Origin of the sequence: Szabonella alba (assembly GCF_016765775.1) — a bacterium.
GTDB classification, from domain to species: Bacteria; Pseudomonadota; Alphaproteobacteria; order Rhodobacterales; family Rhodobacteraceae; genus Szabonella; species Szabonella alba.
Genome location: NZ_JAESVN010000005.1, coordinates 169205 through 225741 on the forward strand (window position 1 = coordinate 169205; position 56537 = coordinate 225741).

A 56537-nucleotide genomic window follows, 5' to 3' on the forward strand; every position below is an offset into this window, starting at 1 on the left:
CAAGAACAGTCCCTTTCGCTGCCCGATCACCGCACTGCGCTATCGGCCCTGCTGGAGGCACTGACGGCGGCGGGCCATCCGCCCGCGCAGTTCGGTGCGGCGGCGCATCGGGTGGTGCATGGCGGGCCGGATCTGACCCGCGCCTGCCGGGTGACGCCTGCCGTTCTGGCCGGGATCCGCGCCTGCCTGCCGCTGGCGCCATTGCACAATCCGGCCAATCTGGCTGGGATCGAGGCGCTGGCGGCGCTGCTGCCCGACCTGCCGCACTATGCCAGTTTCGACACCGCCTTTCACGCCACGATGCCGCCGGTTGCGACCCGCTATGCCCTGCCTCGCGAGGTGGAGGCGCGCGGTTATCGCCGTTACGGGTTCCACGGTCTGTCCTATGCCAGCATTGCCGAACGTCTGCCGGGGGTGCTGGGTGCGATGCCGGGCCGGGTGCTGGCCTATCATCTGGGCAACGGGGCCTCGGCCTGCGCGATGCGGGACGGACGGTCGGTTGCCACCTCGATGGGCTACAGCCCGCTGGAGGGGCTGACCATGGGCACGCGATCCGGCAGCATTGATCCGACCGTGGTGCTGCGTCTGGCCGAGCTTTATGGCATTGCCGGAACCGAACGCATGCTGAACCGCGAGGCGGGATTGCTGGGGCTGGGCGGGCGGTCCGACATGCGCGCGCTGCTGGCCGATCCCGCGCCGCGCGCCCGTTTTGCCGTGCAGCATTTCATCAATTCCGCCGTCAGCCATGGCGGCGCGCTGATGGCGGCGATGGGGGGGCTGGATGCCGTGGTCTTTACCGGCGGCATCGGAGAGAATGCGTCCCCGGTGCGGGGCGGTATTCTGGACGGGCTGGCATGGGCGGGGGTGCGGTATGACGCCGCTGCCAATGAGGGTGGCGAAACGCGCCTTGATCCCACAGGCGCGGCAATTCCGGTTCTGATCCTGCCTGCCGAGGAAGAGGCCCATATCGCCGCCGAAGCGCGCGCATTGATGAAGGCGGGGGAATGACGCAGCCGCAACTGGACCTGTCACCCGCCGTCTCGGATGAAATCCGCCAGACCACCTGCTATATGTGCGCCTGTCGCTGCGGCATCAATGTGCATCTGAAATCGGGGCGCGTCAGCTATATCGAGGGCAACCGCGCCCATCCGGTCAACAAGGGCGTCCTTTGCGCCAAGGGGGCCAGCGGTATCCGCCAGATCACCGCGCCATCGCGCCTGTCGCAGCCCCTGCGCCGGGTCGGCCCGCGCGGGTCGGGGGCGTTTGAGCCGATCAGTTGGGACGAGGCGCTGGCGCTGGCGGTCGCGTGGATGGCCCCCCTGCGCGAAACGGCCCCCGAGAAGGTTGCCTTCTTCACCGGCCGCGACCAGAGCCAAAGCCTGACCAGTTTTTGGGCGCAGAATTTCGGCACGCCGAATTACGCCGCCCATGGCGGGTTCTGTTCGGTCAATATGGCGGCGGCGGGGATCTATACCATCGGCGGGGCGTTCTGGGAGTTCGGGCAACCGGATTGGGAGCATACGCGGCTGTTCCTGATGTTCGGCGTGGCCGAGGATCATGACAGCAACCCGATCAAGATCGGGCTGGGGCGGCTGAAGGCACGCGGGGCGCGGGTGATCGGGATCAATCCGGTGCGCTCGGGCTATAACGCTGTGGCCGATGACTGGCTGGGCATCACACCGGGGACGGATGGGTTGCTGATCCTGTCCTTGATCCATTGTCTGCTGGAGGCGGGCAAGGTTGATCTGCCCTATCTTGCGCGGTTCACCAATGCGCCCTGTCTGGTGGGGCCGGACGGCTTGTTCCTGCGCGACGGGCAGGACAAGCCGCTGGTCATCGCCGATGGGCGCGCGGTGGCCTTCGATACGCCCGGCATCCAGCCCGATCTGGGGGCCACGCATCAGGGCGCGCGGACGGTGTTTCAGCATATGGCCGAACGTTACCTGTCACCCGAATACGCGCCCGAGGCGGTGGCGGATCGTTGCGGCATACCGGCGCCGCGTATCCGCGCGCTGGCCGCTGAAATCGCCGATGCGGCCTTCAACCATCCCGTCACCCTTGAACAGGAGTGGACCGATTTCCGGGGTGACCCCCACAAGACCATGACGGGCCGCCCGGTCAGTTTCCATGCGATGCGTGGAATATCGGCCCATTCCAACGGGTTTCAGACCGCCCGCAGCCTGCATCTGCTGCAAATCCTGCTGGGCGCGGTGGAAACGCCGGGCGGTTATCGGCTGAAACCACCCTATCCGAAACCGGCCGAGGCGCATCCGGCCCCGCATTGCAAGGTGACACCCGGCAAGCCGCTGGACGGCCCGCATCTGGGCTATCCGCGCGGGCCCGAACATCTGTGCCTGAAAGATGACGGCAGCCCCGCCCGGATCGACAAGGCGTTTTCCTGGGAAAACCCGCTGTCTGCCCATGGTCTGATGCATATGGTCATCGCCAATGCCCATGCGGGGGACCCCTACCGCATCGACACGCTGTTTCTTTATATGGCGAATATGGCGTGGAATTCCTCGATGAACACCGCTGCCGTGATGGAGATGCTGACCGACCGGGGTGAGGACGGCGAATACCGCATCCCGCGCATCATCTATTCCGATGCCTATGCGTCGGAAATGGTGGCCTATGCCGATCTGATCCTGCCGGATACGACCTATCTGGAGCGTCACGACTGCATCAGCCTGCTGGACCGCCCGATTTCCGAACCCGATGCGGCGGGGGATGCGATCCGCTGGCCCGTGGTGGCACCGGACCGCGATGTGCGGGGCTTTCAGTCGGTGCTGATTGATCTGGGCGCGCGGCTTGGGCTGCCGGGATTTGTCGATGCGGCGGGCGGCCCGCTTTATGCCGATTATGCCGATTACATCGTGAACCATCAGCGCCGCCCGGGCATTGGCCCGCTGATGGGCTGGCGCGGCAATGGGGATGCGGAAGGCCGGGGCGGGCCGAACCCCGCGCAACTGGACCGTTATATTGAAAACGGGGCGTTCTATCAGGCGCATGTGCCGGACGATGCGCGCTATTTCAAACCGTGGAACCGCGCTTATCAGGATTGGGCGGTGCGGACCGGGCTTTATGATGCGCCGCAGCCTTACCTTCTGTCGATCTGGTCTGAACCGATGCGCCGCTTTCAGCGCGCGGCCGAGGGGCAGGGGCAACGGCAGCCCCCTGAGCATATGCGCGCGCGGCTGAAACAGGCGATGGACCCGCTGCCCCGCTGGTATCCGCCTTTCGGGGATGAGGCTGCACGCGATTACCCGCTGCATGCGCTGACGCAGCGTCCGATGGCGATGTATCATTCCTGGGGCAGCCAGAACGCATGGCTTCGCCAGATCCACGGGCATAATCCGCTTTATGTGCCGACCGCTGTTTGGGAGGCGCAGGGCTTTGCGCCCGGCGACTGGGCGCGCGTCACTTCCCCCACCGGGGAAATCATCGTACCGGTCGCGCATATGCCCGCGTTGAATCCGCATACCGTCTGGACATGGAACGCTATCGGCAAGCGCAAGGGGGCATGGGGGCTGGACCCGAATGCACCCGAGGCGACCAAGGGTTTTCTGCTGAACCATCTGATCCATGAATTGTTGCCGCCCAAGGGGGACGGGCAACGCTGGTCGAATTCCGACCCGGTGACGGGACAGGCGGCGTGGTTTGATCTGCGGGTGCGGGTGGAGAAATGTGCAGCCCCGCCCCCGGATGAAGCGCCCGAGGTGCTGCCGCAATTCCCGGTGCTGCCGGATCAGGGAAGGGGGCGCGCATGACCTGTCTGCCGGGCCAAACGGAGAAGAAACTGGGGCTGGTCATCGACCTTGATACCTGCGTCGGCTGTCACGCCTGTGTCACCGCCTGCAAGGGCTGGAACGATCAGGGCTATGGCGCGCCGCTGTCGGATCAGGAGGCGCATGGCGCGGACCCTTCGGGCACCTTCCTGAACCGCGTCCACAGCTATCAGGTCAGTCCGCCCGAGGCTGTGCCTTTCACGGTGCATTTCCCCCGCTCCTGCCTGCATTGCGATGATGCGCCCTGCGTGACGGTCTGCCCGACCGGGGCCAGCTACAAACGGATCGAGGATGGTATCGTGCTGGTCAATGAGGATGCCTGCATCGGCTGCGGGCTTTGCGCCTGGGCCTGCCCTTATGGTGCGCGCGAGATGGATAAGGCGGCGGGTGTGATGAAGAAATGCACGCTCTGCGTCGACCGGATCTACAACGAAACCCTGCCCGAGGTAGACCGCGAACCCGCTTGCGTGCGCACCTGCCCCACCGGGGCGCGGCATTTTGGTGATCTGTCCGACCCCGACAGCGCCGTGTCGCGGCTAGTGGCGGATCGCGGCGGGGTGGCGTTGATGCCGGAAATGGGCACCAAACCCGTCAACCGCTATCTGCCGCCGCGCGCAAAGGATCGCGGCGCGCAGGTGTCACCGCTGGCGCCTTTGCTGGATGTTCAGGCGACCGGGTTTGCCGGCTGGCTGGACCGGGTGCTAGGCAAGATCTGATGCATCCGGCGCCGTCGATCATTCTGTTCACTGTGCTTTCAGGGTTGGGATTCGGCCTGCTGGCCTGCCTTGCCTTGGGGCTGCCCGGTCTTTCGGGCTGGATGGCGTTTTTCGGCTGGGGGATCGGCTATGTGCTGGCCACTGGCGGGCTGGCGGCCTCGGCCTTCCATCTGGGCAACCCTCAACGCGCGCTTCTGGCATTCACGCAATGGCGGTCAAGCTGGCTCTCGCGGGAGGCATGGGCATCGGTTCTGGCGCTGCTGGTGATGGCGCCCTGCGCGCTGGCCGATTGGCTGGGCTTTGACTGGCCCGTGGCCCTGCGGCTGCTGGCGGCGGTTCTGGCCCTGCTGACGGTGCTGGCAACATCCATGATCTATGCCTCGATCCGCGCCGTGCCGCGCTGGAACCACTGGACGACACCCGCCCTGTTTCTGGGCTTTGCGCTGGCGGGCGGCGCGCTGCTGGGGCTGCAGGGCGGGCTGGCGGCGGTGCTTCTGCTGGGGCTGGGCGCGGTGCAGATCGCGGCCTTCGGGCTGGGCGACAGGCAGTTTGCCGCGCGCGGCGCCAGCATGGAAAGCGCGACGGGGCTGACAGGCCGGGGCGCGGTTTCGGTCTTCGAGCAGCCCCATACCGGCGGAAATTACCTGACGCGCGAGATGATCCATGTCGTCGGCCGCCGCCATGCGCAAAAACTGCGGGTCATCGCGGTGGTCTGTGCGTCACTCCTGCCGGCAGGTCTGGTGCTGACGGGCGGCGGGGCCGGTCTGGTTCTGGCGATCCCGCTTCATATGACCGGCGCGCTGGCCGCGCGCTGGCTGTTCTTTGCCGAAGCCGAGCATGTCGTGGGGCTTTATTATGGGCGGCGGGGCTGAGGGAGGGGGCGCAAGGGGGGCTGTCTGCCCCCCTCGGATTTGCGGCGCAAATCCTCACCCCCCGAGGATATTTATCGACAGAAAAAGCCCGCAGGGGCGGGGCGGCACGCGCAGTCAGGACAGGAAGACGCGCAGCGTTTCATCGAATTCCCGTGGCTTTTCGGCATGCAGCCAATGGCCCGCGCCGGGGATCTTGGCAAACCGCGCGGTGGGGAACAGGGCGCGGATCTCGTCGCGATAGTCGGGCAGGACATAATGGCTTTCGCCCCCGGACAGGAACAGTGTCGGACCCTCAAAGCGGCCTTCGGTGCCGGGCCAGCCGACGATCTTCGCCATCTCGGCCTCAAGCACATCCAGATTGAGCCGCCAGCGCGGCGGATCAGCTTTCAGATCCAGCGATTGCAGGAAAAAGGCGCGCAGGCCGGCATCATCAATACGGGCTGCAAGGCGGCGGTCGGCCTCGGCCCGTGAGGTCAGGCCCGACAGGTCCAGCGCGCGCATCGCCTCGATATGGCGGGTCTGGTCATGGCTATAGGCGACGGGGGCGATATCGGCCACGACCAGCCGGTTGACCAGATCACCTTTGGTCAGCGCAAGCTGCATCGCGGCCTTGCCGCCCATGGAATGACCCATCACATCCATGGCTGCGCCCTGCGCCGCGATCACCCCGGCCAGATCATCGGCCAGATCGGCATAGCTGTGGCTGTCGAAACGCGCACTTTCGCCATGGTTGCGCATATCCACCGCGATCACGTCGCGTGTGGCGGCCATGCGCCGCGCGATCACGCCCCAGTTGCGGGCCGATCCGAACAGGCCATGAACGATCAGAAGGGCGGGCAGGCCCTGTGCGGTTTCGGCGGGGTGATGCACTGTGTTCAGCATGTCACCGGCTTAGCGCATCGCGCGTCCTGCATCCAGAGCGGTTGAAGCGCACCGTCGCCGGGCATAGGATCGCCCCGCAAGCAGGAGACCGGCATGAGTGCGATCACGATCCAGCAGATGGCAGACCGGGTGGCGGAACTGCTGGAGGAACGGCTGCGCATCAAGGGCGCGGGTCTGGCGGCCAAGTTGCAGAAGGGCGGGCGGCAATTGCCCCGCCGCGTGCGGGCCGCCGCGCAGGACCTGGCCGAGGCGGCGATGCGTGCGAAGAATCCCAAGCTCTTGATGATGATCGACGAGGAAGCGGTCGCGACGAATTACGATATTTGCCTGAAACATCTGTCGGCGCTGAACCGCTGGGACCGCCGCAAGGGATTTCTGATCGGGGTCACGACCTCGATCCTGTTCAGCCTTCTGGTCGTGGCGGGGCTGGTTCTGGCGGTGATGGTCTGGCGCGGTCTGCTGTAAGCGGCGCGGGCGACAGCGCACTACGGCTGACCAGCGTGACCGTGGTGAAGGCGACATAGAGCAGCAGATACCAGGACCCGAGCTTGGCAAAGCTGACCATCTGGCCCGGAAGCTGACCGGAATAGATCCATGTGCCGGTGGCGGTGCCGACATTTTCCGCAATCCACAGCGCAAGGGCCGACAGCAATGCGGCCAGCGGCAGGGGGATCCAGCGCGCGATCTCGGTATTGACGAACCAGATCCGCGTGCGGGCATAGATCAGCAGGGTCGCGGCAAACAGCACCAGACGGATATCGGGCAGAAAATGATGGGCAAAGAAATTCACATAGATTGCCACCCCCAGCAGCACTGTCACCCAGAAGGGCGGATAGGGCGCGAAACGCATGTGAAAGATGCGGATCACCCGCGCCATATAGCTGCCGACAGCCGCATACATGAAACCGGAAAACAGCGGCACGCCCATCAGTTTGAAAAACCCGGGTTCGGGATAGGCCCATGACCCGGCATGGACCTTGAACCATTCCATCGCCGTGCCGGTCAGATGGAACAGAAGGATCACCCGCGCCTCCTCCCATGTTTCCAGACGAAACCACAGAAAGGCGGCCTGTGTCAGGATGGCAAAGGCGAACAGAGCATCATAGCGTTGCAGGGGCCAGTCGGGCGACCAGATCAGTTTCGTGCCGATGATTGCGGCCAGCAGCAGCCCGCCGAACAGACAGGCCCAGCCCTGTTTCAGCACGAACATCCCGAATTCGACCAGCAGACGCGGCAGGCGCGCCCGGGCCGCATCGCCAAGGCGGCGTTCAAGGCGACGGGTGGTCTGGGGAAAGCCGGAGCGGCGCTCGGTCATCGGGGGGCCTTCTGATTGGCCGGGCGCGGGGGTTTCACACCCCCGCGCCTGCCCGGTCCCGGCCGGGCAGGCTTCGCCTGTGGGATAATTCTGGACGGAAAAAGCCGCAGGTCAGAGGCCCGGATAGATCGGGAACCGGGCGCAAAGGGCGGCGACCTTGGCCTTCACTGCCTCCTCGACCGCGCCATTGCCGTCTTCACCATGGGCGGCCAGACCTTCGACCACTTCCACGATCCAATCCCCGATCTGGCGGAATTCGGCCTCACCGAAGCCACGGGTCGTCCCGGCGGGCGTGCCCAGACGGATGCCCGAGGTGATGGTAGGCTTTTCGGTATCAAACGGAATGCCGTTCTTGTTGCAGGTGATATGCGCGCGGCCCAATGCCTTTTCGGTGGCATTGCCCTTCACGCCCTTGGGGCGCAGATCGACCAGCATCAGATGCGTGTCGGTGCCGCCCGTCACGGTGCCCAGCCCGCCCTTCATCAACTGATCGGCCAGCGCCTGCGCGTTGGCGATGACCTGCGCCTGATAGGATTTGAATTCGGGGCGCAGCGCCTCTCCAAAAGCCACGGCCTTGGCGGCGATCACATGCATCAGGGGGCCACCCTGAATGCCTGGGAAGATCGCGGAATTGACCTTTTTCGCAATCGTCTCGTCATCGGTCAGGATCATGCCGCCGCGCGGGCCGCGCAGGGTTTTATGGGTGGTCGTGGTCGCGACATGGGCATGCGGGAAGGGCGAGGGGTAAAGCCCTGCCGCCACCAGTCCCGCGAAATGCGCCATATCCACGACGAAATAGGCCCCCACCTTGTCAGCAATCGCCCGGAAGCGCGGGAAATCCAGAATGCGCGGAATGGCCGAACCGCCTGCGATGATCATTTTCGGCCGGTGTTCCAGCGCCAGCGCCTCGATCTGCTCATAATCGGGCAGCAGCGTGTCCTGTTTCACGCCATATTGTACGGCATTGAACCATTTGCCCGACTGGTTCGGGGCCGCGCCATGGGTCAGGTGACCGCCTGCATCAAGGCTCATGCCAAGGATGGTGTCGCCGGGCTGGATCAGCGCCTGAAACACGCCCTGATTGGCCTGTGAACCGGAATTCGGCTGCACATTGGCAAAGGCGCAGCCGAACAGTGCCTTGGCGCGGTCGATGGCAAGGTTTTCCGCGATATCGACATATTGGCAGCCGCCGTAATAGCGCCGGCCCGGATAGCCTTCGGCGTATTTGTTGGTCAGCACCGAGCCCTGCGCCTCCATCACCGCGCGCGAGACGATGTTTTCCGAGGCGATCAGTTCGATCTCGTCGCGCTGGCGGCCGAGTTCAAGGCCGATGGCGCCGAACAGTTCGGCATCACGCGTGGCGAGGCTTTCGCTGAAGAAACCGGCATCGCGATGGGAAGTCTCGGTCGGGGCGTTCATGGGCGTCTCCTGCTGCGGCTGACGGGATCGGAGGGAATGGCCGCCATTTAACGCAAGCGGGCGCGATCAGAAAGGGTCGTTTGCGCCATTGCTGCCACTTTGCGCGACAGGGGGCTTGGGCCTTGCGCCCGGTTTGGGGCCGGTTGGGGCCCGGTTTGGGGTTGAGTTCGGCGTGGCGGCCCGCCAAGACTGGTCCCGCACGGGGCGCGCGGGGAGACGGCATGTCGGCAAAGATCACCTTTCTGGCCAGTCCGGCCCCCGCCGCGCAAGAGGCGCTGGCCGCCCTGACGGCGCGCTATGGTCAGGCGGCCCCCGGTGACGCCAGCCATATCGTGGCCCTTGGCGGCGACGGGTTCATGCTGCAGACGCTGCATGAATCGCGCGGCGTGGGCCTGCCGGTCTATGGCATGAATTGCGGCACCATCGGCTTTCTGATGAATGCCTATTCGGAAGAGGACCTGCCCGAACGTCTGCTGGCGGCAGGTGAGGAAGTGCTGAACCCGCTTGTGATGCGTGCGGAAACGGCGGCGGGATCGGTGATCGACGGGCTGGCGATCAATGAGGTCAGCCTGCTGCGCGCCGGACCGCAGGCCGCGAAACTGCGCATCAGTGTCGATGGCCGGCTGCGGATGGATGAACTGGTCTGTGACGGGGCACTGGTCTGCACCCCGGCGGGATCGACGGCCTATAACTATTCCGCCCATGGCCCGATCCTGCCCATCGGGTCGGATGTGCTGGCCCTGACGGCGATTGCCGCCTTCCGGCCCCGGCGCTGGCGTGGCGCGCTTCTGCCCAAGACGGCAGTGGTGCGGTTCGATGTGCTGCAGCCTGAAAAGCGCCCCGTCCGGGCCGATGCAGACAGCATTTCCGTGCCCGATGTCCATGCGGTCGAGGTGCGCAGCGATCCGGCGGTGCAGCACAGGATCCTGTTTGATGCGGGCCACGGGCTGGAGGAACGGCTGCTGCGCGAGCAGTTCCTGTAATCCGGGTTGCGGTCGGCAGGGGCTTGGTCAGTCCTGCGCGTTCCACTGCTCCAGCTTGCGATACAGCGTCGATGGTGACACTTCCAGCGACCGCGCCGCACGCGGAACCGACCCGCCATGGCGTTCCAGAACCGCCTCGATCACCCGGCGTTCGATCTGCGCCAACGGCAGTTTCAGCAGCGGATCAAGACCGCCCGCGGATGGGGCGGGGTCCTGCACCTTCCGGGCCGCATCGGTGCCCCGTCCGCCATCCAGATCGGGCGGCAGCATATGCGTTTCCACCAGTTCGCCGTCATGCAGGACGACGACATTGCGCATCACATTCAGCAACTGGCGCACATTGCCCGGCCATGTCAGTGCCCGCAGGCGGTTTTTCACGGTTTCCGACAATGCGGTAAAACGGCGGTTTTCCTCGGTGGCGAAGCGGTGAAGGGCGGCCTCGGCGATCTCGATCACGTCATCCTGCCGTTCCCGCAGTGGGGGCATGTGGATCGGCACGACGAACAGCCGGTAATACAGATCCTCGCGGAACTGGCCCAGCCGCACCGCCTCGGCCGGATCACGATTGGTGGCGCAGACGATGCGGACATTGACCTTGCGGGGCCGGGTCGCGCCCACGGGCTGCACGGTCGATGTTTGCAGAAAGCGCAACAGCTTGGTCTGCAACGCAGGCAGCATCTCACAGACCTCGTCCAGAAACAGCGTGCCGCCATCCGCCGCCGCCGCCGCGCCCAGCTTGTCCGAAATCGCCCCGGTGAAGGATCCCTTGATATGGCCGAACACTTCGGATTCCAGCAGATCCTGCGGGATCGCCCCGCAATTCAACGCGATGAAAGGACCGTTTGCCCGGTTCGAATTTCGATGCACGGCCAGCGCGCAAAGCTCCTTGCCGGTGCCGCTTTCGCCGGTGATGAACACCGTCGCCATGGATTGCGCGACCGAGCGGATCTTGTCCTGAACGGCACGCATTGTGCGGGAACTGCCGACAAAGCCGTTTTCCTCAAGCGGATCGGGCAGACGGGGGGGCGGGGCCGAGGGGCGGCGGGCTGGAGTTGTCTCGCGCGGGGTTTCAGGCGGGACGGCATTCTCGATCGCGCCCAGAAACCGCTGTTCGTCAAAGGGTTTTACAAGGAATTCATGGGCGCCCGCGCGCATCGCCTCGACCGCCTTGTTGATCGAGCCATGGGCGGTGATGACGATCACACTGATCTGGGGCCGCTCGGCCAGCAGGTCGCGCATCAGGTCCAGCCCGTCGCGGTCGGGCAGCATCAGGTCCAGCAGCACGATCTGCGGTGACGCCTCGCGGAACTTTTCCAGCCCCTCGGCGGCGCTTGAGGCCACGACGACGCTGTGTCCTGCAGTGGTCAGAACCGACCGATAGATCATCTGCAATGAGACCGAATCCTCGATCAGCAGGATCGAACTGGTGCGCACCGCCCGTCCGGCACCGGCACCCTCGGGCAGGGTTTCTGCCATATCGCTCATGCTGCGGTCCCGCTGCTGTGGGCCGATCTGTGCCGCAGATCGGCCAGAAGATCGTCAAGCAGATGCAGCGCCCCGGGCATGACGGATCCGATCATCGTGAAATCCCGTGCTTCGGCGGCCTCGACAAGGGTTTCGGCACGCTGCTGCAGGCCGAAGGCCCCCGCCGTTCCGGCCAGCGATACCAGATTATGCGCCGCCCGGCGCATTCCGGCCGCGTCCTGAGTGCTGAGGGACCGTTCCATTCCGTCCCGCGCCCCGGTCAGATCCAGCGTCAGCCGGTCCAGCAGGGCATGGCTTTCGGCGGGGCCGACAATCGCAAGAATACGCTCCAGCGCAGCCGGGTCGAAATCAGGTTGATGTGGATCCGCGTCCGCGCTGTCCGATCCCCCTTCGGGCTCTGTGCCCATCGGTCCCGCAGCCGCGCAAAGCCCCTGCAATTCGGCCACGATGCGGCGTGCCTCATCCGGCAGGTCAATCCGCGCCAACCGCCGGACCCGCTCGGCGATCTCCTGCATCCGCGGTGCGGCGTCATCCATCATTGCAGGCCGCCTTTGGTTATGCAGAAGGACGCGGTTTCCCCATGGGTGACGGGGCCGCTGCAAAGACTATGAAACAGGGGCTGGTGCGGCGATAAATTCAAATCATGGGGCCGGAAATGCAGGATCATGGCGTGAAGATAACCCCGCTTTGCACTTTGTCAAAGCGGGCGCACAATTTACGGCTGTAATCCTCTGCGCTAAGCCCCCGCATTCCGGGCAAGGCCGATCTGTTGCAGGGCGGCGCGGATTTCATCCAGAATGGCCGGATCGTCGATGGTTGCGGGCATCTTGAACGCGGCCCCGTCGGCGATGCAGACCATGGTCGCCCGCAGGATCTTGCCTGACCGCGTCTTGGGCAGGCGGTCCACCACGCAGGCGCGCTTGAAATCCGCCACGGGGCCGATCCGGTCGCGCATCAGGGCGACACATTCGCGGACCACATCGGCATGGTCACGGTCCGACCCCTTGTTCAGGCACAGAAATCCCAAGGGCGACTGGCCCTTCAGCGCATCGGAAATCCCGATCACCGCGCATTCGGCAACATCGGGATGGCCCGCCAGCACCTCTTCCATCCCGCCGGTGGACAGGCGGTGACCTGCGACATTGATGACATCATCGGTGCGCGCCATGATGTAAAGATAACCGTCCTCATCGACATAGCCCGCATCGCCGGTTTCATAATAACCCGGAAAATGCGCCAGATAGGATTTGCGGAACCGGTCCTCGGCATTCCACAGCGTTGGCAGCGTGCCGGGGGGCAGGGGCAGTTTCACCGCGATGGCCCCCAGTTTGCCGGGGGGCAGGGGATGGCCGCCCTCATCCAGAACCTGCACGTCATAGCCCGGCATTGGCACGCAAGGAGAGCCGAGTTTCACCGGCAAGAGCCCCAGCCCCAGCGGATTGGCCGCAATCGGCCAGCCGGTTTCGGTCTGCCACCAATGGTCGATCACCGGGCGGTTCAGCGCGCGTTCGGCCCATTGGATCGTATCGGGATCAGCGCGTTCCCCGGCAAGAAACAGCGCCTGCAGGCCTGACAGGTCATATTGCGCCACCAGTTCCGCCTTCGGATCGTCGCGTTTGACTGCGCGGATTGCAGTGGGGGCGGTGAAGAAGCTTTTGACGCCATGTTCCGCGATCACGCGCCAGAAGGTGCTTGCATCGGGGGTGCCGACGGGCTTGCCCTCGAACACGATCGTCGTGCAGCCCGCGATCAGCGGCGCATAGCAGATATAGCTGTGCCCCACGACCCAGCCCACATCGGACGCGGCCCAGAACACATCGCCGATGCCGACGCCGTAAACCGCGCCCATCGACCAGTTCAGGGCCACGATATGCCCCGCCGTCGGGCGCACCACGCCCTTGGGTGCCCCGGTCGTGCCCGAGGTGTAAAGGATATAGGCCGGATGATTGCCCTCGACGGGCAGGCAATCGGCGGGTGCGGCACCTTGCTGGAATTCGTGCCAGTCAGTATCGCGCCCCGCGACCAGCGCCGCGACCTGCTGTTCGCGTTGCAGGATCACGCAGAAATCCGGCTTGTGGCGGGCTTGTTCAATCGCACCGTCCAGCAGGGGTTTATAGGCGACCACGCGCGCAGGTTCGATCCCGCAGGAGGCGGCAAGGATCGCCTTTGGCCTGCAATCGTCGATCCGCACGGCAAGCTCGTTCGCCGCGAAGCCGCCGAAGACGACCGAATGCACAGCCCCGATCCGCGCGCAGGCCAGCATCGCCTCCAGCGCCTCGGGCACCATCGGCATATAGATGATGACGCGGTCGCCCTTGACCACGCCACGCGCCGCCAGAGCACCGGCCAGCCGCGCCACACGGGTCCGCAATTCGGCATAGGTCAGGTGCTGGCGACTGTCGGTCACCGGGCTGTCATGGATCACCGCGACCTGATCGCCCCGCCCTGCCGCAACATGGCGGTCCACGGCGTTCCAGCAGGTGTTCACCATGCCATCGGTGAACCATTCGTAAAGCGGGGCGTGGCTGTCATCAAGCGCGCGGGTGGGCGCGCGGTCCCAGTCGATGGCGCGGGCCGCCTCCATCCAGAACGCTTCCGGATCGGCCTGCCATGCCGCATAGGTGCTTTTGTAATCCATCTTCCGGACCCTCCCCTGCCTTGCGGTTTGTTACGCCAGGGCAGGGGGGCTGCGCAACGCTGTTACCGTTAGCGCAGCGCGTGGCAGTGTCCGAATGTGCAAATATTACCCCTGCCGGAGCGGGCAGGGGGCTGCAGGTTCGGGCGGCTGGTCGGCACCCGACCGGTTGGGGCTGCGAAGCGCCCCCGCACCGGTCAGCTGTAATGCGCGACCGGCGTGCCCGCGATGGCCGACATGTTCAGCAATCCCCGCGCCGTGATCGAGGGGGTCACGATATGGGCCTTGTTGCCCATCCCCATCAGGATCGGACCGACCTCAAGCCCGCCGCCTTTCATTTTCAGGATGTTGCGCACGCCCGAGGCCGCATCGGCATTGGCGAAGATCAGCACATTGGCCGCCCCTTCGAACCGGCCGCCCGGGAAGATCCGGTCGCGCAGGTCCTGATCCAGTGCCGCGTCAATATGCATTTCCCCCTCATAGGCGAAATCACGCGGCGCCGCATCCAGCATCGCCAGCGCCGCCCGCATCCGCCGCCCGGTATCGCAATCCAGATTGCCGAATTGCGACGAGGCGCACAGCGCGATCTTGGGGGCCAGACCGAAGCGGCGCACATGGCGCGCGGCCCCGATCACCGCCTCGGTGATCTGTTCCGGGGTCGGTTCGGGATGCACATGCGTATCGGCAATGAACAACGGCCCGTCCTCAAGGATCATCAGGCTGAGCGCGCCGACCGGATGCCGCCCCTCGCGGCCAAGGATCTGTGTGACATAGTTCAGATGCCACAGATATTGCCCGAAAGTGCCGCAGATCAGGCTGTCCGCCTCGCCACGCTGCACCATGACCGCGCCGATGGCGGTGGTATTGGTGCGCATCACCGCGCGGGCGATATCGGGCGTGACGCCCTGCCGGGCCATCAATTCATGATAGGTGCCCCAGTAATCGCGATAGCGCGGGTCGTTTTCAGGGTTCACCAGATCGAAATCGCGGCCCGGGCGGATCGGCAGGCCCGCGCGTTCACAGCGGCTTTCCACTACCTCGGGCCGCCCGATCAGGATCGGCTTGTCGGTCGTCTCCTCGATCATCGCATTGGCGGCGCGCAGGACGCGCTCTTCCTCACCCTCGGCAAAGACGATGCGGCGCTCGGCCTGTGCTGCGGCATGAAAGACCGGGCGCATGATCAGCGCGGATTTGAACACCGATCCGTCCAGCCCGCGTTTATAGGCCTCAAGATCGGGCATCGGGCGCGTTGCAACCCCGGTCTCGATGGCGGCGCGCGCCACGGCCGAGGCGACAACCCCGATCAGCCGCGGATCGAAGGGTTTGGGGATCAGGTAATCGGCCCCGAATGTCAGCTTTTCGCCCTGATAGGCGGCTGCCGCCTCGGCGCTGGTCGTGGCGCGGGCAAGGGCTGCAATCCCCTCGATACAGGCGATCTCCATCGCATCATTGATCTGCGTCGCACCCACATCCAGCGCCCCGCGAAAGATGAAGGGAAAACACAGCACATTATTGACCTGATTGGGATAATCGCTGCGCCCGGTGGCGATGATCGCATCGGGGGCCACCTCGCGCGCCAGTTCCGGCAGGATCTCGGGCATCGGATTGGCCAGCGCGAAGATGATCGGACGCTTGGCCATGCGGCCCACCATTTCGGGCGTCAGCACGCCGGGACCGGACAGACCCAGAAACAGGTCCGCCCCGTCGATCACCTCGGCCAGCGTGCGCTTGTCGCTGATCTGCGCGAATTCCGCCTTTTGCGGGTTCATGTCGATCTCGCGCCCCTCATGGACAAGGCCATGAATGTCGCAAAGCCAGATGTTTTCCCGCCGCGCCCCCAGTTTCAGCAGCATGTTCAGACAGGCAATCCCCGCTGCCCCTCCTCCGGTCGAGACGATGCGGATATCCTCGAACCGCTTGCCCGCAACCCGCAGCGCATTGGTCGCCGCCGCGCCCACCACAATGGCCGTGCCGTGCTGGTCATCGTGGAATACCGGGATCTTCATGCGCTCCCGGCAGATCCGTTCGACAATGAAACAGTCGGGGGCCTTGATATCTTCAAGATTGATCGCGCCAAAGGTCGGTTCCAGCGCGCAGACGATATCGGCCAGCTTTTCGGGGTCGCTTTCATTCACTTCGATGTCGAAACAGTCGATCTTGGCGAATTTCTTGAACAGGACGGCCTTGCCCTCCATCACCGGTTTTGACGCGATGGCCCCGATATTGCCCAGACCCAGCACGGCGGTGCCGTTCGAGACGACGGCAACCAGATTGCCGCGCGCGGTATAGCGGCTGGCATTGGCCGGATCGGCCTTGATCTCAAGACAGGCCTCGGCCACACCGGGGGAATAGGCCAACGACAGGTCGCGGCCATTGGCCAGCGGTTTCGTCGCGCGGACTTCAAGCTTTCCGGGCTTCGGAAACTCGTGGTAATCGAGCGCCGGGTGACGTGCCTGTTCGGTCTTGCCCTGTTCCATCTGTCCCTCCCGAGATTTTGTTCAGCCTTAAACTATCCGGAAAGCTGTGCAACCCCTTCTGCTGGTATGGTGGTTTTCCGGGGTCGCGCCCGACCTGTCTTTCTTGCCTTGATCCTCGCGCAAATACCGTCGGGACGGTCCGGGACGGCAGATCGCCCTCCCGGCGACGGTCGCCTTGCGCAAGGCTTGCAACCGGGTCACTTCCGGCCCAGACTTCGCGTCAGGACGCAACGCAGGATGCAGGCCCATGACCCTTCTCGAAACCGCAACCGCCGTGCGCGAAAATGCTTGGGCGCCCTATTCGGGTTTCAAGGTCGGGGCTGCGATCCGCAGCCTTTCGGGCGCGGTCTATGCCGGCTGCAATGTCGAGAATGTCGCCTATCCCGAAGGCACCTGCGCCGAGGCGGGGGCCATCGCGGCCATGGTCGCGGCGGGTGAAACGGCGATCGCCGAAGTGCTGGTCATTGCCGACAGCCCCGATCCGGTGCCCCCTTGCGGCGGTTGCCGCCAGAAGATCGCCGAATTTGCCGCCCCCGATGTCACCGTCACGCTGTGCACGACAGACGGGCAGCGCCGCGCGATCACGGTGGCTGACCTTTTGCCGGGGGTATTTTCCGCCGCCCATATGGCGCGCAGCGAGGCGGGATAAGCCCGTGGAGGCGGCCCGTATCATTGCCGATATCCGGGATGGAAAACCGCCCGGAGCTGCGGCGCTGGACTGGTTTGCCCGGGGTCTTGCCTCGGGTGATGTGACGGATGCGCAGGCCGGGGCCTTTGCGATGGCGGTCTGCCTGCGCGGGTTGGGGGATGAAGGCCGCGTCGCGCTGTCCCGGGCGATGCTGGCCAGCGGGCAACAACTGCACTGGGATCTGCCCGGTCCGGTGATCGACAAGCATTCCACCGGCGGGATCGGTGATTGCGTCTCCTTGCTGCTGGCGCCTGCGCTGGCGGCCTGCGGGGCCTATGTGCCGATGATCTCGGGGCGCGGGCTGGGCCATACCGGCGGAACGCTGGACAAGCTTGAGGCGATCCCCGGCTTTCGAACCGGGCTGGACGCGCAGCAGTTGCGCCGCCAGATCGAGGATTGCCGCTGTGCCATCCTGTCGGCCAGCGCCGATATCGCCCCTGCCGATCGCAGGCTTTACGCCGTGCGTGACGTGACAGGGACGGTCGAAAGCATCGACCTTATCACCGCCTCGATCCTGTCAAAGAAGCTGGCCGCCGGGCTTGAGGCGCTGGTGCTGGATGTCAAGGTCGGATCGGGCGCCTTCATGCAGAACATCGGGGAGGCCCGCGCCCTTGCCCGCGCCCTTGTTTCCACCGCGCAGGGGGCGGGCTGCATGACTACGGCGCTGATCACCGACATGTCGCAGCCGCTGGCCACGGCGGCGGGCAATGCGCTTGAGGTGATCGAGGTGATGGAAACCCTGACCGGCACCTCGGTCAATGAGGCGCTGCTGGAGGTCACGGCGGCGCTGGGGGGCGAGGCGCTGGCGCTTGGCGGGCTTGCCGCCGATGCGCTGGACGGTGCGGCGCGGATGCGCGACGTGCTGGAAAGCGGTGTCGCGGCCGAATATTTCGGCCGGATGATCGCGGCGCAGGGTGGCCCTCTGGATTTCGTCGACCGCTGGCCCGACCGCCTGCCCGCCGCCCCCGTGCAGCGGGACGTGCCCAGCCCCGGCGACGGGTTCATCGCGCGCATCGACACGCGCGCGCTTGGGCAGGCGGTGGTCGGGCTGGGCGGCGGCAGGCTGCGCGACGGCGACCGGATCAACCCGTCGGTCGGCCTGTCCGATCTGGCCGGGATCGGCGCGGATGTGACGGCGGGCCTGCCGCTTGCCATGGTCCATGCCGCCAGCGAAGAGGCCGCCGATGCGGCCATCGCCCTTGTGCAGGCGGCCTACCGGCTGGCCGACAGCCGCCCGCCGGAACCGCCCCTGATCCATGAAAGGATTGCCTGACATGGCCCGCGCCTTTCTGATCGTTATGGACAGCGTCGGCTGTGGCGGCGCGCCCGATGCCGCCGATTTCGGCGATGCGGGGGCCAATACGCTGGGCCATATTGCCGAGGCCTGCGCTGCGGGTCGCGCCGATCAGGGCCGCAGCGGCCCGCTGCGCATGCCGCATCTGGATGCGCTGGGGCTGGGGCAGGCGGTTCGCCTTGCCTCGGGTGCTGCGATGCCGGGGTTTGACGCGGTTCCGCAGGGCCTATGGGGGGCCGCGACCGAGGTGTCGCGCGGCAAGGACACGCCTTCGGGCCATTGGGAACTGGCGGGCGTGCCGGTGCCTTGGGACTGGACCTTCTTTCCCGATACCGACCCTGCCTTTCCCACCGATCTGACGGCCGAGATCTGTCGGCTGGCGGGGACCACCGGGATCCTTGGCAATCGCCATGCCTCGGGCACGGCGGTGATCGACGATCTGGGCGAGGCGCATCTGAAATCCGGCTGGCCGATCTGCTATACCTCGGCCGATTCCGTGCTGCAGATCGCCGCCCATGTCGAGGCTTTCGGTCTGGACCGCCTGATCGAATTGTGCCGGGCGCTGGCGCCGCGCCTGCATGCGATGCGCGTGGGACGTGTCATCGCGCGCCCCTTCACCGGCGTGCCGGGTGATTTCCGCCGCACGCCCGACCGGCGGGATTTCGCGATTGCGCCCCCTGCGCCCACAGTGCTGGACCATGCGGCGGCGGCAGGGCGGGTGACCCATGCGATCGGCAAGATCGGCGATATCTTCTCGATGCGGGGCATCGCGCATCTGCACAAGGGCGCATCAGACGCCGACCTGTTTGACCGGCTGGACGATCTGGCTGGAAGTGCCGAGGAGGGCGCGCTGGTCTTTGCGAATTTCGTCGAGTTCGACAGTCTTTATGGCCATCGTCGCGATGTTGCGGGCTATGCGGCGGCGTTGGAATGGTTCGACCGGCGGGCCGGGGTCTTTCTGGACCGGCTGCGCCCCGGCGATCTGGCGATCTTCACCGCCGATCACGGCAATGACCCGACATGGGCGGGCACCGAACATACGCGCGAACGGGTGCCGGTGCTGTGCGCGGGGGCGGGTGCTGGGCAGATCGGGCATTGCGCCTTTGTTGATGTCGCGGCCTCGGTCGCAACCCATCTGTGCCTGTCCGAAACCGGGCCGGGCCGCAGTTTCCTGAGGGGGATGGATTGAAGAAAATTGAACTTCACCTGCATCTGGAGGGGGCTGCACCGCCTGCCTTCATCCGCAGTCTTGCCAAGGAAAAGCATATAGATATCGGCAAGATCTTCGATGAGGCCGGAAACTATGCCTTTGACGATTTCTGGCATTTCCTGAAGGTCTATGAGGCCGCGACCTCGGTCCTGACCCGACCCGAGGATTACGCCCGCCTGACCCGCGCCGTGCTGGAACAATCCGCTGAAAGCGGCGTCGTCTATTCGGAATGTTTCCTGTCACCCGATTTCTGCGGCGGGCGCGATCTGGGGGCGTGGCGCGAATATCTGCATGCCATCCGCGAAACGGCGGATGATGCTGGTCGCGATACCGGCGTGACGCTGCGCGGCATCGTGACCTGCATCCGCCATTTCGGCCCCGCCAAGGCACGGGAAACCGCACGTTGTGCGGCGGAAGCGGCAGGGGAATTCATCACCGGTTTCGGCATTGCGGGCGATGAGACTGCCGGAAAGCCTGCCGATTTCGCCTGGTCCTTCGACATGGCGCGCGAGGCGGGGCTGCGCCTGACCGCCCATGCCGGGGAATGGGGCGGGCCGCAATCCATCCGCGACTGCTTGCGCGATCTGCGGGTCGAACGCCTCGGTCATGGCGTGCGCGCCATCGAGGATCTGGCGCTGGTCGATGAACTGGCCGAGGCGGGCACGGTGCTGGAGGTCTGCCCGGGATCGAATATCGCGCTGGGGCTTTACCCCGACTGGCGCGCCCACCCTGTCCGCGCGCTTTACGAACGCGGCGTGACGGTCACCGTCTCGACCGATGACCCGCCCTTTTTCCACACCACCATGCAGAATGAATTCGACCGCCTGCACGCGGTTTTCGACGGCGATGACGCGGTGCTGGACCGGATCAACCGCAACGCGCTTGACGCGGCCTTCTGCGATGCCGATACCAAGGCGCGGATCGCGAAACTGCTGGAGCCCGGCCATGTCTGACCATCTTACCGTCGTGAAACACCCGCTGGTGCAGCACAAGCTGAGCCTGATGCGCGACCGCGACACCTCGACCGCCAGTTTCCGCAGGCTCCTGCGTGAGATCAGTCTGTTGCTGGCCTATGAGATCACGCGCGGGCTGGACATGACGACGCGCCGGATCGAGACGCCGCTGGAGCCGATGGATGCGCCGGTGCTGGAAGGCAAGAAACTGGCGCTGATTTCCATCCTGCGGGCCGGGAACGGGCTGCTGGACGGAATACTGGAGCTGGTTCCGGCGGCGCGAGTCGGGTTTGTCGGGCTTTACCGCGATCCTGAAACGCTGCGGCCGGTGCAATATTACTGCAAGGTGCCCGATGCGCTGGAAAGCCGGATGACGATCGTGGTCGATCCGATGCTGGCCACTGGCAATTCCTCGGTCGCAGCCATCGACCTGCTGAAAGAGAAGGGTGCTGCGAATATCCGCTTTCTGTGCCTGCTGGCGTCCCCCGAAGGCGTGGCGCGGATGAAAGAGGCGCATCCCGACGTGCCGGTGGTCACTGCCGCACTGGACAGCCACCTGAACGATCACGGCTATATCGTTCCCGGCCTAGGGGATGCGGGCGACCGTATGTTCGGCACAAAATAGCAGGCTTTTGTCCTTTACTCAGCAACAATACTGACTCATTATCCCCGCACGCTACATGGGGGTAGTCGATGTTTGTCAGGGGTCTTTTGACTGCCGCTGCTGCGGTTTGCCTGCTGGTTACAGAAGTTTCGGCGCAAAGCATGGCGCGACCGGCGGAACTGCCGCCGGCAAGCTTTCGCGGGCAGCAATATGTGGACAGCCGGGGCTGCGTTTTCCTGCGCGCCGGGATCGGCGGTCAGGTGAACTGGGTTGCGCGTCTGTCGCGCGACCGCACGCCGCTTTGCGGTCAGCAGCCGTCAGGGCGCAGGGTTGCCGTGGCCGAGGCGGCTGCGCCCGTCCCCGGTGCGGCCCCCCGCGCGACTGGGCGTCCGATGGATACCGTCGCCAGCCTGACCTCCCCCCCAAGGATCCGTGAGGCGCGCCGCTCGGCTCCGGTCGATACGCGCAGCTATGTTCCGGCAGTGCCGCAGCCGCGGGCCGAGGCCACGGCCCGACCCACGCCCGGCTGTCCCTCCGGGTCGCCGCATGGCAAGCGCGCGCGGCTGGCGGACGGACGCGTGACGATGTTCTGTTCTGCCGATCCCGATTTCGATCTGGCCGCAGCGGTCGCCCGCAAGAATGGTGTGCTGGCGCCCTCCGCGCCGACCCGGCTGGCTTCGGCACCGGCGGCCCGCGTCGCGGCAGCTCCCGCTCCGGTCGCCGCTCCGGTGGGCCGGTCGGCCTCGGGTTATACCTGCCCGGCTGAAACCCCGGTTGCACGCCGTTATCGGCTCAATACGGGCGGCACGACGGTTCTGTGCTCGGATGGCGGAGCGGGAATTGCCTCACTTCGCGCGCCGCTGGCCGTGGGGGATGCGGACTTTGCCGATGCGGCGCCGCCGGTGCCCAAGGGCTATAAACGGGCCTGGAATGACGACCGCCTGAACCCGCATCGCGGCAAGGGCACCGCGCAGGGGCAGGCCGCGCAGGACCGGTTCTGGACGCGCGATGTGCCTGCCAAACTGGTCGGCCAATCGGCAACGGGGACGACAACGCGCAGCGTGACATCTGCCAGCAACAGCCCTCAGGTCGGGGTTGCGAAGTCCTGGACCGTGCAGGTGGGCAGTTTCGGCGTGGCCGCCAATGCGAAGGCCACGGCGCAGCGCCTGTCGCGGCTGGGTCTGCCGGTCAGTGTCGCAAAAGGTGGCAAGTTGCAGATTGTGCGCGCTGGTCCCTTCGCCTCGGCCAATGCGGCGCAGCAGGCGCTTTCGGCCGCAAGGCGGGCCGGATTCGGGGACGCCTATATCCGCTGAGGAATTATCCGACGCCCCGCAAAAGGGGCGTCCGGCAAGAAGTCGGGCAGCAATCAGACTTGCACCTCCGCCATCGGCGGGGGTGTTTTTCTGTGGGTGGAGTGTGACGGGACAGCGCGGGATATCGGGATGCCGTCAGCCGGAACAGATATCCTGCAGGGTCACCCAGTCCTCATCCAGCATCAGGGCCGGGGGGGCGACGCCGTCAAACGGGTCGCCGTCGATCAGCGGGCGCTGGCGGTCATCGGGCAGGGTCAGCCCCAGCGCATAGGGGGTTGAGGCGATGCCCGCCGCCTCGAATGCCGGCAGCAATTGCGCCACGGGCGGGCGGGCGGGGGGTGCGGCGATCCGCTTTTCGGCATAGCCTGCAATCGAGGCGGGGGGCAGATGGCCCGAGGTCAGCAGCCGTAGCGTGGCAATGCTGCCCGCATGGCGCAGGATCGGCAGCATCGGATCCTCGATCCCGGCGGCAACAGTCTCGGCCAGCGCGAAACCCGCCGCCATGTCGGGGCCGTCCTGCTCGGCCAGCAGCGACTGGGGCAGGGCGATCACCGGGCCGGGCAGATGGATCGGCGCGGTCAGCCCTTCGCGCAGCACGACGATGCGCGGGGCGGGATCGGACAGCCGCAGCGCAAGCCGGGTCAGGGCCTGCGTGCCGCGACGCCCGGCACAGGGCTGGCCGGTCAGGCGGGCCAGATCCTCCAGCGCCATGCGGCCGATATCCACCCGCGTCGCATCGCGCAGCACCGAAACCGTATGCGTGACCAGCGCCTCGGGCAGAAAGATCACGGCCAGCAGGACGATCCCGCCCGCGATACTGCCCAATATGCCGTTTCGCAGACGACCGGGATGCGGGCGCGAGGCTTCCAGCGCGGAATGGACGGTGCGCAGGGCCGCGATCATCTCGGGGTCGTCGATTTCCAGATCCTCATCGCCCTCGGGGCCGGGGGCGAAGATCGCGGGCAGCGTCTCGGGATTGCGGCGGATGATGGCGGGCAACGACCAATGCGCCAGCGCTGTCTCCTGCCGGGGATCGCTGAGCATGAGCGTGCTTTCCCCCAGATTGACGACGACTTCACGCCGCTGGCCCTGCAGATCCGACCGCCACAGGCCGGTGCATTCCAGTTTCTGGTATTTTTTCAGCGCCGTCATCTGCCTGTGCGGCCTTGTCTGCTGCCTCTGCCCCGACGATAGCCGAGCAGACAGGCAGGTACAATCGTCTGGAATTCCCGGCCGGCGGCGCAGCGTGGCGCTGCCTGTGGGGCCGTCCTGTGAAAAGGCACCATCCGGTGCAAATATCCGCTTGAAAATTCGCGGCGCGCAGGCTCAATCATCTGGCCAAGCCGGGCGTCCGGCGGGGGCTGACCCAGCGCCCCCTTTTCCCGCCGCCCCAAGTTGAAAGACCCCGGATGACCACGACGCCCGACCGGACCCTGACCGCTGCGCTGGCGATCCTTGCCTATGCGCTGCTGATCGGTTTCACCGACAATTTCGTGCGCGTCGTCGCGGTCGAGGCGGGGCTGTGGCAGTTCCATGCGGTGCGCGCCGTGATGGCGCTGGCGCTTCTGGGTCTGGCCGCGCAGGTCGTGGGGCTGGATCTGCGCCCGCTGCGGCCGGGGGCGGTGGTGGCCCGTTCGGTCATCCATGCCACGGCGATGCTGATCTATTTCGGGTGTCTGGCCTTTCTGCCGGTGGCGCAGGTCGCAGCTGGGCTGTTCACCGCACCGATCTTCGTGCTGCTGATCTCACGCTTTGCCTTTGGTGAACCGATCGGCCCGGTGCGGGTGGTTGCGGTGATGCTGGGCTTTGCCGGGGTGCTGATGCTGCTGGGGCGCGACTCGCTGCAAGAGGCGCGTCTGGCGGCGCTGCTGCCGGTGATTTCGGGCGCGCTTTACGCCTTTGGCAATATCGTCACGCGGGAATGGTGCGCGCAGGAGCGGGCCGAAACCCTGCTGGCGGGGTTCTTCATGGCGCTTGGCGTGATGGGGCTGGTGGGCATGGGGGTGCTGGCCCTTGTCGCGCCCGAGGTTCCGGCCGGTACGGCGGGCTTTGTGCTGCGGGGGGCGGTCTGGCCGGGCGGGGAATTCTATCTCTGGACCTTCGTGCAGGCGGCGGGGTCACTCTTGGGTGTGGGGCTGATGATCAAGGCCTATCTGATCGCCTCGGCCAGCCGGGTCTCGATCTTCGAATATATCATCCTGCCCGCCTCGGCGCTGTGGGGCTGGGTGATCTGGGACGAGGTGCTGGACCTGGGTGCCTGGATCGGCATGGCGATGATCGCAGGCGCCGGGGCGATGATCGCGCTGCGCAGCCGTCAGCTGGAACCCGAGGCCACGCCGCTGTCATGATCCTCCAGCACCGCATCGTCCAGAACCGCGCGCCAGTGGCGGCGGCATAGCGAAAGATAGGTTTCGTTCCCGCCGATCTGCACCTGTTCACCATTCCGCAGGGCCCGCCCGTCCGGGCCGCGCCGCACGACCATCGTGGCCTTCTTGCCGCAATGGCAGATGGTGCGGACCTCGCGCATTTCATCGGCCCAGGCCAGCAGCGCCGCCGAGCCGGGGAACAGCTCACCCCGGAAATCGACGCGCAGCCCGTAGCACATCACCGGCACGCCCAGATCATCGACTGCCCGCGCCAGTTGCCAGACCTGGGTCTTTTCCAGAAACTGCGCCTCGTCGATGAAGATGCATGCCACCGGACCTTGTGCAAGCCGCGCCGCGATCCGCGTGAACAGATCATCACCCGGGGCAAAGGTGTCTGCCGCCTCACCGATTCCGATGCGTGAGGCGATGCGCGCCTCGCCTGCGCGATTGTCCAGTTGCGCGGTCAGCAGATAGGTCTGCATCCCCCCCTCGCGGTAATTGTGGGATGCCTGCAGCAGCGAGGTGGATTTCCCCGCATTCATCGTCGAGTAATGGAAATACAGCTTGGCCATGCCGCCCCATAAACCGCAGACCGGCGCAGGACAAGCGATGATGATCAGGCCGGGCGACCGGTCCGCAAGGGATGAGAAAACAGGGGGGCCGTCAGGCCAGAGCAACCGGCCCGGTGGCCCCCCGCCACCATTGAATTACAACAAAAAGGGTCTGCCGAACGCCCCGAACAATCCGGAACAAACTATCCGGACAGCCGACCGGCCGATGGGCCGACGAACCCTACCCAAACCGGCGCAGACGCACCGGACACTCGCAAATCGTCACGGACGTGCCGTGACAGGATGATGGATGACAAATCGTCACGATCCGATTAACGGGAAACGCTTTCCGGCCGTCCCCGGACCTGAGTTGAAAACATTTTGCCCATATCACTCCGACCCGTGCTTCAGGAACCATAGCTGGGGCTGGTCAAGGATATCGGCATCGAGGCGGGCTGAGCGCTTTCCGGCGGGGCCAAGACGACGCTTGGGCGCTGTTGTTCCGATGCGGCGGACCGTTTGACCGGTCCATGCTGATTGATGTGCTGGTTGCTCGGTCCGCGCTGCGCACAGCTTGTGGCGGCCTGTAATCGGCCGGGCGCGGACGGCACATGCAGCCCAATCCTGAGGATAAGGCGCAGCACTGACCGGGGTCAGTGCCGCGCGCTATCTGCTTGGTTCAGGCCGTCAGAGTCAGGCCGCAGCCCCGCGACCGGCCTGCGGCCGTCCGCCACGACCGCGTTGCGGGCGATGCGCCTTTTTCGGGGCATCCATTCCGCCCTGCGGTTTGGCCGCCTGTGGCTTGGCACCCTGCGGCTTGCCGCCGGCCTTGGCCCCGGGCTTGGACCCCGGACGCGGGCCGCGCGCGCCGCGCGGCGCCGGTTTCGGCACGGCACGGATATCGGCAATGCCCCAAGGGGCGCCGCCGACCAGCGGCAGGGCCGTTTTCAGCAACTTCTCGATGGCCTGCAATTCGCCCATCTCGGCAGGCGCGCAGAAACTCAGCGAGGCACCATCCTTGCCCGCCCGCGCCGTCCGCCCGATCCGGTGGACATAGTTTTCGGGCACATTCGGCAGGTCGTAATTATAGACATGGCGCACGGTCGGAATGTCGATGCCGCGCGCGGCCACATCGGTCGCGACCAGCACATCCAGTTCACTGTTGCGGAACTCGGTCAGCGTGCGGTCGCGCTGGCCCTGGCTTTTGTTGCCATGGATCGAGCCCACCTTGAAACCCCATGTCGCCAGCAGCTTGCACAGCTTTTCCGACCCGTGCTTGGTGCGCCCGAAGACCAGTGCCTGTTCGCCCGGATGTTTCAGCAGATAGCTTTCCAGCAGTTTCGCCTTGTCGCCTTGCGGGGTGAAATGCACGCCTTGCGAAATACGGTCGGCGGGTTTGCCGGGACTGGCCACCTGCACGCGGACAGGATCACGCAGGTAGGTTCCGGCGATCTCTTCGATATCTTTCGGCATCGTGGCCGAGAACAGCATGGTCTGACGCTTGAGCGGGATATGTTTCGCAATCCTGCGCAGCGCGTGGATAAAACCCATGTCCAGCATGTGATCAGCCTCGTCCAGCACCAGATAGGCGCATTGTTCAAGGCTGACATCGCCGCGTTCCAGAAGATCAATCAGGCGGCCGGGTGTTGCCACCAGCACGTCCGAGCCCTTGGCCAGCGCCTGCGACTGGCGGAAAATGGATGCGCCGCCCACAACCAGAGTCACCTTGACCGGCGTGCCCTTGGTGAAGGTTTCAAGGCTGGTTTTGATCTGCGTCGTCAGTTCGCGCGTCGGCGCAAGGATCAGGGCGCGCACATTGCGCGGCCCGGGCGGGTGGCCGATATCCAGAAGCCGGTGAAGAAGCGGCAGGCCGAAGGCCGCCGTCTTGCCGGTGCCGGTCTGGGCAAGGCCCATCAGGTCGCGGCCCTGCATGATATGGGGAATGGCCTGAGCCTGAATCGGCGTCGGCGCCTTGAGCGTGGTCTTTTCCAGCGCGGTCAGAAGTCTGGACGAAAGTCCAAGATCGGCAAAAGTGGTCATGATAGTCTTTCCGGCCGCGCGGTCGCGGCCTTTTCCGGCCCCATGGGCCGACAGTGGGAAGCAAGGCCGCCTCACCCCGGACCCATGTCCGGCGCCGTTTGCCCTGCGGAACCCCTGCGTGACGGTGGGAACCAGTCGTCCGGGCCTTTCACATGCTCACGCGGCACGGGCCTTCGGACAGGGGGCAGATGGGGCTTTTGCGAAGCGCTGTCAAGTGTCATGTCACAGTGCGGAGACTGGGTGATACCGCCCGGGGGGGTATCCGGAGGCCGCGCATTGGCCTGCAATCGGGCAGGGCTGGGGGTGCTGGACGATCCCGCCTTGCCCGCCTAGAAGAGAGGCGACAGTCCCGCCGCGAAAGGCCCCGCGCATGCCCTTTGACCGTTCCATCAAGATCGCCCCCTCGATCCTGTCCGCCGATTTCGCCGATTTCGGGCGTGAGATTCAGGCAATCGAGGCCGAGGGTGCCGATTGGGTGCATATTGACGTTATGGATGGGCATTTCGTGCCGAATATCACCTTTGGTCCGCCTGCCGTCGCCGCCTTCCGGCGGCATGTGAAAACGGTGATGGATGTGCATGTGATGATCGCGCCGGTGGACCCGTTCATCGACGCGTTCGCAAAGGCCGGAACCGATATCCTGACCGCGCATGTCGAGGCGGGACCGCATATCCACCGCACGTTGCAGGCAATCCGGGGGGCGGGGATGAAGGCGGGTGTCGCGCTGAATCCCGGCACCCCGGCGCAAAGCGTGGCGCATCTGCTGGACCTGACCGATCTGGTCTGCGTGATGACCGTAAACCCCGGTTTCGGCGGGCAGAAATTCATCGACATGAGCGCTAAAGTGCGCGAGTTGCGCGCGATGATCGGCGACCGTCCGGTGCATATCGAAATCGATGGCGGTATGGACCCCACGACAGCCCCCCTGATGGCGGCGGCGGGGGCCGATGTTCTGGTCGCGGGATCGGCGGTGTTCCGGGGTGGCTCGGTTGAAAACCCCGCGCCTTACGGCGAAAATATCCGCGCGATCCGTGCGGCTGCAGAGAGGGCACGCTGATGGCCGCGATCCTGTTCGATCTGGACGGCACGCTGATTGACAGCGCCCCCGATATCCATGCCGAGGCGAACCGCACCCTTGCCGCGGAACGGTTGCCGCCGCTGACCTTCGCGCAGGTCCGGGGCTTCATCGGCAAGGGCGTTCCGAACCTGATCGCGCGGCTGCTGGAGGCCTCGGGTCAGCCCTTTGAAGGCCCGCAGCATGACCGGATGGTCGCGCGCTTCACTGCCGCCTATGAAACCGCGGTGGATCTGACGGTGATCTATCCGCAGGTGGTTCCGGCGCTGACCGCGCTGCGCGCGGGTGGCCACCGTCTGGGGCTGGTCACGAACAAGCCGATCCGCCCCACCCATGCGGTGCTGGCGCATCTGGGTCTGGACAGCCTGTTCGAAACCGTCTGGGGTGGTGACAGTCTGGCCGTTCGCAAACCCGATCCAGCACCGCTGCTGGCCGGGCTGGAGGCCTTGGGTGGAGGGCCTGCAATCTATGTCGGTGACAGCGAAACCGATGCCGAAACCGCCGCCCGCGCGGGCCTGCCCTTCCTTCTGTATACCGAAGGTTACCGCAAGACCCCGGCCGAAGACCTGCCGCAGGCGGGCCGTTTTGATGATTTCCGCGACCTGCCGGGCCTTGTGGCCGGGCTGCTTGCCACGCAGGGGTAATCCGATGTCAGACCGTTCCTTCCGTTTCACCCATGCGGTCACGCGGCGCCCTTCGGCCAGTATCACGGCGGGGCTGCGGGCGGTGGATACCGGCACGCCCGATCTGGCCCTGATGCTGGCCCATCATGCCGATTACATCGCGGCGCTGAAGGAAACCGGCGCGCGGGTGGTCGAACTGGACCCGCTGGACGCCTATCCCGACAGCGTTTTCGTCGAGGATACTGCCCTTTGCCTGCCCGATGGCGCGGTCATCATGCGGCCCGGTGCGCCCTCGCGTCTGGGGGAGGCCGCCGAGATGGCCCCGCATCTGAAGGCGCTTTACGGTGAGGTCCGCTGGATCACCGGTGAGGGCAGTTTCATCGAGGGCGGCGATATCCTGACCACCGAACGCGAGATTCTTGTGGGCCGGTCTGCGCGCACCAATGCCGCCGGAATCGACGAACTGGCCCGGCTGGTCGCGCCCTGGGGCCACCGGCTGCGCGAGGTCGTGACACCGCCGGGGGTTCTGCATTTCAAGACCGACTGTTCGCTGCTGGATGCCGAAACCATCCTGTCCACACCGCGCCTTGCGGCCTCGGGCTGTTTCAGGGGCTATCGCGTGATCCTGACGGCGGAGGGCGAAGAGGCTTGCGCCAACACGATCCGGTTCAACGATCTGGTGCTGATGCCCGCCGGATTTCCGGCCACCCGCGACCGGCTGGCGGCTGAAGGTTACGCGCTGCGAGAGATCGGCAACAGCGAATGCGCGAAACTCGATGGCGGCATGTCCTGCCTGTCACTGCGCTTCACGCCCCGGCGCTGACCCTCAGAACAGGCTTTTCGCGCGTTCGGATACGAAACTTGCGCTGTGGCCGTCCTCATAGATGACGCGCATCCGCACCTGCTGTGCCGCGCCTTTCGGCACCGTGATGAACAGCGGATAGGGGCCGGCGCCGGTTTCCTTCATCGTGTTGGGGTTGGCCAGATCGCGGTGGCAGGGTTCCAGCGGCAACCGGTTCACGGGCAGATCGGAGTTGAACCCGTAGTAAACCTCCTGCACCCCGCAGCGCCATGCCAGAAGCTGGGTGAAATAGATCAGATCGTTTTCGCCCTGTTCAGTAAAGCCGAGAATGCCGGCCGCGATCTGCTGATGGATGAAGGCCGCGCCTTCGGGCGTGGTGAAATCGGTGGGCTGGGCGAGCGCGGGCAGGCCCGCACAGGCAAACAGGGCAAGGATGTTACATTTCATGGCAATGCTCCGATTTTCAAATCCGGACTGGGTGCCTATACTGGCGGCCAAATGGTAACAGGGCAGGTTTGACTATGGTGCAGGGCCGGGCGGGCAATCAAGTCTTCAACATCGTGGCGGTCGGGCAGGCCGGGCGGCTTGCCTATGAGGCGGTCCTGCTGGCGGCCAGCCTGCGCGCCTCGGACCCGGATTTCACCGGGCGGCTGTTCATCGCCGAGCCGCAGCCGGGGCCGAACTGGCAAGAGGATCCGCGCATTCCGCCCGGCCCCTTGCGCGATCTGCTGGAGGGGTTCGGGGCCGAGATCCTGCCTTTTGAAAGCCGGAATTTCGGGCAGTCCTATCCTTATGGCAACAAGATCGACTGTCTGGCCGCGCTGCCGGATGCGCCATTTCTGTTTCTGGATACCGATACGCTGGTGACCGGGGCGCTGTCGCGGGTGCCGTTTGATTTCAGGCACCCCTCCGCCTCGATGCGGCGTGAGGGCACATGGCCGATGCTGGAGCTTTACGGCCCCGGCTATGGGGCGATCTGGAAATCGCTTTATGACCGGTTCGGGTTGGATTTTGTGACCAGTCTGGACCCCGATCAACCCGATGAATACTGGCAGAAATACCTCTATTTCAACGCAGGCTGGTTCTTTCATGAAAGCCCCCGCGCCTTCGGCCAGCGATTTGCCGATTATGCGGTGTCCATCCGGGACGACCGGCCCGAACCCTTGCTGCTGCAACCGCTGGACCCCTGGCTGGATCAGGTGGCGCTGCCCTTAGTGATCCATTCCTTCGGGGGCGGGCGGCCGGGGCCGGAACTGGACGGGCTGGACGGTGATGTGACCTGCCATTGGCGGGTGCTTCCGCTGCTTTATGCCCGCGAGAATGACCGCGCGGTCGAGGTGGTGGAGCAGATCACCGCGCCCAATCCGGTGAAGAAGGTGCTGAAGGAATACTTGCCCATCAAGAAGATGATCTATCAGCGCAAGGGGGCTGCGGTGCGGGCGCTGTTCGACCGCGAGAACCTGCCCCGCCGCGAACAGATGATCCGCAACACGATCAAGCGGGAAGGGCTGTGGATGCGGTGATGCGCGCGTGTCGGCCCCCTGCGGGGCCCTTGCGGCACGCGGCCTTTCCCGGCTAGGGATCGGGCATGAAACCGCTTCCCACCCCCCGTGGCGCCCTGACGCCGGACCGACCGCTTTCCGACCTGACATGGCTGCGGGTCGGCGGGCCCGCCGACTGGCTGTTCCAGCCTGCGGATGCCGCAGATCTGGCTGCATTTCTGGCGGAACTCGACCCCGCGATACCGGTTTTTCCGCTGGGGGTCGGGTCCAATCTGATCGTGCGGGATGGCGGGTTGCGGGCGGTCGTGATCCGGCTGGGGCGGGGGTTCAATACCATCTCGGCACAGGATGGGCGCGTCGTGGCCGGGGCGGCGGCGCTGGATGCCCATGTGGCGCGCCGCGCGGCGGAGGCGGGGCTGGACCTGACCTTTCTGCGCACCATCCCGGGCACGATCGGCGGCGCGGTGCGGATGAATGCGGGCTGCTATGGTCATTACACCGCCGATTTTCTGGTCAGTGTCGAGATCATCACGCGGCAGGGCCGGATCGAGACGCTTGCCGCCTCTGATCTGGGGCTGGCCTATCGTTCGTCCTCTCTGCCCGAGGGGTCGATCATCCTTTCGGCCACTTTCCGCGCGCCGCCGGGCGACCCGGCGGACCTGGCTGCGCGGATGGCGGATCAGCTTGCCCGCCGCGACGCGACCCAGCCCGTTAAGGACCGCAGCGCAGGGTCGACCTTTCGCAATCCGGCAGGCTATTCCTCAACCGGGCGGGCCGATGACGTGCATGACATGAAGGCGTGGAAGCTGATCGACGATGCCGGAATGCGGGGTGCACGGCGCGGCGGCGCGCAGATGAGCGAGAAACATTCGAACTTTCTGATCAATGCCGGAGGGGCCAGCGCCGCCGATCTGGAAGAATTGGGCGAAGAAGTGCGAAAAAGGGTTTTCGAACAGGCCGGAATAACGCTAGAATGGGAAATCATGCGGGTCGGAGAAGGCCTGACAGAACAATAACAAGAATAATAACAAAACGGGTCCAATGAGGCCCTGAGGCAGTAAAATGGCGGCTGGTTCGAGCGGACAGCCTCCCAAAGTGGCGGTATTGATGGGCGGCCCCTCGGCAGAGCGGGAGGTCTCGCTTGTCAGCGGGCGCGAATGCGCCGAAGCCCTGCGGGTGGCCGGATATCATGTCATCCCCCTTGATGCGGGGACGGATCTGCCTGCGCGGTTGCTTGAGGCCGCGCCGGATGTGATTTTCAATGCACTGCATGGCCGCTGGGGCGAAGACGGCTGCGTTCAGGGCCTGCTGGAATGGATGCGCATTCCCTATACCCATTCCGGGGTGTTGGCCTCGGCGCTGGCGATGGACAAGGAGCGCGCCAAGGCGGCCTATGTCGCGGCGGGCCTGCCGGTCGTGCCCTCGATGCTGGCCGCCCGCGATGAGGTGCGCCGCCGCCATGTCATGCCACCGCCCTATGTGGTGAAACCCTATAACGAAGGGTCCTCGGTCGGGGTCTATCTGGTGACCGACGGAACCAATGGCCCGCCGCAACTGGACGCGCAGATGCCCGCGACCGTGATGGTCGAGGCTTTCGTGCCCGGGCGGGAACTGACGGTCGCGGTTCTGGGGGATCGGGCGCTGTGCGTGACCGATATTCTGACCGATGGCTGGTATGATTATGATGCGAAATACCGTCCCGGCGGGTCGCGGCATGTTTGCCCGGCCGAATTGCCGCCCGAGATCACTGCCGCCTGCCTGGACTATGCCCTGCGCGCGCATCGCGCCCTTGGTTGCCGGGGGCTGTCGCGCACCGATTTCCGCTGGGATGAGCCGCGCGGTCTGGCGGGGCTGGTCTTGCTGGAAACCAATACCCAGCCCGGCATGACACCTACCTCGCTGGCCCCTGAACAGGCGCTGGCGCAGGGGATCGACTTTCCCGCGCTGTGCCGCTGGCTGGTGGAGGATGCATCATGCGATCGCTGAACCCGTTCCGCAAACGGCCGCCGCGGCGTGGCCCGGTCACGGGCTATGCCGATGACCTGCCGCTTGATGCGCATGGCGGGCTGAGTGCCCGTCTGCGCCGGGATCCGGCCCCCAGCCGCATGGCTTACCGGATGAACCGGCTTTGGCTGACGCCGGCCTTCCGCACGCTTTTGCGCGTTGGCATTCCGGCCTTCTGCATCGCCTTCGGGGCGGGGATCTTTCTTGCCAGCGAAACCCGGCGTGAGGCCCTGACCCAAGGCTGGGCGGACCTGCGTGACACGGTGAAGAACCGGCCCGAATTCCTTGTAACGCTGCTGTCGGTCGAAGGGGCATCCCCCGAAGTGGCCGAAACTGTGCGCGCAGCCCTTGCGCTGCCCTTGCCGCAAAGTTCCCTTGATCTGGACCTGACCGCCGCCCGGGAGCGGGTCGCCGAACTGGACGCGGTGCAGAATGTGATGCTGCGGATTCAACCCGGCGGCATCCTGCAGGCCATGGTGACGGAACGTGAGCCTGTGGTGGTCTGGCGCAGCGCGGGACAGCTGATCATGCTGGATGGCAGTGGCCATCCGGTCCGGCCAATCGCGGCCCGGGCGGAACGCGCCGACCTGCCGCTGATTGCCGGTGACGGGGCCGACCGCGCCATTCCCGAGGCGCTGCGGATCCTGACCTCGGCCGGGCCGCTGCTGCCGCGCCTGCGCGGGCTGGTGCGGGTGGGCGAACGCCGCTGGGATATCGTTCTGGACCGCGACCAGCGCATTCTGTTGCCGGTGAAAGATCCGGTCCGCGCGCTTGAACGGCTGATCGCGCTGGATATCGCGCAGGATCTGCTGGCGCGCGACCTGCTGGCGGTGGATCTGCGCCATCAGGCCCGCCCGACGCTGCAACTTGCCCCCCATTCCCTGACCGAAATGCGCCGCCTGCGTGGCATCATTCCTGTGGAGAACGCGCTGTGACCGATCTCTATGAAACCCAGCGCGCGATGCGCAACATGCGCCGCGCCGCCATCCAGCGGGGCGTGATTGCCGTGCTGGATATCGGCTCGTCCAAGGTGGCCTGCCTGATCCTGCGCTTCGACGGCGACCGCCAGTTCCGGGAGACCGACGGGGTGGGGCCGATGGCGGGACAGGCCTCGTTCCGGGTGATCGGGGCGGCCACCACGCGGTCGCGCGGGGTCCGCTTCGGCGAGATCGCGGTGATGAATGAAACCGAGCGCGCGATCCGCACCGCCGTGCAATCGGCGCAGAAGATGGCCAATGTCCGTGTCGATCACTGCATTGCCTGTTTTTCAGGGGCCGAGCCGCGCAGCTATGGCCTTGCCGGAGAATGGGAGCTTCACGACAGTGTGGTGACCGAACAGGATGTCGCGCGGGTGATGGCGGCCTGTGAGGTGCCCGATATCGGGCAGGGGCGTGATGCGCTGCATGCCCAGCCGGTCAATTTCGCGCTGGATCATCGGTCAGGGCTGGGCGATCCGCGTGGCCAGATCGGCAACCGTCTGTCCTGCGATCTGCATCTTCTGTCGGTGGATGCGACGGTCGTGCAGAACATCATCTATTGCATCAACCGCTGCGATCTGGAAATCGCGGGGCTTGCCTCATCGGCCTATGTCTCGGGAATATCCAGCCTTGTCGAGGATGAACAGGAGCTGGGTGCGGCCTGTGTCGATATGGGCGGCGGTGCCACCGGCATTTCCGTCTTCATGAAGAAACACATGATCTATGCGGATTCGGTGCGCATGGGCGGCGATCACGTCACCTCGGACATCTCCAAAGGTCTGCAGGTGCCGCTTTCGACCGCCGAACGGATCAAGACGAAATTCGGCGGTGTCCATGCGACCGGCATGGATGACCGTGAGATGATCGAGATCGGTGGCGACAGCGGCGACTGGGAAAAGGACCGCCGCCGCGTCAGCCGCACCGAACTGATCGGCATCATGCGCCCGCGGGTCGAGGAGATCCTGGAAGAGGCGCGCGCGCGCCTTGATGCGGCGGGGTTTGAACATCTGCCCAGCCAGCAGATCGTTCTGACCGGGGGCGCAAGCCAGATCCCCGGGCTGGACGGGCTGGCCGCGCGCATTCTTGGCCAGCGTGTGCGTCTGGGCCGCCCGCTGCGGGTGCAAGGCTTGCCGCAGGCCGCGACCGGGCCTGCCTTTTCTTCGGCTGTGGGGCTTTGCCTTTTTGCCGCGCATCCGCAGGACGAATGGTGGGATTTCGATATTCCCGCCGAGCGCTATCCCGCGCGTTCTCTCAGGAGGGCTTTGAAATGGTTCAAGGACAACTGGTAACCCCAATATCCTGTATCGTTGCCGAAACCCGGCGATTCCGGCGCGATCTCGCCTATATTTTGTGGCGCACAACAGTTTTTTTCGTGACCTTTCCCCGGTCTGCGGATAGAATCAGCCGAATTGGGGACAGAAAAGCGCCCCCTGAAGGCGCGCGGGACAACCATAAGCAGGCGGATGGGCAATGACACTTAATCTGATGATGACTTCGCAACGGGAAGAGTTGAAGCCGCGCATCACCGTCTTCGGGGTTGGCGGCGCGGGCGGCAATGCCGTCAACAACATGATCGACAAGCAGCTTGAGGGCGTGGAATTCGTGGTCGCGAATACCGACGCGCAGGCGCTGCAGCAAAGTCGCGCCACCTCGACCATCCAGATGGGTCTGAAGGTGACCGAAGGACTGGGCGCAGGCGCACGGCCCACGGTGGGCGCTGCCGCCGCCGAAGAAACCATCGAAGAGATCGTCGACCATCTGGCCGGCGCGCATATGTGTTTCATCACCGCCGGCATGGGTGGCGGCACCGGCACCGGGGCGGCCCCGATCATCGCGCAGGCCGCGAGGGAGTTGGGCGTTCTGACTGTTGGCGTGGTGACCAAGCCATTCCAGTTTGAAGGCGCCAAGCGGATGCGGCAGGCCGAAGAGGGTATCGAGGCCCTGCAGAAGGTTGTCGATACGCTGATCATCATCCCGAACCAGAACCTGTTCCGGCTGGCAAATGAGCGCACGACCTTCACCGAAGCCTTCGCCATGGCCGATGATGTGCTGTATCAGGGCGTCAAGGGCGTGACCGACCTGATGGTGCGTCCGGGTCTTATCAACCTCGACTTTGCCGATGTCCGCGCCGTGATGGATGAGATGGGCAAGGCCATGATGGGCACGGGTGAGGCATCGGGCGAGGATCGCGCGCAGCAGGCCGCCGAAAAGGCGATTGCCAATCCGCTGCTGGACGAGATCAGCCTGAACGGCGCCAAGGGCGTGCTGATCAACATCACCGGTGGCTATGATCTGACCCTGTTCGAACTGGACGAGGCCGCGAATATCATTCGCGAAAAGGTCGATCAGGACGCCAATATCATCGTGGGTTCGACGCTGGACCCGTCGATGGAAGGCGCGTTGCGCGTGTCCGTTGTTGCGACCGGCATCGACGCCTCGGCGGCGAACCGCGCCGAAACACCGGTTGCGCGCCGGTCCATGGCCGCACCGCTGCCCGCGCAGTTTTCGGCGCCCGAGCCCGAGGCCGAGCCGGTTGCCGCCGCGCGCCCGATGGCGCTGAAGGTGACATCTGCTGCACCCGCTCCGGCCGCTGCATCGCAGGCGTCAGCCGAGGCCCCGGGCCTGTTTGATCGGGTGGAGCGCGGCACGCCTGCCGCCTTTCACCATGATGACGAGCCAGTGATGGATGAGGCCGTGGACGATCTGCCACCGCCCGCCTATCGCCCGCAGCCCGCTGCGGCCCCGGCGGCCCGTTCGGCCATCGACGCCGATGCGGCGGAATTCGTGGCACCGCGCCCGCGTCCGGCCGGCACGCCTTCGCCCGAGGCGCTGGCCCGGTTGCAGGCCGCTGTCGGCAAGGCCCCGGCGCAACGTCCTGCTGCCCCGGCTCCGGCCACGCAACAGGCTGTCGAGCCGCCGCGCCCGCGTTTCGGGATCGGATCGCTGATCAACCGGATGGCCGGAACCGGTGAGGCGGCCGAGCGTCCCGCCGCGCCGCGCCAGCAACCGCCGGTGACCGGATATGACGAGGAAGGCGATGCCAATGCCGATCAGCAGCGCATCGAAATCCCTGCTTTCCTGCGTCGTCAGGCCAACTGACACAGCGTGATGATCATTTGTGAAAAGGCCCGCCCAGGCGGGCCTTTTTCGTTTTAAATCAGTAGTTTAATCTGCTGACATTCCATTGTTACAGACGGTCATAAAGAGTGAGTTGTCCCTGTGTCCCTGATTGCTTAGCTAGTCCTGTGTGAAGAACGGGTTAACGGCTCTGCGGCGGCGATCTCTGCCCATTGTGGCCAGCCCTTGTAACAATTGTCAGTGCGGCCCGATGGAAAGATCCACAGCGAAGGCCGGGACAGTCACGCAATTCGGGGGATACCCTTGCAGAATACGTTGAAATCCACTGCGACCTTTACGGGCATCGGCCTTCATTCCGGTCAGCCCGTGCGCATGTCGGTTCATCCGGCCTCGGCGGATTACGGCATCTGGTTCCGCCGCACCGATGTGACGACCGGCGATGCGCTGATCCCGGCGCGTTGGGATGCTGTGGTCTCGGCCCGGCTGTGCACGCTGATCGCCAATGATGCGGGTCAGACCGTCTCGACCATTGAACATGTGATGGCCGCCCTTGCAGGCTGCGGCATCCACAACGCTTTGATAGAGATTGACGGACCGGAAGTGCCCATTCTTGACGGATCCTCGCGCCCCTTCGTGCAGGCTTTCCTTGCGCGCGGTGTTGTGCCGCAATCCGCCCCCGTGCGTGCGATCCGCGTGCTGGAACCGGTCGAGATCCGGGAAGGAGAGGCGCTGGTCCGGCTGGAGCCGGCGGATATGCTGGAAATCGATTTCCGCATCCAGTTCGAGGATGCCGCGATCGGCAGCCAGACCAAGCGGCTGAACATGTCGAACGGCGCCTTTGTGCGCGAACTTTGCGACAGCCGCACCTTCTGCCGTCAGGCCGATGTCGATGCGATGCGCGCCAATGGGCTGGCCCTTGGTGGCAATCTGGACAATGCCGTGGTGTTTGAGGGCGCGCGCGTCCTGTCGCCCGGCGGTCTGCGCCATCAGGATGAACCCGTGCGCCACAAGATGCTGGACGCGCTTGGCGATCTGGCGCTGGCCGGTGGGCCGATCCTCGGGCGCTACACCGGGGTGCGGGCGGGTCATGCGATGACCAACCGCCTGCTGCGCAAGCTGTTTGCGACCGATGGGGCTTGGCGCTTCATTGATTGCACCGCCCCCACCGGGGGAAAACTGCCGGGAATGGGCGTTTTGCGTTCCGACATCCCGGTTCATTGCTGAGCTTCGTCAAAAGCAGCAAAGGCGTTTTGCGCCCCGGATTTTTCTGTGCTAGGACAGGGCAAACCGGGCCGGTTGCGGGCAATTTCCGCGGCTGGAAAGTGCAGGAAATGGGGTAGGCGGAACATGGCAGTCGGAAAGGCAGGCGCGGGGTTCCTGGCGGCGGCGCTGTTGATGACGACCCTCACGGGCTGTGGAACCAGTACAAACGATCCGGTTCCGCTGGAAACCATGACGGCAGAGCAGATCTTTGCCCGGGGTGAACGCGCGCTGGAATCCCAGCCCGAACCCGATGATGCGATTCGTCTCTTCTCAGAGGTCGAGCGGCTTTACCCCTATTCGGAATGGGCAAAGCGCGCGCTGATCATGCAGGCCTTCAGTGAACATAAGGGTGAGAAATACGAAGAGGCCCGCGCCACGGCGCAGCGCTTCATCGACCTCTATCCGGCGGATGAGGATGCGGCCTATGCCAAATACCTGCTGGCCCTCAGCTATTACGACCAGATTGATGAGGTGGGCCGCGATCAGGGCCTGACCTTCCAGGCGCTGCAGGCGATGCGCGCGGTGATCGAGGAATATCCCGACAGCGAATATGCCTCCTCCGCGATGCTGAAATTCGAGCTGGCCTTCGATCACCTTGCAGGCAAGGAGATGGAGATCGGGCGCTACTACCTGAAGCGGGGCCAGCATACGGCGGCAATCAACCGGTTCCGGGTCGTGGTGCAGGATTTCCAGAACACCACCCATACCGCTGAGGCGCTGCACCGGCTGGTCGAGGCTTATCTGATTCTGGGCCTGACGGATGAGGCGCAGACGGCGGGCGCGATTCTGGGTCACAACTACCAGTCCAGTCCCTTCTATGATGACAGCCACCGACTTCTGACCGGGCGTGGTCTGTCGATGGAGGCGCAGGGCGACAGCTGGCTCAGCCGGGTCTACCGGCAGGTGATCCGGGGCGAGTGGCTCTGACCCTTCATGACCTTCGTGACCGGCAAGCCATTGGCAGCGCAGCCCATGGCGGGGATCTGAGATGCTTCGCAGCCTTGAAATCCGCGATCTGCTGATTATCGACCGGCTGGAACTCGCCTTTCAGCCGGGTCTGAATGTTCTGACCGGGGAAACCGGGGCGGGCAAGTCGATCCTGCTGGATGCGCTTGGCTTCGTTCTGGGCTGGCGTGGACGCGCCGAACTGGTGCGCAGCGGAGCCGATCAGGGTGAGGTGACAGCGGTTTTCGATCTGGGGGCGGACCATCCTGCCCATGCGGTGCTGGAAGGGGCGGGTCTGCCCTCGGGGCCGGAACTGATTCTACGGCGGCTGAATTTTGCGGATGGGCGCAAGACCGCATGGATCAATGACCGCCGCGCCAGTGGTGAGGTGCTGCGCACCCTGTCCGAAACGCTGGTGGAACTGCATGGCCAGCATGACGACCGGGGCCTTCTGAATCCGCGCGGCCACCGGCAGATGCTGGATGCCTTTGCCGGGGTCGATACCGGTTCCGCCCGGGCGGCCTGGACCCGCATGGCGCGCGCGCGCAAGGCCGAGACCGAGGCCCGCGCCGCCCTTGCGGCGATGCAGGCCGAAGAGGATTTTCTGCGCCACGCGGTGGCGGAGCTTGACAGCCTTGCCCCCGAACCGGGTGAGGAGGCGCGCCTTGATATCAGCCGCCGCACGATGCAGGGCGCGGCCCGGATCCGGGAGGATATCGCCCGGGCGCATCAGGCCCTGTCCGATCAGGCCGCCGAAGGGATGCTGCGCGATGCGACGCGCTGGCTTGAAGGGGCGGCGGGCAAGGGATCGGAAACTGCCGAGGCCCGGCTTGACTCTGCCCTTGCTGCGCTGGAACGCGCGACGCTGGAACTGGGTGAGGCGCAGGGTGAGGTCGAGGCCTGCCTTGCCGCGCTGGATTTCGACCCGCAGGAACTGGAACGCATCGAGGAGCGGCTGTTCGCGATCCGGGCGCTGGCGCGCAAACATGGCGTGCTGCCCGATGATCTGGGCGGCTTTGCCGATGATCTGCGCGCCCGTCTGGCCAGCCTTGACGGCGGGGCCGCGAACCTTGCTGCGCTGGAGGCCGAAATGCAGGCGGCCTCGACAGATTATGCCAAAGCCGCCGCCGCGCTGACCGCTGCGCGCATGAAGGCCGCCCGCGCGCTGGATACCGCCATGGCCGCCGAACTGGCGCCCCTGAAGATGGAGCGCGCGCTGTTCGAGACGCTGGTGGAACCCGGTGAGGCCGGGCCGGATGGCGTGGATGCGGTGTCCTTCACCGTTGCGACCAATCCGGGCGCGCCTTCGGGGCCGCTGAACCGCATCGCGTCAGGCGGGGAGTTGTCGCGTTTCCTGCTGGCGCTGAAGGTCTGCCTGACCGGGGGCACGCCGGGCCTCACGCTGATCTTCGATGAGATTGACCGCGGTGTGGGCGGGGCAACCGCCGATGCGGTGGGGCGGCGGCTGGCGGCGCTGGCGGCGGGGGCGCAGGTGCTGGTCGTCACCCACAGCCCGCAGGTCGCGGCTCTTGGCGCGCATCACTGGCGGGTGGAAAAGCGCGTCGATGCGGGCATGACCACCTCGCGCGTGGTGGCCCTGAGCGCGACCGAGCGGGTTGAGGAAATCGCGCGGATGCTGGCGGGTGACACGATCACCCCGGCGGCGCGTGAGGCCGCGCGGGCGCTCCTGGTCTGAGCGGGGGCTGCTGGTCTGAACCGGGGCTGGCCTGAACGGGCCCTTACCCCTCGGTCGCGGTGAATTGCAGTGTGATCGCCTGCCAGCCCTCGGGTCCCTGCACCAGTGTCGCGACCATCAAGGCGCCGATCCGGCCCAGATCATGCCCTTCGGCATCGACCAGCCCCGACAGAACGAAGCGCTGCACCAGCACCGCCGCCCCATCCCCCAGCGGGCGCAGCCGGGTCTTGCCGGTGACCAGCCTTGACTGACTGAACGTGCCCGACAGTTCGGCCGCGAACAGGGCCTTGATCTCGGCGCGCCCTTCGGCATGGGCGCCGGTCAGGCTCAGAAAATCGCCATCAGCGGCAATCAGGGCGGCCAGTGCCTCGGTGTCGCGGGCACCCCAGGCGACGGCAAAGGCGCGGAGAAATGTGGCGGGATCAGTCATCATGGGCGCAGCATCTTGCCGGGATTCATCAGATTGGCCGGGTCCAGCGCCTGTTTGATCTGGCGCATCACATCCCAGGCCAGCCCGTGTTCCGCCTCCATCAGCCCGATCTTGCCCGAGCCCACACCATGTTCGCCGGTGATCGTGCCACCCAGCCGCAGGGCGCGTTCTGCCATCCGGTTGGCCAGCGCCTTCGCCTCGGCCTGTTCGGCGGGGTTGGCCGGATCGATCAGCAGGACGGAATGGAAATTGCCATCGCCGACATGACCCAGGATCGGGCCGGGAATGGAGCCCCGGGCGATATCCTCATGGGTTTCGGCCACCGCCTCGGCCAGCCGAGAGATGGGAACGCAGACATCGGTGACCATCGCCGTCGCGCCGGGGCGTGAGGCCAGGATCGCCTGAAAGGCCTGATGCCGCATCCGCCAAAGCCGGGCGCGGTCTTCGGCGGCGCGCGCCCATTGAAAGCCGGAACTGCCGAATTCGCCTGCCAGTTCACCATAGCGTTCGGCCTGTTCCTGCACGCCGGACGGGGAGCCGTGGAATTCGACCAGCAGATGCGGGGCGGCGGGCAGGTCCATCCCCGCCCATGCCGCGCAGGCGGCGACCGAGGCTGTGTCCAGAAATTCGATCCGCGCCATGGGAATGCCGCTCTGGATCGTGGCGATCACGCAATCGACCGCATCGGACAGCGTGGGAAAGGCGCAGACTGCGGCCGAAACCGCCTCGGGCTGGCCCTGCAGGCGCAGCGTCACTTCGGTGACAAGGCCCAAAGTGCCCTCGGACCCGACCATCAGCGCCGTCAGGTCATATCCGGCCGAGGTTTTCGGGGCTGAGGTGCCGGTGCGGATCACGCGGCCATCGGCCAGAACCACCTCCAACCCCAGCACATTGTCGCGCATCGTGCCGTATCGCACGGCGGTCGTGCCCGAGGCCCGGGTCATCGCCATGCCACCCAGTGTGGCATTGGCGCCGGGATCAACCGGAAAGAACAGGCCCGTCGCGCGCAACTCCTCATTCAGGCGCTCGCGTGTGATGCCGGGCTGCACGACGCAGAGCATATCCTCGGGGTAAACCGCCAGAACGGCATCCATTTGCGTGAAATCCACCGTGACCCCGCCCCGGACCGCCAGCGCATGCCCTTCCAGCGAGGTGCCCGCGCCCCAGCCCACCATCGGCACGCCGTTGCGCGCGCAGATCTGCGCTATCCGGACGACTTCCTCGGTCGTCTGCGGATAGACCACCGCATCGGGCCGCCCGCTTGCGGCCAGCGTTTCGGACTGGCCGTGCTGCGCCAGAATCGCGGGCGCACGGCTGACGCGCCCGGCGAAAATCGGGCCGAGTTCGGCCATCGCATTGTCGATCTGCATGGGATCCTCCGGAACTGGCGCGCAGCTTAGGCCAGCGGCAGGAGGAGGGAAAGGGTCAGGGCGCCAGCCGCGCCAGTGCTGGCGACAGATCGCCATAGCCGGTAAAACGGCGTTCATAATCCAGCCCCAGCCGGGCCGCACAGTCCCGCGCCTTGGCCTCCAGCGTCGGATCCTCGGTCTGGGCCTGATAGACCAGTTTGGTGTAATTGCCGAAATACATGTCCCGCAATTCGGGGTGACGGTCCAGACCCATGGGTTTCCAGACGAAAGCGTCAAATTGCCGGACCAGAAAATCGGTCAGGTAGAAGGCGGTGAATTCCTCGTCCGCCTTGGCGGCGAAGGCGGCATTTCCTTCGAAAAACGAATAACAATGCGGGCCTTCGACCATCTCGACGCCCAGTTCCTTGCACTTTTCGGACAATAGCCCGCCGGTCCCGCAATCAGCATAGACGATGAAGATCCGCTGATAATCCGCGCGGTGTTCCGCGACTGATTTTTCCACCGCTGCCGGAATGCGGTCAGGCCAGAGATGCAGGTTTGCGGGCAGGCATTGCAGGTCCAGATGGTCCCAGCCATTCATCCGCTTCAGGGCAAGGATCTCATGCGCCAGCGCCCCGCAGGCGATCAGCAGCACACGGCCCCGGCCCTCGGGGGCAAGGCCCTGTTCGGTCAGTTCGTGATCGGCGGGCAGGCTCATTTGCGCCGGTCCAGCCAGATCCGCACCCCCAGGGCCGCCAGTGCCGCCAGCAGGCCAAGCAGGGCGAAGGGCAGGCCCAGCCATTGCGCCGCCGCCACCGTCGCCGCAGCCGCGACGATCACGATCAGCAGAAGTGAGACGAAGGCGCGGGGCGGCATGGGATCTCCGGTTCCGGATCAAGGGGCAGCTCGGCGGCGTGAAAGTGCCAGGACGGGCCTTGCCGTATCATCGCTGCGGCCTTTCCGGCGCAGGATGGCACGGCCCGCAATTGCACTGGCCCCGCGCAGCGCCGGGGCCATGATCCCTTGTCAGGGGCGCAGGGTCAAGGCCCGGCGCCTGATGCGCTGCCCCGCGCGTCGCGCAGGGAAGCGGATCAGAGCGCTGCGGCCTGATTGTGCTTGCGCGCAACGAATTGCTTGGCGGTTTCGACCGCCACAGCGGCATCGCGGCAATAGGCATCCGCCCCGATCGCGCGGCCGAATTCCTCATTCAGGGGGGCACCGCCGACCAGCACGATATAGTCGTCGCGCATGCCCTTTTCCTTCATCGTGTCGATCACGACCTTCATATAGGGCATGGTCGTGGTCAGCAGCGCCGACATGCCGAGGATATCGGGCTTTTCGGCTTCCAGCGCCTCAAGATACTTCTCGACCGAGTTGTTGATGCCCAGATCGCGCACCTCGAAACCGGCGCCTTCCATCATCATCGCGACAAGGTTCTTGCCGATGTCATGGATGTCGCCCTTGACCGTGCCGATCACCATCTTGCCCATGCGCGGCGCACCGGTCTCGATCAGCAAGGGCTTCAGGATGGCCATGCCACCCTTCATCGCATTGGCGGCCAGCAGCACCTCGGGGACGAACAGGATCCCGTCGCGGAAATCGGCGCCGACGATGGTCATGCCCGCGACCAGTGCCTTGGTCAGCACGTCATAGGGTGTCCAGCCACGCTCGATGAGGATGTTCACAGCCTCCTCGATTTCCTCCTTCAACCCGTCATAGAGGTCGTCATGCATCTGCAGCACGAGTTCGTCGTCGCTGAGGTCGGAAAGAATGATGTCGTCATCAGCCATGGCGGGCTCCTGCGGGAAGATACAAGGGTTCATTGGGGCCAAAGCCGCAAGGGCACTTTTCGGATTGCGACATTGGCAGGGTGAAAGCCGACAGTGCCCTGTCGGAGGCGGCGAATTGCTGGTAAATGTTCTTGTTGTGTTCTATTCTGGCGGCATGAGTCGCAACACCCCCAGGGATAAACCCGCAAAGGCGACCCTTCCGGCCGGGTTGCGGCTGCGGGCGCGTGGTGCGGCCAGCAATGCGGCGGGCCGGTTTGAGCCCGCGCAGCGCGAGGCCGTTGCCGATGGCTGGGACCTGCCCGGGGACGACCATCTGCTGCGCACCGAGACGCGGGTTGAGGTGCCGCGCTCGGCGCTGGCCTGGAATGCCTCGCCCGATCTGCCTTTCGACCGTTCGATAAATCCTTACCGGGGGTGCGAACATGGCTGCGTCTATTGCTATGCGCGGCCCAGCCATGCCTGGCTGAACCTGTCGCCGGGGCTGGATTTCGAGACGCGGCTGATTGCGCGGCCCGGGATCGGTGCCGTGTTGTCGCGGGAATTGCGCGCGCCGGGCTATCGCCCGGCCCCGATTGCCATCGGCACCAATACCGACCCCTATCAGCCGGTCGAGGCCAGCCACCGCGTCACGCGTGAGGTGATGGAGGTGCTGCGTGATTTCAACCATCCGGTTGCAGTGACGACGCGGGGCGTGTTGGTGGAACGCGATGCCGATATCCTTGGCCCGATGGGGCAGGCGGGGCTGGCACGGGTCGGGATTTCGATCACGACGCTGGACGCCGGATTGGCCCGGCGAATGGAGCCGCGCGCGCCCAGTCCCGACCGCCGCCTGCAGATGATCCGGCATCTGACCGTTGCGGGGTGTCCGGTGCGGGTCATGGTCGCCCCCGTCATTCCGGGCCTGACCGATGACGGGCTGGAAGAGGTGATGGAGGCCGCGCGTGATGCGGGTGCGGTGGCGGCAAGCTGGATCCTGCTGCGACTGCCCGGTGAGGTGGAGGGCCTGTTCCGTGACTGGCTGGCCGCCCATGCGCCCGGACGGGCGGCGAAGGTGCTGGCAAGGCTGGCGGAACTGCATCGGGGAAAGACCTATGATCCGGGGTTCGGGCGGCGGATGCGGGGGCAGGGGGTGTGGTCCGACTTGATCGGTCGGCGCTTTGATCTGGCCCGGCAGCGGCTGGGACTGGCGCTTTCGCAACCGCCGCTGCGTTGTGACCTGTTCGCGCCGGCGCCCCGGGCCGGGGATCAGCTTGCGCTGTTCTGACCGGCGCGGGGCGTGGCGGTTGTTTCCTGTGTCCGGTGAAGGCGCGGGATCAGCCGCGCCGACCGCCACGCCGTTCGCGCCGGGCCGGGCCGCTGTCATCCCCGGTGCCGTCCGAGGCCGAGGAAAAGCCGCCAAGCGCATCCGAGATCGTCTCAAGGGACGGACGCGGACCCTTGGGGCGGCTTTCCAGCGCCTCGCGCATCGCGCGCAGATGCTCGGGCATGGTGCCACAGCAGCCGCCGATCAGCCGCACACCGGCATCGCGGGCCAGCACGGCATATTCGCCCATCAGTTCGGGCGTGCCGTCATAATGGATATGGCCGTCATGGTATTTCGGGATACCGGCATTGCCCTTGGCGATGATGGGCCGTTCACTGCCCGCCGCGACAAAGCCGAGAACCGTGCGCAACAGATCCGAGGCGCCCACGCCGCAATTCGCTCCGAAGGCCAGCGGCGGATTGGGCAGTTTCTCGACCAGTTCGGCCATCCCCGCCGAGGTCGTGCCCATCATCGTGCGCCCGGCGGTGTCAAAGCTCATCGTGCCGCACCACGGCATTCCGGCAAGCCGTGCCGCCTCGGCCGCCGCGCGATACTCCTCGGGGGCCGAGATTGTCTCGATCCACAGCACATCCGCGCCGCCCGCCTTCAGCCCTTCGGCCTGTTCATGGAACATTTCCACCGCACTTGCATGGGTCAGCGTTCCCATCGGCTCAAAAATATCGCCGGTCGGGCCGACCGAGCCTGCGACGATGACGGGACGACCCGCCTTGTCGGCGATCTCACGTCCAAGGCTGGCTGCGGCCTCATTCAGTTCACGCACGCGTCCCTGCGCCTGATGCAGTTTCAGGCGGCTGGCATTGCCACCAAAACTGTTGGTCAGGAACAGGTCAGACCCCGCCTCGACCGCACCCCGGTACAGGGCGCGGATATTGTCGGGTTTTTCGATGTTCCAGAATTCCGGCGGATCGCCCGAGCCGAGGCCCATGTTGAAAAGATTGGTGCCCGTTGCGCCGTCCAGCAGGATCCAGTCCCGCTCTGCCAGCATCCGGCTCAATGCATCCGTCATGTCAAACCTCACAGAACAATGGCCCGCCAAAAGGGCAGGCCGACCTTTGCCCCGATGTGCCATGCCCGGCCCCCGGAGGCAAATTCATAATCTTCAAGATATACATGCGGCCGGCACATGTCAGCGCCGCGCCGCCGTGCTGTGCGGGTCCGGCGCGGGGCAAAGCCGCAGCCGGCGCCCGCCGGGGTCAGAGTTCCGACATAAGCTGTGCCTTGGCGACCGGCATCAGCGCGATCAGTTTCGCGCGGATCTCGTCGGCATTGGCATGGTGGCCCAGATCGGCGGCAACCTTGCGCACCACATCCTCGCTGCCGGCTTCCTCGAAATCGGCCTGCACGACGCTCATCGCGTATTCCTGCGCGGCATCGCCGGTCTTGCCCATAAGCTCGGCCGCCCAGAGACCCAGCAGTTTGTTGCGCCGCGCCTCGGCACGGAACTGCATGTCGGCGTCATGGGCGAATTTCGACTCGAACGCCTTTTCGCGGTCGTCAAACGTGTTCATGGCATGGCCTCGTTTCGGTTGCTCGGATCTGATATGCCCTTGGCGGGCGCCCGCTGCAAGGGTCTGGCCGCGTTTGCGGCCTTGTCCCCCCGTCCTGTCCTCACCGTCAGGTCAAGCCTCCGCTTGCGACGCATCGCGCCATGGCATATAGCGCGGGGAAGGGAAACAGGGTGGCCTTGCGCCGCCCCCAATCGTATTGATCTGGCTCTGGTCTGGGGACTTCATGGCGCGTCGCAAGAAAGTTTATGAGGGCAAGGCCAAGATCCTGTATGAAGGGCCTGAACCCGGAACCCTGATCCAGTATTTCAAGGATGACGCCACACCCGCCGCAACCACCGTTCCGATGGTTGAAGGCAAGGGCGTGCTGAACAACCGGCTGTCGGAATTCTTCATGGCAGGCCTGAATTCGGTCGGTGTGCCGACCCATTTCATCCGCCGCCTGAACATGCGCGAACAACTGGTGCGCATGGCCGAGATCATGCCGCTGGAGATTGTCGTGCGCAATTTCGCCGCTGACGATATCTCAACCCGGCTGGGCATCCCCGAGGGCACGCCGCTTCCGCGCCCGATCGTCGAGTATTACTTCAAGGATGAAAAGCTGGGCACGCCGCTGGTGGCCGAGGAACACATCCTCGCCTTCGGCTGGGGCAACCAGCAGGATCTGGATGACATTGTGGCGCTGGCGCTGCGGGTGAATGACTTCCTGTCCGGCGTCATGCTGGGCGTGGGCATCCGGCTGGCCGATTTCCGTCTGGAAGTGGGCCGCGTCTGGGAGGGCGATTTCATGCGGCTGATCGTCGCCGATGAGATCAGCCCGGACAGCTGCCGCCTGTGGGACATGCGCGGGTTGGAAACCCCCGACCGCGAAGGCGTGATGCGCGAGCCCGCGCCCTTGCCCGATGTCTATACTGAACTGGCCCGGCGTCTGGGGGTTCTGCCCTCGAACGTCACCCATACGCCCAAGCCCACGCTGATCAACTGACCGAACCCGAGAAAAACGAGGCCCCGATGAAAGCGCGCGTTCATATCATGCTCAAAGACGGTGTCCTTGATCCGCAGGGAGAGGCGGTGCGCCATGCACTTGGATCGTTGGGATTTGCGGGCGTGACCGGGGTGCGTCAGGGCAAGCTGATTGAGCTTGATCTGGCAGCCACCGACAAGACCACCGCCGAGGCCGAAGTGCGCGCCATGTGCGACCGTCTGCTGGCCAATACCGTGATCGAGAAATACACGGTCGAAATTCTCTGAAATCCGGCATCGGGCAGCGGGCGGTCCTGCCCGCTGCCGCGTCCCGGATGTCGCAGACTCGTTCCCGCCACCGCGCACGCGCTCTTTCGGCGTAAAACCCCCGGATCCGTCCGAGGGGTTAGGATTGCGTTGACCGGCCCGCGCCACCTCTCTATTCTTTGTGTCCTTCCAGCCGACAGGGATCCCCGACATGAGCCGCTTTGCCGCCCCGATTGCCGCGCAGATCTGGGACATGAAGTATCGGATGAAGGACGCCGCAGGCGCGCCCGTCGATGCAACGGTCGAAGACAGCTGGCGTCGCATCGCCCGCGCGCTGGCAGCGGTTGAAGCCGATCCCGCGCATTGGGAGTCGGAATTCTACCGCGCGCTGGAGGATTTCAGGTTCCTGCCCGCAGGCCGGATCACAGCGGGGGCAGGCACCGGGCGGGCGGTCACGCTGTTCAACTGCTTTGTCATGGGCACCGTCCCCGACAGTATGGGCGGCATATTCGACATGCTGAAAGAGGCCGCGCTGACCATGCAGCAGGGCGGCGGCATCGGGTATGACTTCTCGACCATCCGGCCGCGCGGCGCACCCGTCGCGGGGGTGGCGGCGGACGCCTCGGGTCCCTTGTCCTTCATGGATGTCTGGGATGCGATGTGCCGCACCATCATGTCGGCAGGCAGCCGCCGGGGCGCGATGATGGCAACGATGCGCTGCGATCATCCCGATATCGAAGCCTTCATCGAGGCCAAGAAAGACCCCGCCCGCCTGCGCATGTTCAACCTGTCAGTGCTGGTGACCGATGATTTCATGGCGGCGGTCAAGGCGGATGGGCCGTGGGATCTGCAATTCGGGACGCGCGTCTACAAGACCGTGCAGGCGCGTGATCTGTGGAATCGGATCATGCGCAGCACCTATGATTTCGCTGAACCGGGCGTGATTTTCATCGACCGCATCAACGCGATGAACAACCTGCATTATTGTGAAACCATCGCCGCGACCAACCCTTGCGGGGAACAGCCCCTGCCGCCCTATGGGGCCTGTCTGCTGGGCTCGGTCAACCTTGCGCGGCTGGTGACGGATCCCTTCACCGACACCGCACATCTGGACCCGGCGGCGCTGGAGGATCTGGTGCGCCTTGCGGTGCGGATGATGGACAATACCGTTGACGCCTCGCGCTTTCCCCTGCCGCAGCAGGCGGACGAGGCGCGCGCCAAACGCCGGATCGGGCTGGGGGTGACGGGGCTTGCCGATGCGCTGCTGATGACGGGGCTGCGCTATGGGTCCGAGGCGGCGGCGGACCAGACCCGCGACTGGATGAAGGCGATTGCCCGCGCGGCCTATCTGGCCTCGGTGGATCTCGCGCGGGAAAAGGGTACCTTCCCGTTGTTCGAGGCCGAGGCCTATCTGGCCTCGGGCACGATGCAGAAGATGGATGTCGATCTGCGCGACGCGATCCGAAAGCACGGCATCCGCAACGCGCTGCTGACCTCTATCGCGCCGACCGGAACGATCAGCCTTTATGCGGGCAATGTCAGTTCCGGGATCGAACCGGTCTTTGCCTATACCTATAAGCGCAAGGTGCTTCAAAAGGATGGCAGCCGGACCGAAGAGGAGGTCGTCGATTACGCCGTGCAGATGTGGCGCGACCTGAAGGGTGATGCGCCGCTGCCCGATTATTTCGTGAATGCCCAGACCCTGCCGCCGCTGGACCATGTCCGCATGCAGGCCGCGGCCCAGGACTGGGTGGACAGTTCCATCTCGAAAACCATCAACTGCCCGGCAGATATTTCCTTCGAGGATTTCAGCGAGGTCTACATGGCCGCCTGGGATCAGGGCTGCAAGGGCTGCACCACCTACCGGCCCAATGAGGTGACGGGCTCGGTCCTGTCGGTTTCAGAAAGCGCCGACCGCCCCCCGGTTGCCGCCCCGGCCAGTGCCCCCGAAGCGGGGGCCGAGGTGGTCTATCTGTCCGATCCGCTGGACCGTCCCGGCACGCTGGAAGGCCAGACTTATAAGCTGAAATGGCCGGGATCGGAACATGCGCTTTACATCACGGTGAATGATATCGTGATCGCAGGCCATCGCCGCCCCTTCGAGATGTTCATCAATTCCAAGAACATGGAGCATTTCGCCTGGACCGTGGCCCTGACGCGGATGATCTCGGCCGTGTTCCGGCGCGGCGGTGATGTCAGTTTCGTGGTCGAGGAACTGAAGGCGGTGTTCGATCCGCGCGGCGGCGCCTGGGTGGAAGGGCGCTATATCCCCTCGATCCTTGCGGCAATCGGCGGAGTGATCGAACAGCATCTGGTTGCAATCGGATTTATCGAGGGGGAAGGGATGGGCCTGAAATCTGACCCGAGCGCCGAAGTGGTCGCACTTGGCGCGCCGAAAGGGGCAGCCTGTTCGTCCTGCGGCAGCTATGCGCTGCGCCGGATCGAAGGCTGCCTGACCTGCGCTGATTGCGGCTTTTCGAAATGCGGATGACCTGACCGGGTATGCGGGGAGAACCGCAACTGCCGGGGCGGATCTTTATTCGGGTTGATGCCGGGAACCATCCGCCTTCTGCGGCGTTGGAAAGCGACCGATTGAAGGAGAACCCAGATGACAACACGTCGTATCACCATGTTTATTCCGCTGCTGGCCGTTCTGGCGACCACCGCCTGTGAAACCGTGAAGGGCGCAGGACGCGACATTCAGGGTGCAGGCACCGTTGTTCAGCAGGGTGCGACCGAAGTGCAGCAGGATCTCTGATTTTTCCGATCCTTGCCGCGCGCGTTACCCATGCGCGTTACCAGAGCAGGGATAGTCACAAAAAATGCGGGGCGCGTCAGACACGCGCCCCGCATTTTTGTGCCGTTATGCTAAAGTTTTCGAACGGGTGATGAACTGTTCGAACAAGGGCCGGTCACCCGGTTCTCTGGACGCTCAGCCGCCGTTCCGAAATCCTGGCAGCGGCAGCATCAATTCGCCAGACACAGACGCCGGGTCTGGAACTCGATGACGGTCGATCCACGATAGGCGCCGTAGCGCTCGGCCGCCTCACGGATCAGACTGGCCCTGCCGCGATGTTCAAGGGCCGCGAGCCGTCCGGAACGCGCTTTCGTCAGCAGGTCGCTCATGTCTTTTTCCTTTCCAGAATAAGATCCGGATTTGTCCGGTTTCGGCCATATTCAAGTTCAACAACCCAAGGTTGCGTGCCGATTGTGGCCGCAATCGGGCCGGAAAAGGAAAACATGGCGGAAATTTGACGTCAAAACTTAGACAACCTATGAGGAAATTTTCTGACCTTAAAACAACTTTTGATTGAGGTGCGCAAAGTGAGCATCCTCATCGGCCTGTGGCTCTGTGCCGGACAGATGGATGCGGATGCGGACCGCGCCTGCACCGTGGCAATTGGGCCATTTCAGCGGGTTTCGGTGCAGGGGGATATCGTCACAGAAAGTCATACCCAAGCCGGGCCTGTTCAATATGCGGGCCCGTTCCAGACACCGGTGGATGCAGGCCGACAGGGTATCTCTGTCGCGTTGCTTCAGCTGTCCATCTTGAGCGCGGAAATGAAGGCTTCCTGCGGGATCTCGACCTTGCCGAACTGGCGCATCCGCTTTTTCCCGGCCTTCTGCTTTTCCAGCAGCTTCTTCTTCCGCGTCGCGTCCCCGCCATAGCATTTCGCGGTCACGTCCTTGCGCATTGCGCTCAGCGTTTCCCGGGCGATGACGCGGCCTCCGATGGCGGCCTGAATCGGGATCTTGAACATATGGCGCGGAATCAGATCCTTCAGCTTCTCGACCATGGCCCGGCCACGCCCCTCGGCCCGGTCGCGATGCACCATCATCGACAGCGCATCCACCGGTTCCTCATTCACAAGGATCGACATCTTCACCAGATGATCCTCACGATATTCGGTCAGCACATAGTCGAAACTGGCATAGCCCTTGGTGACCGATTTCAGCCGGTCATAGAAATCGAACACCACCTCATTCAGCGGCAGGTCATAGACGACCATCGCCCGCGACCCGGCATAGCTGAGGTCCAGCTGAATACCGCGCCGGTCCTGACACAGCTTCAGCACATCGCCAAGATACTCATCAGGCACCATGATCGTGGCCTTGATGCGCGGCTCTTCGATATGGTCCACATAGGTCAGGTCGGGCATGTCGGCGGGGTTGTGCAGGTCCTGCTTGGTCCCGTCCTTCATGTAAAGGTGATAGACGACCGAGGGCGCGGTGGTGATCAGATCAAGGTCATATTCGCGTTCCAGCCGGTCGCGTATCACCTCAAGATGCAGCAAGCCGAGGAACCCGCAGCGAAAACCGAAGCCCAGGGCGGCAGAGGTTTCCATCTCGGTGCTGAACGAGGCGTCATTCAGCGCCAGTTTCTCGATTGCGTCGCGCAGCGCCTCAAAATCATTGGCATCGACCGGGAAGAGGCCGCAGAACACCACCGGCTGCGCGGGCTTAAAGCCGGGCAGGGCGGTTTCGCAGCCCTTTTTCTCGGTCGTGATCGTATCGCCCACGCGGGTATCGCGGACCTGCTTGATCGAGGCGGTAAAGACGCCGATTTCCCCCGGGCCAAGTTCGGCAATATCAACCATCTGAGGTTTCAGAACCGACAGCTTGTCGATGCCGTAGACAGCACCCGTCTGCATCATCTTGATGCGGTCGCCCTTTTTCACCACGCCGTCCATGATGCGGATCATCACGACAACACCCAGATAGGGGTCATACCAGCTGTCGACCAGCATCGCCTTCAGGGGGGCGTCGCGGTCGCCCTTGGGCGCGGGCAGGCGCGCCACGATGGCCTCCAGCACCTCGGGGATGCCAAGGCCGGTCTTGGCCGAAATCGGGATCGCGTCCGAGGCGTCCAGCCCGATCACATCCTCGATATTCTGTTTCACCCGGTCAGGATCGGCGGCAGGCAGGTCGATCTTGTTCAGCACGGGCACGATCTCATGCCCTGCGTCCAGCGCGTGATAGACATTGGCGAGCGTCTGCGCCTCGACCCCCTGGGAGGCATCGACGACCAGCAATGACCCTTCAACCGCGCGCATCGAGCGGCTGACCTCATAGGCGAAATCGACATGCCCGGGCGTGTCGATCAGGTTCAGCACATAGGTGCGCCCGTCCTTGGCCGGATAGTCGATCCGCACCGTGTTGGCCTTGATCGTGATGCCGCGTTCCCGTTCGATATCCATGCTGTCGAGCATCTGCGCCTTCATGTCGCGCTCGGCCACCGTCCCGGTCAACTGAATGAGCCGGTCGGCAAGCGTGGATTTGCCGTGGTCGATATGCGCCACGATGGAGAAATTGCGGATGAGATCAAGCTGGGTCATGGCCTGCCTATACAGGGCTTGACGGAGACCGGGAAGGGGGTTTCGGGGCCGATGTCACAGGTGGCAGGGCGGCGCGCAGAACCGGGGAAGGGCGGGGTGAATCAGTCCCTTCGGAATTCGCGGATCATCCCTTGGGGCGAGGGCTGAAGATGGCCCGCCTTGCTGCCGCAGGACAGAGGCGAGGTGCCGGATCTCCCCCTGATCTTGTATCATGTCGGGCGGCGCACACCGCCCCTAGGGGCCTCGGCGGATCTCGGCGGAAATTCGCTTAAATCTGCGGATTTTCTGAGAATTCCTGCCCGAATCGGACTATTGTCCAGAGGATAACGATCAGCTGCGAGGAAGGGGCGGGGTGTTCTGCCTTATGTCCCTCCCGCTTTTGGCAATGAGGCAGACAGATGAATATGAAGCTTGTCGGCGCCGTCATCACGGTGTCTTTCCTTCCCCTTGCAGCACTGGCCGGCCCGATTCAAAGCGCCTGCCTGAAATCCGACCGCCAGGCGGCATCGCGCAGCCTGTGCACCTGCATCCAGCAGGCGGCCGATATGACGCTGACCGGATCGGATCAGCGCCGCGCGGCAAAGTTCTTCCGCGATCCGGATGAAGCGCAGGATGTGCGCATGTCGAAAAGCGACAATGACAACGCCTTCTGGGCGCGGTATCGCAGCTTCGGCGACATGGCCGAAGCCTATTGCGCAGGCTGAACAGCGGATCATTGATGATTTCGGGCCGCGAGCAGGCCCGGAACGGGGGGCGTCCGGCGCCCCCTTTTCACGTTGCAAGGACTATCCCCGCGGCGAAGCGGTTCAGCGCCCCTGCTGTAGCCCGTGCTGTAGATATGGCAGCCATGCCCGGCTGGCCGTGCAGATCAGATCCAGACATCCATCAAAATCGCGGGTATAATAGGGGTCGGGCACATCCTGTCCGGCCTCGGGCAGGGCGCTGAGAAACAGCCGCACCGGCACCGCGTTGCCCGCAGGGCGCAGCGCCTCGATGGTCGCCAGATTGTCGCGATCCATGGCAAGGATCAGGTCGAACCGCCCGAAGTCCCGCGTCTCGAACTGTCTTGCGCGCAAAGCGGTCAGATCAAGGCCACGTCGGGTACCAGCAGCCACCATTGGCGGATAGGGCGGATCGCCCCGGTGCCAGCCTGCTGTTCCGGCGCTGTCGACAGTGACCCCGGGCGGCGCAAGCGCGCGCAGGGCGGCCTCAGCGGCAGGGGAGCGGCAGATATTGCCAAGGCAGACGGTCAGAACGCGCATCGGACGGCATGCCATACAGGCCGCAGCAGACCGTCTGCTTGCAGAAATCGAACATCCTGAAAGGAATCATGCGGTCTGACCAGGTTCATGCATTCACATCCACAACCACGCGGCCCTTCACCGCCCCTTGCAGGATCGCCGCGCCAAGCTCTGGCAGATCCGACAGGGTTGCGGGCTGGATCATCGCCTCAAGCCGGTCCATCGGCAGGTCGCGCGCGATGCGGTCCCAGGCACGAACCCGGTCGCCATAGGGGCGCAGCACGGAATCAATGCCCAGAAGATTGACCCCGCGCAACAGGAAGGGAACAACCGTCGCCGGCAGCGCCGCGCCGCCGGCAAGCCCCACCGCCGCGACCGAGGCGCGGTATTTCATCTGGCCCAGCACCCGGGCCAGCATTGCCCCCCCGACGGCATCGACACAGCCTGCCCATGTCTCGGATTCCAGCGGGCGCTTGACGGTTTCGGCCAGTTCGGCACGCGGCACGATCCGCGCCGCACCAAGCGTGGTCAGATAATCCGCCGTTTCGGGGCGCCCGGTGACAGCGGCGACCGAATATCCCAGATGCGCCAGAATCGCCGTGGCAACCGAACCCACCCCGCCTGCCGCACCGGTCACCAGAACCTCACCCTTGTCCGGGGTCAGGCCGTGATCTTCCAGTTCCATCACGGCCAGCATGGCGGTGAACCCCGCTGTGCCCACGGCCATGGCCTGCCGTGTCGTCAGTCCTTTGGGCAGCGGGACCAGCCAGTCGCCCCTG

53 protein-coding genes (2 of these 53 running past the window's edge) are annotated in these 56537 nt (G+C 65.0%); 31 read left to right on the top strand and 22 right to left on the bottom strand.

Going from position 1 to position 56537, the window contains the following annotated elements; translation table 11 throughout:
• The 4 genes in view from JL811_RS13090 to JL811_RS13105 are tightly spaced (each overlapping or abutting the next) and all read left to right on the top strand, a layout consistent with a single transcriptional unit that may run on beyond the window.
• Positions 1 to 1008 carry the 3' portion of an acetate/propionate family kinase gene (locus JL811_RS13090; RefSeq protein WP_202689149.1) on the top strand. It extends 129 nt beyond the left edge of the window, so only the last 1008 of its 1137 coding nucleotides appear in the window; its start codon lies beyond the left edge, outside the window; its stop codon occupies positions 1006 to 1008.
• Positions 1005 to 3767 carry a molybdopterin oxidoreductase family protein gene (locus JL811_RS13095; protein ID WP_202689150.1) on the top strand — a complete coding sequence of 921 codons (2763 nt, stop codon included), beginning with the start codon at positions 1005 to 1007 and terminating at the stop codon, positions 3765 to 3767. Before JL811_RS13090 ends, JL811_RS13095 begins: the two co-directional genes overlap by 4 nt.
• Positions 3764 to 4501: a 4Fe-4S dicluster domain-containing protein gene (locus JL811_RS13100; protein WP_202689151.1), complete on the top strand. Its 738-nt coding sequence runs from the start codon at positions 3764 to 3766 to the stop codon at positions 4499 to 4501. Before JL811_RS13095 ends, JL811_RS13100 begins: the two co-directional genes overlap by 4 nt.
• The gene (locus JL811_RS13105) at positions 4501 to 5373 is read left to right on the top strand and encodes a dimethyl sulfoxide reductase anchor subunit family protein (RefSeq protein ID WP_202689152.1); all 873 of its coding nucleotides are present in this window, start codon (positions 4501 to 4503) and stop codon (positions 5371 to 5373) included. The genes JL811_RS13100 and JL811_RS13105 overlap by 1 nt, the downstream gene beginning before the upstream one ends.
• A 114-nt stretch (positions 5374 to 5487) precedes the next feature.
• Here the strand turns inward: JL811_RS13105 and JL811_RS13110 are convergent, their stop codons facing one another.
• A complete protein-coding gene (locus JL811_RS13110; protein ID WP_202689153.1) occupies positions 5488 to 6255 on the bottom strand; it encodes an alpha/beta fold hydrolase in 768 nt (255 codons plus the stop codon).
• A gap of 93 nt (positions 6256 to 6348) precedes the next feature.
• Between JL811_RS13110 and JL811_RS13115 the strand changes: the two genes are divergently transcribed.
• Entirely contained in the window at positions 6349 to 6720 is a 372-nt protein-coding gene (locus JL811_RS13115) for a hypothetical protein (protein WP_202689154.1), read from the top strand.
• Here the strand turns inward: JL811_RS13115 and JL811_RS13120 are convergent.
• Positions 6659 to 7570, bottom strand: a complete 912-nt coding sequence (locus tag JL811_RS13120) for a DUF817 domain-containing protein (RefSeq protein ID WP_202689155.1) — start codon at positions 7568 to 7570, stop codon at positions 6659 to 6661. The genes JL811_RS13115 and JL811_RS13120 overlap by 62 nt on opposite strands.
• 111 nt (positions 7571 to 7681) lie before the next feature.
• Complete coding sequence (gene glyA / locus JL811_RS13125; RefSeq protein WP_202689156.1) at positions 7682 to 8989, bottom strand: serine hydroxymethyltransferase; 1308 nt, start codon at positions 8987 to 8989, stop codon at positions 7682 to 7684.
• A gap of 221 nt (positions 8990 to 9210) precedes the next feature.
• On the opposite strand from glyA, the gene JL811_RS13130 reads away from it, so the two are divergent.
• Positions 9211 to 9972: an NAD kinase gene (locus tag JL811_RS13130; protein WP_202689157.1), complete on the top strand. Its 762-nt coding sequence runs from the start codon at positions 9211 to 9213 to the stop codon at positions 9970 to 9972.
• A 27-nt stretch (positions 9973 to 9999) separates the two neighbouring features.
• On the opposite strand, the gene JL811_RS13135 is transcribed toward JL811_RS13130, so the two are convergent.
• From JL811_RS13135 to JL811_RS13150, 4 genes are all read right to left on the bottom strand, one after another.
• The gene (locus tag JL811_RS13135; protein ID WP_337924750.1) at positions 10000 to 11448 is read right to left on the bottom strand and encodes a sigma-54-dependent transcriptional regulator; all 1449 of its coding nucleotides are present in this window, start codon (positions 11446 to 11448) and stop codon (positions 10000 to 10002) included.
• Between the two features lie 5 nt (positions 11449 to 11453).
• The gene (locus JL811_RS13140; RefSeq protein ID WP_202689159.1) at positions 11454 to 11996 is read right to left on the bottom strand and encodes a hypothetical protein; all 543 of its coding nucleotides are present in this window, start codon (positions 11994 to 11996) and stop codon (positions 11454 to 11456) included.
• 197 nt (positions 11997 to 12193) lie between these two features.
• The gene (locus JL811_RS13145; RefSeq protein WP_202689160.1) at positions 12194 to 14095 is read right to left on the bottom strand and encodes a propionyl-CoA synthetase; all 1902 of its coding nucleotides are present in this window, start codon (positions 14093 to 14095) and stop codon (positions 12194 to 12196) included.
• A 194-nt stretch (positions 14096 to 14289) separates the two neighbouring features.
• Positions 14290 to 16569: an NADP-dependent malic enzyme gene (locus JL811_RS13150; protein WP_202689161.1), complete on the bottom strand. Its 2280-nt coding sequence runs from the start codon at positions 16567 to 16569 to the stop codon at positions 14290 to 14292.
• A 247-nt stretch (positions 16570 to 16816) separates the two neighbouring features.
• Here JL811_RS13150 and JL811_RS13155 point away from each other — a divergent pair, with 247 nt between their 5' ends.
• The 6 genes from JL811_RS13155 to JL811_RS13180 all read left to right on the top strand — a co-directional run bounded on the left by JL811_RS13155 (position 16817) and on the right by JL811_RS13180 (position 22631).
• Positions 16817 to 17218 (top strand): cytidine deaminase, encoded by a 402-nt coding sequence (locus JL811_RS13155; protein WP_202689162.1) that lies wholly within the window; start codon positions 16817 to 16819, stop codon positions 17216 to 17218.
• A gap of 4 nt (positions 17219 to 17222) precedes the next feature.
• Positions 17223 to 18530, top strand: a complete 1308-nt coding sequence (locus JL811_RS13160) for a thymidine phosphorylase (RefSeq protein ID WP_202689163.1) — start codon at positions 17223 to 17225, stop codon at positions 18528 to 18530.
• Position 18531: 1 nt separating this feature from the next.
• Positions 18532 to 19740, top strand: coding sequence for a phosphopentomutase (locus JL811_RS13165; protein WP_202689164.1), 1209 nt, complete (start codon positions 18532 to 18534; stop codon positions 19738 to 19740).
• Positions 19737 to 20714, top strand: coding sequence for an adenosine deaminase (locus JL811_RS13170; protein ID WP_202689165.1), 978 nt, complete (start codon positions 19737 to 19739; stop codon positions 20712 to 20714). The genes JL811_RS13165 and JL811_RS13170 overlap by 4 nt, the downstream gene beginning before the upstream one ends.
• Positions 20707 to 21339, top strand: coding sequence for a uracil phosphoribosyltransferase (gene upp, locus JL811_RS13175; RefSeq protein WP_202689166.1), 633 nt, complete (start codon positions 20707 to 20709; stop codon positions 21337 to 21339). Before JL811_RS13170 ends, upp begins: the two co-directional genes overlap by 8 nt.
• Before the next feature lie 140 nt (positions 21340 to 21479).
• Complete coding sequence (locus JL811_RS13180; protein ID WP_202689167.1) at positions 21480 to 22631, top strand: SPOR domain-containing protein; 1152 nt, start codon at positions 21480 to 21482, stop codon at positions 22629 to 22631.
• Positions 22632 to 22766: 135 nt separating this feature from the next.
• On the opposite strand, the gene JL811_RS13185 is transcribed toward JL811_RS13180, so the two are convergent.
• Entirely contained in the window at positions 22767 to 23783 is a 1017-nt protein-coding gene (locus JL811_RS13185; protein WP_202689168.1) for a hypothetical protein, read from the bottom strand.
• Between the two features lie 257 nt (positions 23784 to 24040).
• Between JL811_RS13185 and JL811_RS13190 the strand changes: the two genes are divergently transcribed.
• Entirely contained in the window at positions 24041 to 24979 is a 939-nt protein-coding gene (locus tag JL811_RS13190; protein ID WP_202689169.1) for a DMT family transporter, read from the top strand.
• On the opposite strand, the gene JL811_RS13195 is transcribed toward JL811_RS13190, so the two are convergent.
• On the bottom strand, positions 24946 to 25569 hold the full coding sequence (locus JL811_RS13195) for a thymidine kinase (RefSeq protein ID WP_202689170.1): 624 nt from the start codon (positions 25567 to 25569) through the stop codon (positions 24946 to 24948). The two genes, JL811_RS13190 and JL811_RS13195, sit on opposite strands and share 34 nt — an antisense overlap.
• 672 nt (positions 25570 to 26241) lie before the next feature.
• Positions 26242 to 27588 carry a DEAD/DEAH box helicase gene (locus JL811_RS13200; protein WP_202689171.1) on the bottom strand — a complete coding sequence of 449 codons (1347 nt, stop codon included), beginning with the start codon at positions 27586 to 27588 and terminating at the stop codon, positions 26242 to 26244.
• 370 nt (positions 27589 to 27958) lie between these two features.
• Between JL811_RS13200 and rpe the strand changes: the two genes are divergently transcribed.
• From rpe to JL811_RS13215, 3 genes are read left to right on the top strand one after another with little or no spacing between them, the layout of a single operon-like run.
• On the top strand, positions 27959 to 28645 hold the full coding sequence (gene rpe, locus JL811_RS13205; RefSeq protein ID WP_202689172.1) for a ribulose-phosphate 3-epimerase: 687 nt from the start codon (positions 27959 to 27961) through the stop codon (positions 28643 to 28645).
• A complete protein-coding gene (gph, locus tag JL811_RS13210) occupies positions 28645 to 29307 on the top strand; it encodes a phosphoglycolate phosphatase (protein WP_202689173.1) in 663 nt (220 codons plus the stop codon). Before rpe ends, gph begins: the two co-directional genes overlap by 1 nt.
• Positions 29308 to 29311: 4 nt before the next feature.
• Positions 29312 to 30109, top strand: a complete 798-nt coding sequence (locus tag JL811_RS13215; RefSeq protein ID WP_202689174.1) for a dimethylarginine dimethylaminohydrolase family protein — start codon at positions 29312 to 29314, stop codon at positions 30107 to 30109.
• A 3-nt stretch (positions 30110 to 30112) separates the two neighbouring features.
• Here the strand turns inward: JL811_RS13215 and JL811_RS13220 are convergent, their stop codons facing one another.
• Positions 30113 to 30535, bottom strand: a complete 423-nt coding sequence (locus tag JL811_RS13220) for a hypothetical protein (RefSeq protein WP_202689175.1) — start codon at positions 30533 to 30535, stop codon at positions 30113 to 30115.
• Positions 30536 to 30609: 74 nt separating this feature from the next.
• On the opposite strand from JL811_RS13220, the gene JL811_RS13225 reads away from it, so the two are divergent.
• The 9 genes from JL811_RS13225 to recN all read left to right on the top strand — a co-directional run bounded on the left by JL811_RS13225 (position 30610) and on the right by recN (position 41553).
• A complete protein-coding gene (locus tag JL811_RS13225) occupies positions 30610 to 31611 on the top strand; it encodes a hypothetical protein (RefSeq protein WP_202689298.1) in 1002 nt (333 codons plus the stop codon).
• A gap of 65 nt (positions 31612 to 31676) precedes the next feature.
• Positions 31677 to 32606: a UDP-N-acetylmuramate dehydrogenase gene (murB, locus tag JL811_RS13230; protein WP_202689176.1), complete on the top strand. Its 930-nt coding sequence runs from the start codon at positions 31677 to 31679 to the stop codon at positions 32604 to 32606.
• 46 nt (positions 32607 to 32652) lie between these two features.
• On the top strand, positions 32653 to 33576 hold the full coding sequence (locus JL811_RS13235) for a D-alanine--D-alanine ligase (protein ID WP_202689177.1): 924 nt from the start codon (positions 32653 to 32655) through the stop codon (positions 33574 to 33576).
• Positions 33564 to 34529 (top strand): cell division protein FtsQ/DivIB, encoded by a 966-nt coding sequence (locus tag JL811_RS13240; RefSeq protein WP_202689178.1) that lies wholly within the window; start codon positions 33564 to 33566, stop codon positions 34527 to 34529. Before JL811_RS13235 ends, JL811_RS13240 begins: the two co-directional genes overlap by 13 nt.
• Positions 34526 to 35860 carry a cell division protein FtsA gene (gene ftsA / locus JL811_RS13245; protein WP_202689179.1) on the top strand — a complete coding sequence of 445 codons (1335 nt, stop codon included), beginning with the start codon at positions 34526 to 34528 and terminating at the stop codon, positions 35858 to 35860. Before JL811_RS13240 ends, ftsA begins: the two co-directional genes overlap by 4 nt.
• 181 nt (positions 35861 to 36041) lie before the next feature.
• A complete protein-coding gene (gene ftsZ / locus JL811_RS13250) occupies positions 36042 to 37670 on the top strand; it encodes a cell division protein FtsZ (RefSeq protein ID WP_202689180.1) in 1629 nt (542 codons plus the stop codon).
• Positions 37671 to 37952: 282 nt separating this feature from the next.
• Positions 37953 to 38873, top strand: coding sequence for a UDP-3-O-acyl-N-acetylglucosamine deacetylase (gene lpxC / locus JL811_RS13255; protein WP_202689181.1), 921 nt, complete (start codon positions 37953 to 37955; stop codon positions 38871 to 38873).
• Positions 38874 to 38996: 123 nt separating this feature from the next.
• Complete coding sequence (locus JL811_RS13260) at positions 38997 to 39839, top strand: outer membrane protein assembly factor BamD (RefSeq protein ID WP_202689182.1); 843 nt, start codon at positions 38997 to 38999, stop codon at positions 39837 to 39839.
• Between the two features lie 61 nt (positions 39840 to 39900).
• The gene (recN, locus tag JL811_RS13265) at positions 39901 to 41553 is read left to right on the top strand and encodes a DNA repair protein RecN (RefSeq protein ID WP_202689183.1); all 1653 of its coding nucleotides are present in this window, start codon (positions 39901 to 39903) and stop codon (positions 41551 to 41553) included.
• 43 nt (positions 41554 to 41596) lie between these two features.
• On the opposite strand, the gene JL811_RS13270 is transcribed toward recN, so the two are convergent.
• From JL811_RS13270 to JL811_RS13290, 5 genes are all read right to left on the bottom strand, one after another.
• Entirely contained in the window at positions 41597 to 41986 is a 390-nt protein-coding gene (locus JL811_RS13270) for an SgcJ/EcaC family oxidoreductase (protein WP_202689184.1), read from the bottom strand.
• Positions 41983 to 43353 (bottom strand): FAD-binding oxidoreductase, encoded by a 1371-nt coding sequence (locus JL811_RS13275; RefSeq protein WP_202689185.1) that lies wholly within the window; start codon positions 43351 to 43353, stop codon positions 41983 to 41985. Before JL811_RS13275 ends, JL811_RS13270 begins: the two co-directional genes overlap by 4 nt.
• Positions 43354 to 43408: 55 nt before the next feature.
• Positions 43409 to 44050 carry a DUF1638 domain-containing protein gene (locus JL811_RS13280; RefSeq protein ID WP_202689186.1) on the bottom strand — a complete coding sequence of 214 codons (642 nt, stop codon included), beginning with the start codon at positions 44048 to 44050 and terminating at the stop codon, positions 43409 to 43411.
• The gene (locus JL811_RS13285; protein ID WP_202689187.1) at positions 44047 to 44208 is read right to left on the bottom strand and encodes a hypothetical protein; all 162 of its coding nucleotides are present in this window, start codon (positions 44206 to 44208) and stop codon (positions 44047 to 44049) included. Before JL811_RS13285 ends, JL811_RS13280 begins: the two co-directional genes overlap by 4 nt.
• Positions 44209 to 44423: 215 nt before the next feature.
• The gene (locus JL811_RS13290; protein WP_202689188.1) at positions 44424 to 45122 is read right to left on the bottom strand and encodes a corrinoid protein; all 699 of its coding nucleotides are present in this window, start codon (positions 45120 to 45122) and stop codon (positions 44424 to 44426) included.
• Positions 45123 to 45276: 154 nt separating this feature from the next.
• On the opposite strand from JL811_RS13290, the gene JL811_RS13295 reads away from it, so the two are divergent.
• Positions 45277 to 46386 (top strand): PA0069 family radical SAM protein, encoded by a 1110-nt coding sequence (locus JL811_RS13295; protein ID WP_202689189.1) that lies wholly within the window; start codon positions 45277 to 45279, stop codon positions 46384 to 46386.
• 49 nt (positions 46387 to 46435) lie between these two features.
• On the opposite strand, the gene bmt is transcribed toward JL811_RS13295, so the two are convergent.
• Both bmt and JL811_RS13305 read right to left on the bottom strand, forming a co-directional pair.
• Positions 46436 to 47452, bottom strand: a complete 1017-nt coding sequence (gene bmt / locus JL811_RS13300) for a betaine--homocysteine S-methyltransferase (protein WP_202689190.1) — start codon at positions 47450 to 47452, stop codon at positions 46436 to 46438.
• 187 nt (positions 47453 to 47639) lie between these two features.
• Positions 47640 to 47954: a DUF1476 domain-containing protein gene (locus tag JL811_RS13305; RefSeq protein WP_202689191.1), complete on the bottom strand. Its 315-nt coding sequence runs from the start codon at positions 47952 to 47954 to the stop codon at positions 47640 to 47642.
• Between the two features lie 223 nt (positions 47955 to 48177).
• On the opposite strand from JL811_RS13305, the gene JL811_RS13310 reads away from it, so the two are divergent.
• The 4 genes from JL811_RS13310 (at position 48178) to JL811_RS13325 (ending at position 51939) form a co-directional block, all read left to right on the top strand.
• The gene (locus tag JL811_RS13310) at positions 48178 to 48936 is read left to right on the top strand and encodes a phosphoribosylaminoimidazolesuccinocarboxamide synthase (RefSeq protein WP_202689192.1); all 759 of its coding nucleotides are present in this window, start codon (positions 48178 to 48180) and stop codon (positions 48934 to 48936) included.
• A 26-nt stretch (positions 48937 to 48962) separates the two neighbouring features.
• Positions 48963 to 49202: a phosphoribosylformylglycinamidine synthase subunit PurS gene (gene purS, locus JL811_RS13315; protein ID WP_202689193.1), complete on the top strand. Its 240-nt coding sequence runs from the start codon at positions 48963 to 48965 to the stop codon at positions 49200 to 49202.
• Positions 49203 to 49392: 190 nt separating this feature from the next.
• Entirely contained in the window at positions 49393 to 51672 is a 2280-nt protein-coding gene (locus tag JL811_RS13320; RefSeq protein WP_202689194.1) for an adenosylcobalamin-dependent ribonucleoside-diphosphate reductase, read from the top strand.
• A 117-nt stretch (positions 51673 to 51789) separates the two neighbouring features.
• Complete coding sequence (locus tag JL811_RS13325; protein WP_202689195.1) at positions 51790 to 51939, top strand: hypothetical protein; 150 nt, start codon at positions 51790 to 51792, stop codon at positions 51937 to 51939.
• Between the two features lie 209 nt (positions 51940 to 52148).
• On the opposite strand, the gene JL811_RS13330 is transcribed toward JL811_RS13325, so the two are convergent.
• Both JL811_RS13330 and lepA read right to left on the bottom strand, forming a co-directional pair.
• Positions 52149 to 52307, bottom strand: a complete 159-nt coding sequence (locus tag JL811_RS13330; protein ID WP_202689196.1) for a hypothetical protein — start codon at positions 52305 to 52307, stop codon at positions 52149 to 52151.
• A 410-nt stretch (positions 52308 to 52717) separates the two neighbouring features.
• Positions 52718 to 54517 (bottom strand): translation elongation factor 4, encoded by a 1800-nt coding sequence (lepA, locus tag JL811_RS13335; RefSeq protein WP_202689197.1) that lies wholly within the window; start codon positions 54515 to 54517, stop codon positions 52718 to 52720.
• A 404-nt stretch (positions 54518 to 54921) separates the two neighbouring features.
• On the opposite strand from lepA, the gene JL811_RS13340 reads away from it, so the two are divergent.
• Positions 54922 to 55221, top strand: coding sequence for a hypothetical protein (locus JL811_RS13340; protein WP_202689299.1), 300 nt, complete (start codon positions 54922 to 54924; stop codon positions 55219 to 55221).
• 102 nt (positions 55222 to 55323) lie between these two features.
• Here the strand turns inward: JL811_RS13340 and JL811_RS13345 are convergent, their stop codons facing one another.
• The gene (locus tag JL811_RS13345; protein ID WP_202689198.1) at positions 55324 to 55779 is read right to left on the bottom strand and encodes a low molecular weight protein-tyrosine-phosphatase; all 456 of its coding nucleotides are present in this window, start codon (positions 55777 to 55779) and stop codon (positions 55324 to 55326) included.
• 85 nt (positions 55780 to 55864) lie between these two features.
• Positions 55865 to 56537, bottom strand: the 3' portion of a protein-coding gene (gene acuI, locus JL811_RS13350; protein ID WP_202689199.1) for an acryloyl-CoA reductase. It continues 320 nt past the right edge of the window; the window shows 673 of its 993 coding nt (coding positions 321-993); the start codon falls outside the window, past its right edge — the gene reads right to left on this strand; its stop codon occupies positions 55865 to 55867.

Bases quoted from the DNA above. Each gene is read 5' to 3' on its own strand.
- lepA (WP_202689197.1), bottom strand. From the start codon at position 54,517: ATGACCCAGCTTGATCTCATCCGCAATTTCTCCATCGTGGCGCATATC.
- JL811_RS13150 (WP_202689161.1), bottom strand. From the start codon at position 16,569: ATGGAACAGGGCAAGACCGAACAGGCACGTCACCCGGCGCTCGATTAC.
- JL811_RS13220 (WP_202689175.1), bottom strand. From the start codon at position 30,535: ATGAAATGTAACATCCTTGCCCTGTTTGCCTGTGCGGGCCTGCCCGCG.
- JL811_RS13145 (WP_202689160.1), bottom strand. From the start codon at position 14,095: ATGGATTACAAAAGCACCTATGCGGCATGGCAGGCCGATCCGGAAGCG.
- JL811_RS13120 (WP_202689155.1), bottom strand. From the start codon at position 7,570: ATGACCGAGCGCCGCTCCGGCTTTCCCCAGACCACCCGTCGCCTTGAA.
- JL811_RS13260 (WP_202689182.1), top strand. From the start codon at position 38,997: ATGGCAGTCGGAAAGGCAGGCGCGGGGTTCCTGGCGGCGGCGCTGTTG.
- JL811_RS13280 (WP_202689186.1), bottom strand. From the start codon at position 44,050: ATGAGCCTGCCCGCCGATCACGAACTGACCGAACAGGGCCTTGCCCCC.
- JL811_RS13095 (WP_202689150.1), top strand. From the start codon at position 1,005: ATGACGCAGCCGCAACTGGACCTGTCACCCGCCGTCTCGGATGAAATC.
- JL811_RS13275 (WP_202689185.1), bottom strand. From the start codon at position 43,353: ATGCAGATCGACAATGCGATGGCCGAACTCGGCCCGATTTTCGCCGGG.
- JL811_RS13310 (WP_202689192.1), top strand. From the start codon at position 48,178: ATGGCGCGTCGCAAGAAAGTTTATGAGGGCAAGGCCAAGATCCTGTAT.
- JL811_RS13165 (WP_202689164.1), top strand. From the start codon at position 18,532: ATGGCCCGCGCCTTTCTGATCGTTATGGACAGCGTCGGCTGTGGCGGC.
- gph (WP_202689173.1), top strand. From the start codon at position 28,645: ATGGCCGCGATCCTGTTCGATCTGGACGGCACGCTGATTGACAGCGCC.
- JL811_RS13185 (WP_202689168.1), bottom strand. From the start codon at position 23,783: ATGACGGCGCTGAAAAAATACCAGAAACTGGAATGCACCGGCCTGTGG.
- upp (WP_202689166.1), top strand. From the start codon at position 20,707: ATGTCTGACCATCTTACCGTCGTGAAACACCCGCTGGTGCAGCACAAG.
- JL811_RS13140 (WP_202689159.1), bottom strand. From the start codon at position 11,996: ATGATGGATGACGCCGCACCGCGGATGCAGGAGATCGCCGAGCGGGTC.
- JL811_RS13345 (WP_202689198.1), bottom strand. From the start codon at position 55,779: ATGCGCGTTCTGACCGTCTGCCTTGGCAATATCTGCCGCTCCCCTGCC.
- JL811_RS13290 (WP_202689188.1), bottom strand. From the start codon at position 45,122: ATGGCTGATGACGACATCATTCTTTCCGACCTCAGCGACGACGAACTC.
- JL811_RS13215 (WP_202689174.1), top strand. From the start codon at position 29,312: ATGTCAGACCGTTCCTTCCGTTTCACCCATGCGGTCACGCGGCGCCCT.
- JL811_RS13330 (WP_202689196.1), bottom strand. From the start codon at position 52,307: ATGAGCGACCTGCTGACGAAAGCGCGTTCCGGACGGCTCGCGGCCCTT.
- JL811_RS13225 (WP_202689298.1), top strand. From the start codon at position 30,610: ATGGTGCAGGGCCGGGCGGGCAATCAAGTCTTCAACATCGTGGCGGTC.
- JL811_RS13235 (WP_202689177.1), top strand. From the start codon at position 32,653: ATGGCGGCTGGTTCGAGCGGACAGCCTCCCAAAGTGGCGGTATTGATG.
- JL811_RS13105 (WP_202689152.1), top strand. From the start codon at position 4,501: ATGCATCCGGCGCCGTCGATCATTCTGTTCACTGTGCTTTCAGGGTTG.
- JL811_RS13200 (WP_202689171.1), bottom strand. From the start codon at position 27,588: ATGACCACTTTTGCCGATCTTGGACTTTCGTCCAGACTTCTGACCGCG.
- JL811_RS13285 (WP_202689187.1), bottom strand. From the start codon at position 44,208: ATGCCGCCCCGCGCCTTCGTCTCACTTCTGCTGATCGTGATCGTCGCG.
- murB (WP_202689176.1), top strand. From the start codon at position 31,677: ATGAAACCGCTTCCCACCCCCCGTGGCGCCCTGACGCCGGACCGACCG.
- JL811_RS13295 (WP_202689189.1), top strand. From the start codon at position 45,277: ATGAGTCGCAACACCCCCAGGGATAAACCCGCAAAGGCGACCCTTCCG.
- JL811_RS13130 (WP_202689157.1), top strand. From the start codon at position 9,211: ATGTCGGCAAAGATCACCTTTCTGGCCAGTCCGGCCCCCGCCGCGCAA.
- JL811_RS13110 (WP_202689153.1), bottom strand. From the start codon at position 6,255: ATGCTGAACACAGTGCATCACCCCGCCGAAACCGCACAGGGCCTGCCC.
- JL811_RS13155 (WP_202689162.1), top strand. From the start codon at position 16,817: ATGACCCTTCTCGAAACCGCAACCGCCGTGCGCGAAAATGCTTGGGCG.
- ftsZ (WP_202689180.1), top strand. From the start codon at position 36,042: ATGACACTTAATCTGATGATGACTTCGCAACGGGAAGAGTTGAAGCCG.
- recN (WP_202689183.1), top strand. From the start codon at position 39,901: ATGCTTCGCAGCCTTGAAATCCGCGATCTGCTGATTATCGACCGGCTG.
- JL811_RS13195 (WP_202689170.1), bottom strand. From the start codon at position 25,569: ATGGCCAAGCTGTATTTCCATTACTCGACGATGAATGCGGGGAAATCC.
- JL811_RS13325 (WP_202689195.1), top strand. From the start codon at position 51,790: ATGACAACACGTCGTATCACCATGTTTATTCCGCTGCTGGCCGTTCTG.
- JL811_RS13320 (WP_202689194.1), top strand. From the start codon at position 49,393: ATGAGCCGCTTTGCCGCCCCGATTGCCGCGCAGATCTGGGACATGAAG.
- JL811_RS13340 (WP_202689299.1), top strand. From the start codon at position 54,922: ATGAAGCTTGTCGGCGCCGTCATCACGGTGTCTTTCCTTCCCCTTGCA.
- JL811_RS13190 (WP_202689169.1), top strand. From the start codon at position 24,041: ATGACCACGACGCCCGACCGGACCCTGACCGCTGCGCTGGCGATCCTT.
- JL811_RS13240 (WP_202689178.1), top strand. From the start codon at position 33,564: ATGCGATCGCTGAACCCGTTCCGCAAACGGCCGCCGCGGCGTGGCCCG.
- rpe (WP_202689172.1), top strand. From the start codon at position 27,959: ATGCCCTTTGACCGTTCCATCAAGATCGCCCCCTCGATCCTGTCCGCC.
- glyA (WP_202689156.1), bottom strand. From the start codon at position 8,989: ATGAACGCCCCGACCGAGACTTCCCATCGCGATGCCGGTTTCTTCAGC.
- JL811_RS13135 (WP_337924750.1), bottom strand. From the start codon at position 11,448: ATGGCAGAAACCCTGCCCGAGGGTGCCGGTGCCGGACGGGCGGTGCGC.
- JL811_RS13180 (WP_202689167.1), top strand. From the start codon at position 21,480: ATGGCGCGACCGGCGGAACTGCCGCCGGCAAGCTTTCGCGGGCAGCAA.
- bmt (WP_202689190.1), bottom strand. From the start codon at position 47,452: ATGACGGATGCATTGAGCCGGATGCTGGCAGAGCGGGACTGGATCCTG.
- JL811_RS13305 (WP_202689191.1), bottom strand. From the start codon at position 47,954: ATGAACACGTTTGACGACCGCGAAAAGGCGTTCGAGTCGAAATTCGCC.
- JL811_RS13115 (WP_202689154.1), top strand. From the start codon at position 6,349: ATGAGTGCGATCACGATCCAGCAGATGGCAGACCGGGTGGCGGAACTG.
- JL811_RS13100 (WP_202689151.1), top strand. From the start codon at position 3,764: ATGACCTGTCTGCCGGGCCAAACGGAGAAGAAACTGGGGCTGGTCATC.
- JL811_RS13270 (WP_202689184.1), bottom strand. From the start codon at position 41,986: ATGATGACTGATCCCGCCACATTTCTCCGCGCCTTTGCCGTCGCCTGG.
- purS (WP_202689193.1), top strand. From the start codon at position 48,963: ATGAAAGCGCGCGTTCATATCATGCTCAAAGACGGTGTCCTTGATCCG.